The sequence below is a fragment of the Pseudomonas putida W15Oct28 genome (assembly GCF_000708715.2).
GTDB classification, from domain to species: Bacteria; Pseudomonadota; Gammaproteobacteria; order Pseudomonadales; family Pseudomonadaceae; genus Aquipseudomonas; species Aquipseudomonas putida_R.
In genome coordinates this window covers 1-57,671 of record NZ_JENB01000006.1, presented here as the reverse complement: position 1 = coordinate 57,671, position 57,671 = coordinate 1, and the positions used below count along the sequence as shown (strand labels likewise).

The 57,671-nt window shown below is 64.3% G+C and carries 24 protein-coding genes and 2 pseudogenes (1 of these 26 running past the window's edge); 17 read left to right on the top strand and 9 right to left on the bottom strand.

Annotated features, from left to right (window positions below; translation table 11 throughout):
* Together AK81_RS05475 and AK81_RS05470 are read left to right on the top strand one after the other, a co-directional pair.
* Positions 1-96 carry the 3' end of a helix-turn-helix domain-containing protein gene (locus tag AK81_RS05475; RefSeq protein WP_043197324.1) on the top strand. Its footprint begins 804 nt before the window's first position, so 96 of the gene's 900 nt are visible here — the last part of the coding sequence; the start codon falls outside the window, past its left edge; it ends in the stop codon at positions 94-96.
* A 171-nt stretch (positions 97-267) separates the two neighbouring features.
* Positions 268-2,178 carry an ATP-binding protein gene (locus AK81_RS05470; protein WP_043197323.1) on the top strand — a complete coding sequence of 637 codons (1,911 nt, stop codon included), beginning with the start codon at positions 268-270 and terminating at the stop codon, positions 2,176-2,178.
* A 121-nt stretch (positions 2,179-2,299) separates the two neighbouring features.
* On the opposite strand, the gene AK81_RS05465 is transcribed toward AK81_RS05470, so the two are convergent.
* Positions 2,300-3,685, bottom strand: coding sequence for an aldehyde dehydrogenase family protein (locus AK81_RS05465; protein ID WP_043197321.1), 1,386 nt, complete (start codon positions 3,683-3,685; stop codon positions 2,300-2,302).
* Between the two features lie 107 nt (positions 3,686-3,792).
* Between AK81_RS05465 and ptrR the strand changes: the two genes are divergently transcribed.
* From ptrR to AK81_RS05450, 3 genes are all read left to right on the top strand, one after another.
* The gene (gene ptrR, locus AK81_RS05460) at positions 3,793-4,662 is read left to right on the top strand and encodes a putrescine utilization regulator PtrR (RefSeq protein ID WP_016499597.1); all 870 of its coding nucleotides are present in this window, start codon (positions 3,793-3,795) and stop codon (positions 4,660-4,662) included.
* A 133-nt stretch (positions 4,663-4,795) separates the two neighbouring features.
* On the top strand, positions 4,796-5,239 hold the full coding sequence (locus AK81_RS05455) for a hypothetical protein (RefSeq protein WP_043197320.1): 444 nt from the start codon (positions 4,796-4,798) through the stop codon (positions 5,237-5,239).
* 218 nt (positions 5,240-5,457) lie between these two features.
* Complete coding sequence (locus AK81_RS05450) at positions 5,458-5,979, top strand: acyloxyacyl hydrolase (protein ID WP_043197317.1); 522 nt, start codon at positions 5,458-5,460, stop codon at positions 5,977-5,979.
* Between the two features lie 113 nt (positions 5,980-6,092).
* On the opposite strand, the gene AK81_RS05445 is transcribed toward AK81_RS05450, so the two are convergent.
* From AK81_RS05445 to AK81_RS05430, 4 genes are all read right to left on the bottom strand, one after another.
* Entirely contained in the window at positions 6,093-8,234 is a 2,142-nt protein-coding gene (locus tag AK81_RS05445; protein WP_043197316.1) for a TonB-dependent siderophore receptor, read from the bottom strand.
* 207 nt (positions 8,235-8,441) lie between these two features.
* Positions 8,442-9,332 (bottom strand): universal stress protein, encoded by an 891-nt coding sequence (locus AK81_RS05440; RefSeq protein ID WP_043197313.1) that lies wholly within the window; start codon positions 9,330-9,332, stop codon positions 8,442-8,444.
* 157 nt (positions 9,333-9,489) lie between these two features.
* Positions 9,490-10,893, bottom strand: a complete 1,404-nt coding sequence (locus AK81_RS05435) for an efflux transporter outer membrane subunit (protein WP_043197312.1) — start codon at positions 10,891-10,893, stop codon at positions 9,490-9,492.
* A gap of 15 nt (positions 10,894-10,908) precedes the next feature.
* Positions 10,909-11,691, bottom strand: a complete 783-nt coding sequence (locus AK81_RS05430; RefSeq protein WP_043197311.1) for a helix-turn-helix transcriptional regulator — start codon at positions 11,689-11,691, stop codon at positions 10,909-10,911.
* A 409-nt stretch (positions 11,692-12,100) separates the two neighbouring features.
* Here AK81_RS05430 and AK81_RS05425 point away from each other — a divergent pair, with 409 nt between their 5' ends.
* The 6 genes and pseudogenes from AK81_RS05425 (at position 12,101) to AK81_RS05400 (ending at position 46,852) form a co-directional block, all read left to right on the top strand.
* Positions 12,101-18,442, top strand: a complete 6,342-nt coding sequence (locus AK81_RS05425) for a non-ribosomal peptide synthetase (protein ID WP_043197310.1) — start codon at positions 12,101-12,103, stop codon at positions 18,440-18,442.
* A gap of 193 nt (positions 18,443-18,635) precedes the next feature.
* Positions 18,636-32,012: a non-ribosomal peptide synthetase gene (locus AK81_RS05420; RefSeq protein ID WP_050491844.1), complete on the top strand. Its 13,377-nt coding sequence runs from the start codon at positions 18,636-18,638 to the stop codon at positions 32,010-32,012.
* Positions 32,009-40,948 (top strand): annotated as a pseudogene (locus tag AK81_RS05415) (amino acid adenylation domain-containing protein); the annotation flags it as partial. The gene AK81_RS05420 and the pseudogene AK81_RS05415, both read left to right, overlap by 4 nt.
* 2 nt (positions 40,949-40,950) lie before the next feature.
* Positions 40,951-43,554, top strand: a pseudogene (locus AK81_RS30725) (alpha/beta fold hydrolase); the annotation flags it as partial.
* Positions 43,555-43,688: 134 nt separating this feature from the next.
* Positions 43,689-44,846 (top strand): macrolide transporter subunit MacA, encoded by a 1,158-nt coding sequence (gene macA / locus AK81_RS05405; protein WP_043197309.1) that lies wholly within the window; start codon positions 43,689-43,691, stop codon positions 44,844-44,846.
* 2 nt (positions 44,847-44,848) lie between these two features.
* Positions 44,849-46,852, top strand: coding sequence for a MacB family efflux pump subunit (locus AK81_RS05400; RefSeq protein ID WP_081042015.1), 2,004 nt, complete (start codon positions 44,849-44,851; stop codon positions 46,850-46,852).
* Between the two features lie 95 nt (positions 46,853-46,947).
* Here AK81_RS05400 and AK81_RS05395 read toward each other — a convergent pair whose 3' ends face one another.
* Entirely contained in the window at positions 46,948-47,580 is a 633-nt protein-coding gene (locus AK81_RS05395; protein WP_043197307.1) for a helix-turn-helix transcriptional regulator, read from the bottom strand.
* Positions 47,581-47,802: 222 nt separating this feature from the next.
* Between AK81_RS05395 and hisN the strand changes: the two genes are divergently transcribed.
* Both hisN and AK81_RS05385 read left to right on the top strand, forming a co-directional pair.
* The gene (hisN, locus tag AK81_RS05390; RefSeq protein ID WP_043197306.1) at positions 47,803-48,594 is read left to right on the top strand and encodes a histidinol-phosphatase; all 792 of its coding nucleotides are present in this window, start codon (positions 47,803-47,805) and stop codon (positions 48,592-48,594) included.
* Positions 48,595-48,819: 225 nt separating this feature from the next.
* On the top strand, positions 48,820-49,551 hold the full coding sequence (locus tag AK81_RS05385) for a hypothetical protein (protein WP_043197305.1): 732 nt from the start codon (positions 48,820-48,822) through the stop codon (positions 49,549-49,551).
* A gap of 2 nt (positions 49,552-49,553) precedes the next feature.
* On the opposite strand, the gene AK81_RS05380 is transcribed toward AK81_RS05385, so the two are convergent.
* The gene (locus AK81_RS05380) at positions 49,554-50,438 is read right to left on the bottom strand and encodes an alpha/beta hydrolase (RefSeq protein WP_043197304.1); all 885 of its coding nucleotides are present in this window, start codon (positions 50,436-50,438) and stop codon (positions 49,554-49,556) included.
* Between the two features lie 154 nt (positions 50,439-50,592).
* A complete protein-coding gene (locus AK81_RS05375) occupies positions 50,593-51,573 on the bottom strand; it encodes a LysR family transcriptional regulator (protein WP_043197303.1) in 981 nt (326 codons plus the stop codon).
* A gap of 446 nt (positions 51,574-52,019) precedes the next feature.
* On the opposite strand from AK81_RS05375, the gene AK81_RS05370 reads away from it, so the two are divergent.
* From AK81_RS05370 to AK81_RS05355, 4 genes are all read left to right on the top strand, one after another.
* Positions 52,020-53,180, top strand: a complete 1,161-nt coding sequence (locus AK81_RS05370) for a quaternary amine ABC transporter ATP-binding protein (RefSeq protein WP_043197301.1) — start codon at positions 52,020-52,022, stop codon at positions 53,178-53,180.
* Between the two features lie 43 nt (positions 53,181-53,223).
* Positions 53,224-54,177 (top strand): glycine betaine/L-proline ABC transporter permease ProW, encoded by a 954-nt coding sequence (proW, locus tag AK81_RS05365; RefSeq protein WP_043197300.1) that lies wholly within the window; start codon positions 53,224-53,226, stop codon positions 54,175-54,177.
* A 70-nt stretch (positions 54,178-54,247) separates the two neighbouring features.
* Complete coding sequence (gene proX, locus AK81_RS05360) at positions 54,248-55,276, top strand: glycine betaine/L-proline ABC transporter substrate-binding protein ProX (protein WP_043197298.1); 1,029 nt, start codon at positions 54,248-54,250, stop codon at positions 55,274-55,276.
* A gap of 140 nt (positions 55,277-55,416) precedes the next feature.
* A complete protein-coding gene (locus AK81_RS05355; RefSeq protein ID WP_043197297.1) occupies positions 55,417-56,502 on the top strand; it encodes a GlxA family transcriptional regulator in 1,086 nt (361 codons plus the stop codon).
* A gap of 10 nt (positions 56,503-56,512) precedes the next feature.
* Here AK81_RS05355 and AK81_RS27900 read toward each other — a convergent pair whose 3' ends face one another.
* Positions 56,513-57,331, bottom strand: coding sequence for an RHS repeat-associated core domain-containing protein (locus tag AK81_RS27900; RefSeq protein WP_081042014.1), 819 nt, complete (start codon positions 57,329-57,331; stop codon positions 56,513-56,515).
* Positions 57,332-57,671: the final 340 nt, after the last annotated feature.

Sequence of the window (57,671 nt, the reverse complement as noted above, 5' to 3'; positions counted from 1 at the left end):
CGCTGGTCATTCTGGCATTTGGGAAGGTTTTCAGAGAGTTACCGGCAATTGTTCAAGGAGTTTCCGAGCGAGACCTTGAAGCGGAGCAGGGGTTGAGGTAGCGATATAGCTGCTGGCCTCTTCGCGGGCTTGCCCGCTCCCACAGGGACCTGAGGCGATCCTGTGGGAGCGGGCGCGCCCGCGAAGAAGCCGGCCCAGTCAACACTGAACTCAGCATCTCACGCCGAAAGTTGCTATCGTGCCGCCCTGATCCAACCCGAGGTGCCGATGTTCTACCTGCCTTTGCCCAGCGACCAGGCCGACCGCCTCGCCAGCGAACATAAAACTGACTTCTTCACCACTGCCAGCATCCTCGAAGCCGCCGCAGTGCTGTTTGTGCAAAACCTGCCGCGCCAGCCGGCCACCGCCTCGGCCGACGCGCAAGAGCGCCGTTTCGCCGAAATCGTGCGCATCGCCAACGAAGTCGAAAGCGCCGCACCCGGGCGCTTCCAAAGCCAGGTAACGCAGCACTTCGATCGTGAAGCCTTTGCCATGGGCCTGGGCATGCTGGGCGAAAACGGCATTGCTCTGCTGTCGGCCGAGGTGGAGTACACGGTAGACGAACTGCTGGATAGCGAAGGCCAGTGGAATTTCCAGTTCGCCGACACCTACCGCCAGCGGGCCACACCGTTGCATCCGGTGTACCTGCCGTCGCTGGCCAGCGACCTGATGCTCAGCGACCAGCAGAACCGCCTGCTGCGCGAGTTTCTCAGTGGTATCGACGAGTCGGTGGCGGTGCAGGGCTTTGCTGGCACTGGCAAGACCTTCCTGATTCACCAGTTCGCCCGCCTGCTGGAGCCACAGCGCACGTTGCTTCTGGCATTGACTGAAGGGCAGTTGCGCGCCTTGCAGGCGCGGGTAAAGGACGCTGCTGCCTACACCGCTCTGACCTTTGGCCAGCTGGCTGACGAGCTGCTCAACCGCGACCTCACCAACAACGGCTGGCGCCTGCGCGACCCGTATCGCACCAAACTGTCCTGGCGCCCGCAGAATGAGCAGGTTGTACGCTGGCTGGCCATCCCTGACATCGGCCCGCTCGCCGCGCGCGATGTGGTTGCCTTGTGCATTCGCGCCGTGCGCACCTTCTGCCACAGTGCCGACACCCAGCTTCAGTTGCACCATTTGCCTTGGGCTGGGCCGGGAACCTCGCCGCTGGACCAGGAGGTACTGCTGGAAAAGGCGCGTCTGTACTGGCAAGAGCTGATTCGCCCGTCCGCGCGGGACGTCCAGTTGCCGGTGCGCGACTACCACCGGGTCAAGTTGCTGTCGTTGACTGATTTTGTGATCGACAGCCGCTACACCCATGTGATCGTCGACGAGGCTCACGAGCTATCGGCCCCCATGCTTGCCGTGCTGGACCGCAGCCCACAGTCGATCATTGCCTTGGGCGACGAGTTGCAGAACCTCAACGGCCTCAGCCCGCACCATGGCAGCTTCATCCGCCAACGCTACATCGACCATTCCCTGCGTGCCGGGCCGGCGATGGACAATGTGCTCAACCCGCTGATCCAGGCGCACCCGGCGTCGATCCAGGCGGCCTTCAGTGGTAGCGCCGAGCACTACACGCGGGTCAGTTTCTTCGATACGGTGACCGTGCCGGACCAGCCCACGGCGCTGATCGTCGATGACGAATGGGGCCTGTTTGGCTGGTTCCAGCGCCTGACGCACCAAAGTGTGCCGTTCGTATTGCTGAAAAGCGCGCGCAAGGACTTCGAACTGTTCGTCGAGGACTGCATCGAGTTGTACCGCTACGGCACCCGACCGCGTCACCCGATGTTGTTCCGCTACGCCAGCTGGCAGGCGCTGGAGCAGGACAAGGGCGATGACAAGGCGTTCGTTGCCGTGGCCAACATGCTGCGCAAAGGCTATACGCCGGAGCATTTTGCCAAAGCCAAGAGCCGTTACCGTTGGGACAAGGCGCCCAAGTTGTTCCTGGGTCGGGTACGGGATGTGAAAAACATGGAGTTCGCCCGGGTGATGGTGTCGCCGGAGCTGATGGTGGCGCCGCAGGTGGCGGGTAACCGCAATGAGCGGGCGCGGATGCTGGCGGGGCTGTATACCGCCTGTTCGCGGGCGCGGCATGAACTGATCGTGCCGGGGGGGATGCTGGACTGGGTCAAGGACCAGGTTCGGGATTAAGGCCTTTGGGGCCGCTGCGCGGCCCTTTCGCGACACGAGGCCGCTCCTACAGGATTACGCGATCTCCTGTAGGAGCGGCCTTGTGTCGCGATGGGCCGCGCAGCGGCCCCAGGGTCGTGAATCAGTTACGGTCCAGCCACACCGTCTGGGCATTGGTGAACTCGCGCACACCAAAGTGCGACAGTTCACGCCCGAACCCGCTCTTCTTCACGCCGCCAAACGCCACGCGGGGGTCGGAAGCGCAGTAGCCGTTGATGAACACGCCACCGGTATCCAGTGCTGCAGTCATGCGCTCGGCCAGTGCATAGTCGGCGGTGTAGATGGTCGCGGCCAGGCCGAACTCGCTGTCGTTGGCCAGCTCTACCGCATGGTCGGCATCACGTGCAGTGATGATCGCGGCCACCGGCCCGAACAGTTCCTGTTTGAATGCGGTCATTTGCGGGGTGACGTTGGCGAACACGGTCGGCGCATAGAAGTTGGCCACGCCTTCGACCTTGTTGCCGCCCAGCAGCAGGGTGGCGCCTTCGGCGAGGGTCGCCTGCACCTGGCCATCCAGCTCGTCGCGCAGGTCGTAACGGGCCATTGGGCCGATGTAGGTGCCGTCTTCCAGTGGGTTGCCGACTTTCAGTTCGCGGGTTGCTTCAACGAATTTGCGGGTGAACTCCTCGACAATGCTGTCTTCCACGATCAGGCGCTTGGCCGCAGCGCAGACCTGGCCGGTGTTCTGGTAACGGCCAATGACCGCAGCCTTCACGGCGGCATCCAGGTCGGCGTCGGCCAGCACGATGAACGGGTCGGAGCCACCCAGCTCCAGCACGCACTTCTTCAGCGCGGCACCGGCCTGGGCACCAATCGCCATGCCGGCGCGTACGCTGCCGGTCAGGGTGACGGCGGCGATACGCGGGTCGTTGATGGCGCGGGTGACGCCATCCGGGGTCACGTTCAGCACTTCGAACACGCCTTCCGGCAGGCCGGCATCCTTGAACAGCTCGCCCAGCAGGTAGGCACTGCCCATCACGTTCGGCGCGTGCTTGAGCACGTAGGTATTGCCTGCCAGGATCGCCGGCACGGCGCCGCGCAGTACCTGCCAGACCGGGAAGTTCCACGGCATCACGGCCAGGATCGGGCCGAGCGGGCGGTATTCGATACGGGCTTTTTCAACCTGGGTCGGCTCGGCGGCAAGCATGGCCGGGCCGTGTTCGGCATACCAGCGGCACAGGCCGACGCACTTGCTGACTTCGCCACGGGCCTGGGCAATCGGCTTGCCGATTTCGCGGCTGATCATCTGGGCAAAGGCTTCGGCCTTGGCTTCGAGGGTGTTGGCCAGGGCCAGCAGGTACTCGCTGCGCTGACCCAGCGACACTTGGCGCCACTGGCCGTAGCCAACCTTGGCACGTTGCAGCGCCGCTTCCAGTGCGGCGTCGGTGTCGAACGGGTAGGCGCCGATCTGCTCGCCGCTGTACGGGTCGAGGGAGATGGCGTGGGTCAGGCTGCTGATCGCGCTCATGGCGGGACACTCTCGTTGTTGTTAATCAGTGACGCCAGACTAGTGGGCTATGGCTTTAATGAAAACTGAATAATAATGAGCGAAACATTCACGTTTGGAGAAAGGCTGTGGACCTGGTGCAACTGGAGATCTTCAAGGCCGTGGCAGAGCAGGGCAGCATCAGTGCCGCCGCGCAGCACATCCATCGGGTGCCGTCGAACCTGACCACGCGCATCAAGCAGCTGGAGGAAGACCTGGGCGTGGAGCTGTTCATTCGCGAAAAAAGCCGCCTGCGCCTGTCGCCAGCAGGCTGGAATTTTCTTGAATACACCCGGCGCATCCTCGACCTGGTGCACGAGGCGCGCCTGACCGTGGCCGGCGAAGACCCGCAGGGTACTTTTGCCCTCGGTTCGCTGGAAAGCACGGCAGCGGTGCGCATCCCGGCCTTGCTGGCGGCGTACAACCAGCGCTACCCCAAGGTTGACCTGGACCTGTCCACCGGGCCTTCGGGGACCATGCTTGAAGGCGTGTTGTCTGGCCGCCTGGTGGCGGCTTTCGTCGACGGCCCGGTGCTGCACCCGACACTGGAAGGCATGCCCGTGTTCGAAGAGGAGATGATGGTCATCGCGCCGCTCAACCACGCCCCAGTTACCCGCGCCCAGGATGTGAACGGGGAAAGCATCTACGCCTTCCGCGCCAACTGTTCGTACCGCCATCACTTTGAAAACTGGTTCGTCAAGGACCAGGCAGTGCCGGGCAAGATCCACGAGATGGAGTCGTACCACGGCATGCTGGCCTGCGTCAGCGCAGGTGCAGGCCTGGCCATGATGCCGCGCAGCATGCTCGACAACATGCCCGGGTGCAGCACCGTCAGTGCCTGGCCTATGTCGGAAGATTTCCGCTACCTGAAAACCTGGCTGGTGTGGCGGCGGGGCGCGGTATCTCGCAGTTTGAGCATGTTCGTGAAACTGCTTGAAGAAGGGCGTACAACCTCTTGATCACTAGCTAAATTTACATTCGCTTGATGGGTTAGTGCCGAATGTCACGATGACGGCCATGCATCAGCCAGAACACCATTGCCCCGGGAGGATCAGATAGTAGGTAAGCCATCCTCTAAGGGAGGGTCGTACCATGCGTAACCACCACTATGCTCTCGGCGCGGCGTTGCTGATCACCCTGGCCATGCCATGGACCCTGGCCGCCGCCGCCGACCTCAATGCCCCCATCGACATGCAGGCCGTGCAGTTGCAACCGCAGGAACAGAACGGCGTGCGCTACATACAAGGCGGCATTGGCCAGGATGAGGCCAATGCGCTGCGCAAGACTACCGGCTATGACCTGCACGTGGAGCTTTCCACCGGCCCGGAAGGCAAGTTCCAGAGTGGAGCCACAGTCGACATCCAGAACGCGCAAGGCCAATCCGTGCTCAGCGTCTCGGATGTAGGTCCGCTGCTGTATGTTCAGTTGCCTCCCGGCACGTACAAAGTCACTGGCAATGCCCAGGGTGAGACAGTGCAGCAAGTGGTGACCGTTAACGGCAAGGGTCCCAGGACCGTGAGCCTTAACTGGCGTTGAGCTTTCATCCTGTCTGCCGAGAAGCAGAGTACACAGCAGGCTGGGCCTCGGGCGACGGAATCAGCCAATAGTGGCAATTCACTTTCAACTTTCTGATTATCTGGACAATAATCAAAAAACCATTACTTCGGGTGAGCGGGCGGGATGCACCGGTCACCGCATAAAATCGAGGGGCCAAAGCCCCCGCTTGCTGTGTAGACCATCAGGAGAAGTCATTGATGAAAACCCGTCTCGCTGCTTCGCTGGCCGCTGCAGTGCTGGCCTTTGCAGGGGCCAACCTGGCCCAGGCCGCGCAGGTATCCGGCGCCGTTGGCGCCACCAGCCAAGGCGACATGACCTACCGTATTGGCCTGTCCTTCGACTGGGACAAGAAATGGCTGGAAAGCAGCACTGGCTATGTGACCGGCTACTGGGATGCTGCCTACACCTATTGGGAGGGCGGTGACGCCAGTGGTGCGCATTCGCTGTCGTTCAGCCCGGTGTTCACTTACGAGTTCAGTGGGTTCACCTACACGCCGTACATCGAGGCCGGTATTGGCCTGGCAGCGTTTTCCAAGACCGAGGTGGGCGACCAGCGCATGGGGTCGTCGGTCAACTTCGAAGACCGCATCGGGTTCGGTCTGAAGTTGCCAGCTGAGCAGAAAGTCGGGATTCGCGCGATGCATTATTCCAATGCGGGAATCAAACAGCCTAACGACGGCATCGAGTCCTACTCGCTGTTCTACAGCAAAGGTTTCTGAAGCAGGGGGCCGCTGTGCGGCCCATCGCGACACAAGGCCGCTCCTACAGGGGAGCACGATTGCTTGTAGGAGCGGCCTTGTGTCGCGATGGGCTGCAAAGCAGCCCCGGCCTATCAGAAGGTGTAGGAAATACCTGCCTGCACCGTGCGTGGCGCACCTGGGTAAACGTAGCTGTTGAACGCCCCCTCGTCATACCCCTTGTTGAACACGTTCTTCACATCCAGGTTCAGCCGCACATGCTCGTTGAGCTTGTAGAAGCTCAACAGGTCAACCACGCTGTAGCGCTCCATCGTGTAGGTGGTTGGCGATGTTTGCCCGGCACGGTCGTCCACATACTTCACACCGACGCCCAAGCCCAGGCCTTTGGCCAGGCCATCCTGAAACTCGTAGGTGTTCAACAGGCTGAAAGTATTGCGCGGGATGTTGGCCAGGCGGGTGCCCTTGGGCAGGGTGGTGTCCTTGGTTACCTCGGCATCGACATAGGCGTACCCACCGATCACTCGCCACTCAGGCGTGACGTTGCCCGCGATATTGATGTCCAGGCCCCGGCTGCGCACTTCGCCGGCAGCGATCTTGTACGTCCCGGTCGGGTCGCTTGGGTCGTTGGCCAGTACGTTTTCCTTGATGATGTGGTAGATCGCTGCGTCGACGCTCAGTTGGCGATCGAGAGCCTCCCATTTCACACCCAGCTCGTAAGACTTGCCTTTCTCCGGGTCGAAACCACGGGTACCGCCACCGGCAGGCGCGCCAGTATTGGGCTTGAACGAGCGTGCGGTATTGGCATAGACCGCAACTGTATCGGTCAGGTCATAGATCAGGCCAAAGCGCGGCGTTACGCCATTCTCGCCTTTGCTGAAGTCACGGTTGCTCGCCAGCTTGTCGTCGTACTCATGCTCGAAACGCTCGAAGCGTACACCCGCAAGCGCCTTCAATCGCTCGGTCAAGGCCACCTGGTCCTGGATGAAAAACGCCCAGGTCTGCAGGTTTTCCTTGTCCCAGGTCGTGGTACGGGTCAGGGCTGGCCGGGGCTGGCCAAGGACCGGGTTGTAGATGTCGATGGGGTAAGTGCCAGCAGCCGCAGAGGACCGTTGGATGATCGAGTTGTAGTCGTAGTTCTCGTATTCGACGCCGGTCAGCAGGGTATGGCTGAGGGTGCCGGTGTCGAAGTGCCCGGTCAGGTTCAGCTGCCAGTCACGATCAGTCCATTCCAGCTTGCGGTAGTTGAAGTTGCGCTGCAGCGTGCGGCCATCTGCCGGTGCGCTGTTGGCTTCGACAGCGTTGCCTTTGAGCGAACCATCAAGGAACTGGAACCCACCCGCCAGCGTCCAGTTGTCGTTGAGCAGGTGCTCGAAACGTAGCTGGGCCATGTTGTTGTCGTTGTGCAGCAGGTTGTCGCTGCCTTTTTCCCAGATGTAGGTGTCACGCGAGGCGCTGCCGGTTTGCGTGGCAAAGCGGGTCAGGCCGCGGTCCAGCGGGTGGTTGTTACGCATGAAGTCGCCTTCGAAGGTGATCTTCGTGGCGTCATTGACCTGCCAGCTGATGACCGGTGCGACATCATAGCGTTCGCTTTCCACGTCATCGCGGAAGCTGTCGCCGCCTTCGCCCAGCACGTTCAGGCGGTAAGCCAGCGAACCGTCCTGGTTCAGCGGCCCGGTAGCGTCCAAGGTAGCGCGGTGCATGCCCTGGTCATCGAACTGGCTGCCCAGTGTGACCTTCGGTTCTGGTAGCGGCTGCTTGCTGACCACGTTGAAGGTGCCACCGGGGTCGCCGCGGCCGTAAAGGCTGGTGGCCGGGCCACGGATCACTTCCAGGCGCTCGACGGTATTGGCGTCCGGGGCGTTGGGGTAACCACGATTGATCGGGAAGCCATTGCGGTAGAACTCGCCGGTGGTGAAGCCCCGCACCGTAAAGGTGGTCAGGCCCTGGCCGCCAAAGTTGTTGGCACGGCCGACACCGCCGGCGTAGTCCAGGCCGTCCTGCAGGCGGGTGGCGCCGGTGTCTTCCAGCACATCCTTGGGCACCACGCTGACCGATTGCGGCGTTTCGTGCAGCGCCGTGTCGGTGCGGGTGGCACTGGCCGAGCGATTGGCCTTGTAGCCAACGACCGGGCCATCGGCGCGTTCACTGTCGGCAGTACTGGTGATGCTCAGGGCTTGAAGTTCGATCTGCGCAGGGTCGCTGAGCGGTTCAGGCTCGGCAAAGGCCAGCGGGGAGACAGCATGAAGCACACAAAGCGAAACGAACGTTCGACGCATCGACGGTACGATCCTGGAGTAGGGCGCTAAAAGATGGGGTAGGCAAGCGCCGTGAAACTACTACGAATCATTATCAAATGCATTCTTTTTAAGTGGCACTGGTGTACCAGATGCCAAGCGGTGAAGTCCAAGCCGGTTTTTGCGGAGAAACCCGCTCCCACGGGGTTTCACCGGGACCGCAAAGAGGCCGGCTCAGGTATACCAGAGTCAGCGAACGGCCTTGATTGCCAGCACATTGCACAGCGGGTGTTCCAGCACATGCGCCGTGGTCCCGCCCAGGTATGTCTGCATGGCGTCATGCCGGTGGCTGCCCATCACGATTACATCGGCCCGGCTGTGGCTGACAAACTGGGCAATTGCCCTGATCGCTGCGCCTTCCAGAAAATGCCGGCGTTCCAGCGGGATCTGGTGATGGTCGCCCAGTCGGTTGAACGCTGTGCGCTGCGCGGTGCGCACGCTGCCATCGAAACCCGGCATGGTCACCGTACCGGCGCCGAAATCGGCGATGTGGGTCTTGGCCGCATCGCACACATGCAGCAAGTGCAACTCGGCGTTGCACTGCAGGGCCAGAGCACGGGCGCAGTGAATCACCTGTTCGTCCAGGTGCTCCCCGGCACCGTGGCTATTGAGGTCCACGGCCGCGGCAATCTGCCGGGGCAGGGGCAGGCGGATGTCGCTGACCAGATGCACGGCAACCGGGCTGTCCTTGAGCAACTGCCAATCCAGTGGCGTGACCAGCAGGCGTTTGAGCACCGGTTCGTGCTGCACATCCTTGACCAGCAGGTCGCAGCCTTGACGTTCAACCCGCTCCAGCGCGCTGCCCAGCGGGTCGCGGGTCAACAACAATTCGGTGGAAACGTCCAGGCCAGCATTGCCCAACTGTTCGGCCTCATCTGCCAGCCACTGGCGGTTGTCACTGAGCAGCCGCTCACGCTCGCGGCCATCGCTCATCAAGCCGAAGGTGTCGACATCGTCGACGAACACATTGATATCCAGCAGTGCACCGCTGGACTCCGCCAACGCCGCCGCGCGTTGCAGCGCTGGCGTATGGCGCATCTGCGGGCCGAGCATGACAAACAAGCGCTTGAACTGGCTCATCTCACACCTCCACGTGTGGCAGCCCCCCGGTTACCTGGTTCTGTTCAGTCTAGACCCGTGTGAACCCGTTAAAAATCATTGTTGGCTCGGTGGTGGGCAAAGGCGCCGAGATCACCGGCGGCATCGTGCTGATGCTGGCGGGCGCAACCCTCCTGTGTCAGCCCCCTGAGTGCTCTTTCCACCCCCCACCCAACGCCGCATACAGGTTCACCTCTGCCACCAGCTGCGCCAACCGGTCTGTGATCAACCCCTGCTGGGCGCTGAATAACGAGCGCTGTGCATCCAGGAACGTGAGGCTGCTGTCCACGCCAATCCGGTAGCGGTGCTCGGCCAGGTCGTAATAGCGCTGGTTTGACGCCACCAGGTCGCGTTGTGCCTGAAGCTGGCGTTGGTAGGTCGCACGCGCTGCCAGGCCGTCCGCGACTTCCTGAAAGGCACGCTGGATGGCTTTCTCGTACTGCGCCACCTGTACGTCCTTCTGCAAACGGGCATAGTCGAGGCTGGCCTGCAGGCTGCCGGCCGTGAACAGAGGCAGGCTGATCTGTGGCTGGAACAACCAGGTGCCGGAGCCTGCATCGAACAGGCCATTGAGTTCGGGGCTGGTAGTGCCGGCATTGGCAGTCAGGCTGATACTGGGAAAAAACGCCGCTCGCGCTGCGCCGATATTGGCGTTGGCCGCGCGCAGCTGGTACTCGGCCTGCAGAATGTCCGGGCGCCGTTGCAGCAAGTCCGAAGGCAGGCCTGCGGGCAAGCCGGCAATCTGCTCGGCAGCCAGCGGCAGGGCGGCAAGGTCTTCCTCCACCGGGGCGCCTACCAAGACCGTCAACTGGTTGAGATCCTGTGCCACTTGGCGCTTGTAACGGGCCACCGCGGCTCGGGTACTGTCGACACTGGTGCGCGCCTGGATCTGGTCCAGGGCCGAAAGCGTGCCGGCGCGGCGCTGGTTGCTGGTCAGGCGCAGGCTGCGCTCGTCGGCCACCAGGGTTTCGTTGGCCAGCGTCAGCAGTTCCTGGTCGGCGCGCCAAGTCAGATAGACGCTGGCAACACTGGCCACCAGGCTGAGGTGCGTACTTCGGTGGGCCTCCTCGCTGGCCAGATAGGTCATCAGGGCCTGGTCGCCAAGGCTGCGTATGCGGCCAAACAGGTCAAGCTCGTAGGCGCTTACGCCCAGGGTGGTGGCATAGGTCGAGCTGATCATGCCCTGGTCGGTGCCGGTCATGCCCCGTGGCAGGTACTGCCGCTGCCCCTGGCCATCAACGGATACCTTGGGCAACAGGTCGGCCCGCTGGATACGGTATTGCGCCTGGTAGGCCTCGACATTGAGCGCGGCCGTGCGCAGGTCACGGTTGTTAGCCAGCGCCTTGCTGATCAGCTGGCGCAGCACCGGGTCCTGGAACACCTGCTGCCAATCCTCGGCAGGCTGGTAATGCAGTGTTTGCGAAGCGTAGGCCACCCCGTGCGGGAATTGTCCGTCAACGGGGGCTGCGGGGCGCTCATAGTCAGGTGTCAATGAACACCCGCACAAAAGCACGGCACACAAAATAAGCGCATGTCGGGGCATTGCTGGTTCTCGCTGTCAGGCGCCGGCCATCCATTTCGCCAGGCCATGGCGGCCACTGACCCCCAGCTTGGCGGTGGCGCGTTTGAGGTAGGTTTCGACCGAGCTGTTCTTCACATTCAGCCGCTGCGCCATCTCTGGCACCGTGCCGCCGGTCAGCAGGCCCAGGCACACTTCCTGTTCACGGGTTGATAGCCGCACCGCTTCCTGCAACAGCCGTTCGCCGAACGAATGCCGTAGCGAACCCGCTTCAAGGTCGGCTAGCGGTGACCCGGCGCGACGCACTGCGCCTTGCTCAAGCAGTTGACCGTGGTGTTCCACCAGGGGGAGCAGGGTGTCTGACAAACTCTTCAGTTTTGACAGTTCGCTCAAGGAGAATGCCCGCTGGCTGGGTAATCGGTGAAAGCTGATCACCCAGCGTTTACTGCCACTGCAGGACACCAGGTGGCACTGGTGGGCATTCTCGAGCGATGGGTGAGGGGGCTGTGGCGCCTTGAACTCGATCAACAGCGGGTCTTTCATCTGCATGATGCGCTGCAGCAGCGGTTGACGCAGGCTGTCTGCATCCGCCGGGGTGGGCCGCAGCCCGGCACTGCCCAGCACGTCGATGCGGCTGGCATTGGCCTGATGCAGGTCGAGGGTCCACTCGCTGAGTTCGAGCCGCTGGATGGGCACTTGAGCTTCGACCAGACGTAGCATCTGTTCGGCAAAGCCTGCAGCACCGGTGCTGGCGATCAGTTCGCCCAGTTGCAGATACAGCTGTGGATCGGGGCGGTATTCGCGGCTGTCGGTCAGCATCATTTCCTTGTCTTCCTCGGTTCTGGATATTGCAACGGGTGGTCTCGCGGTCGAGTACTCCGGGTGGGGTAATGGCGGTATTCAAGCCCGGTGGCAGGCAGGCGTCTGTAATGGAAAACCGGGACAGAAAATGACACTGATCGGTAGCGGCGGTATGGCCCGGGGGCGATAGGTGAAACGGCTGATACAACGTCAAGCCAGCCAATTGACGCCAGAAGCGCGGCGAATCCAGGCTTTTCGCGGCGTATACCGTGTGCAGTAGGCCATCGTGGATGGCCCCTTGTGGCAGATCTCCTACACGTTTTTCAGCAGCGCGCCCCTGTGTGGCGGTTGTCCGGGATTCAGGGGCCATACAGCTCAGGGTGGCGATGTTTGAATCCGCGGATGATCATTCAGAAGGACCTGCCTAATCATGCCTGCCGCCCAAACCTTTGCCCTGACCGTTGCCCAGCGCGACATCTGGCTGGACCAGCTCAGCCATGGCGATTCGCCGCTGTACAACATCGGCGCCTATGTCGAACTGCAAGGCAGGGTGGATGCCGAGCTGCTGCACCAGGCGCTGCAGCACCTTGTCGCCGAGCATGCTGGCCTGCGTACGGTGCTGGTGACCGAAGGCGGTATTGCCCGCCAGTACTTCGCCGAGCAAATGGATGTGGCACTGGCACGGCACGACCTGCGTCAGGTGGCTGAGCCGTTCGCCGCCGCGCAGGCTTTGCTCAAAGCGCAGATGCAAAAGCCTTATAGCCTGGAGGCCAGCCCGCTGTGGGGCGCCACGTTGATTCGCGTGGCCGAGCAGCACTACCTGCTGGCCGTGCAGGCGCATCACCTGGTACTCGATGGCTGGGGGGTGGATCAGTGGTTCAGGCAGCTCGCCGATTGTTACCGCCTGCTGGAACAGGGGTTGGCGTTGCCGCACGGCGCGGCATCCTACCAGGCGTTTATCGAGGATGATGCGCAGTACCAGGCCTCGCCGCGCCACAGCAGCGACCGTGATTACTGGTTCGCCAAATACCAGCAACTGCCCGATGCGCTGCTGGCGCCGCGTGAGCGCAGTACATCGGGCAACGCCTTGCCCAGTGGTGCGCTGGAGCAACCGTTCGACAGCCAGCTACTGGCGCGCATGCGGCACTTCGCTGCCGGGCTGCAAGCCTCGCCATTCCACGTGCTGCTGGCTGCGCTGCACGTGTGCGTGGCCCGCAGTTGGCAACGTGACGAGTGGGTCGTCGGTCTGCCCGTGCGCAACCGCAGCAATGCCCGCTTCAAGTCGACCCTGGGGCTGTTCACCCAAGTCAGCGCACTGCGCATGGGTTTTGGTCGGGAGTGCTCGTTTGCCGGGCTGGTGCAGGGAATTCGCGATGCGTTGAAGCAGGACTTTCGCCACCAGCGCTTCGCCCTGAGCGAGCTCAACCGCAGCCTCGGGGCCCTGCATGAACAACGGCCGCAGCTGTTCGAACTGATGGTGTCGTTCGAAGAGGACAGCAACGAGCTGCGCATCGGTGACGCGCCTGGCCACACGGTGATGATCTGCAATGGCCACGAGCCGACGCCGCTGAGTATCCACCTGCGTTGCAACAGCCACAGTGGCGCGGCCTACCTGCACCTGGTGCATAACCGCGCCTGGTTTGCCGACGATGACGCCAAGGCGCTGGCCGAGCGGCTTCTGCACATCCTGGAACAAGGCCTGGAGCACCCGCAAACGCCCATCAACGCATTCGACCTGCTGACCGCGGGTGAACATGCCGCGCTGCGGCAATGGAATGCCACGGCGATGTCGCCGGCAGCCGCAGGCCAGCCGTTGATCCAGCGCCGTATCGAGGCCCAGGCGAAGGCCCGGCCGCAGGCGCTGGCTGCCCTGCACGACGGCCAGGCGCTGACCTATGGCGAACTCGACCGCCGTGCCGAATTGATGGCCCAGCACCTGGCAAGGCTGGGCGTGCGGCCCGAGCGGCGGGTGGCGGTGGTCGCCTTGCGGGGCCTGGACACCTTGGTGGGCCTGCTGGCCGTGCTCAAGGCCGGTGCCGCTTACGTACCTGTCGACCCGGCCCACCCCCGCGAGCGCCTGGCCTACTTGCTGGAAGACAGCGCACCTGATGTGGTCTTGACACTCTCCCGGCTGGCCGAACGCCTGCCGGCCCATGGCTTGCCGCAGATCGATCTGGATCGATTCGACTGGGCCGCGACACCGGCCCCGGCGTTCGGCTACGCCACGCAGTCAGAGCACGATCTGGCCTATGTCATCTATACCTCGGGCTCTACGGGGTTGCCCAAAGGCGTGATGGTCGAGCAGCACATGCTGGCCAACCTGGTTGACTGGCACTGCAGCACCTTCGACATGGGCCCGGGGCGCCATCAGTCTAGCCTGGCCGGATTCGGTTTCGATGCCATGGCCTGGGAAGTCTGGCCTGCGCTGTGCAGCGGCGCGACCTTGCACCTGGCGCCGGTGCGCGATGGCGCTGAGGACATCGACGCCTTGCTCGGCTGGTGGCGGGCCCAGCCGCTGGATGTCAGCTTCCTGCCCACGCCGGTGGCCGAGCACGCGTTTGCCCAGGGTGTATTGCACCCGACCCTGCAAACGCTGCTGGTGGGCGGCGACCGCCTGCGACGCCTTGCCCGCGAGCGCCGGTACCGGGTAGTCAACAACTATGGCCCCACCGAGACGACAGTGGTGGCCACTTCCGGCCTGGTGCAGGCGGGTGGGCCACTGCACATTGGGGGGCCGGTGGCCAACACCCACCTGTACGTGCTTGACGATCAGCGCAACCTGCTGCCGATCGGCGCTGCGGGTGAACTCCATATCGGCGGCAAGGGGGTTGCCCGGGGTTATTTCAACCGGCCGCAGATGACCGCCGAGCGCTTTGTGCGGGATCCGTTCAGCAGTGTGCCGGGTGCTCGTATGTACCGCACCGGCGACCTGGTGCGCTGGCTGCCAGACGGTTCGCTCGAGTACCTAGGGCGTAACGACGACCAGGTGAAGATCCGTGGTGTACGGGTTGAGCTGGCCGAGATCGAAACGGCCCTGGCCAGCCATGAGGCTGTGCACGAGAGCGTGGTGATGCTGCGCGACGGCCAGTTGCAGGCCTGGTTCATCGGTGATCAGGCCGTGACCCCGCGAGCACTGCATGAGCACCTGCGCGAGCGCCTGCCCGTTGCCTTGTTGCCGGTGGCCTATGTGCGCCTGGCCGCCTGGCCATTGACCGCCAACGGTAAGCTTGACCGCCGTGCCTTGCCGCACGCGGAAGAAACCGCCAAGGTTCGCCGAGAGCATGAAGCGCCCGTAGGCGACATCGAGCAGCGCCTGGCCCGGCTGTGGGCCGAGTTGCTGCACGTGGAGCGGGTAGGGCGGCAAGATCATTTCTTTGAACTCGGTGGCCATTCACTGCTGGCTGTTCAACTGATCGAGCGCATGCGCCAGCAAGGCTTGCAGGCTGATGTACAGGTCCTGTTCGGCCAGTCGACACTGGCCGCGCTGGCGGCCAGCGTAAAACGCGAAGACGCCGTGACGGTGCCGCAGAACGGTGTGGCGCAGGATTGCACGCACATCACGCCGGGGATGCTGGCGTTGGCCGAGCTGGACCAGGCCGCCATTGACCGCATTGTTGCCGCAGTACCGGGAGGTGCCGGTAACGTGCAGGAGATCTACCCCTTGGCCCCGCTGCAACAGGGGTTGCTGTATCACCATGTCGCCGACGAGAACGACCCGTACCAGCAACACGCCTTGTTCACCTTCGCCAGCCGCGGGCACCTGCAAGCCTTTGTCGATGCCCTGCAGAAGGTGATCGACCGCCATGACATCCTGCGCACCAGCCTGGCCTGGGAGGGCCTGGAGCATCCACAACAGGTGGTGTGGCGTAACGCACGCCTGCCGGTCGAACACTGGCACGGCCCCGCCGGGCAACTGCGCAGCCATTTCAACCCGCAGCAAAGGCCACTGGACTTGCGTCAGGCACCGATGATGGCGCTGGTGTCCAGCGAAGATGCCAGCCAGGGCCGCTGGTTGGGCTTGTTGCGCTTTCACCACCTGGTCAACGATGCCATTTCCCTGCAGGTGCTTCTCGGCGAGCTTGAAGCGATCATGGCCGGGCGCGGTGAAAACCTGCCCAGGCCCGTGGCCTACCGGGACTACGTAGCCATCAGCGCCAGTGCCGAGCGCCAGGCCGGGCATGAAGCGTTCTTCCGGGCGCAGTTCGCCGGTCTTGAACCACAGGCGCCGCTTCCAGGGCTGGGTGGTGCAACGGTCGACGAACAAGACCTGGAGAGCCGCGAGCTCAGGCTGGATAGCGCGTTCGCCCTCGGGCTGCGCCGGCAAGCGCGGCACCAGGGTGCCAGCCTTGCCAGCATGTTGCACCTGGCCTGGGCGCAGGTACTCGGCGCCTTGGGCGGGCGTGACGAGGTCGTCCTCGGCAGCGTGTTGCTGGGGCGCAGCGTGGCGGGCCCTGGCGCCGGCCGCGCCATGGGCATGTTCATCAACAGCTTGCCGCTGCGCATCACGCTTGCGCACCGTTCGCCCGCACAGGCACTGGGTGAAACCCATGCCAGCCTGGCGGCCTTGCTTGCCCATGAAGACGCGCCGTTGACCCTGGCCCAGCGTTGCAGCGGTTTGCCAGCGGGCACGGGCTTGTTCGACAGCCTGATCAACTACCGCCAGGGTGCAGTGCCGTTCGGGCAGGTGCTGCCGGGGGTGGAACTGGCCGAAGCCAGCGAGGTACAGAGCCACAGCCTGGTGCTGACCGTGGATGAACACGCTGAGGCGTTGCAGCTGGCTGTCCGGGCCCCGCGTGCCATTGGCGCGCAGCGCGTACTGGCGTTCATGTTGACGGCCCTGCACCAGCTGCAGGACGCACTTGCCAACCACAACAGTACAGGGATGCAGGCGCTGCGCGCAGTGCCTGAGGGTGAATTGCAACGCCTGTTGTCGGGCTTCAACAGCACTGAAGACCGCAGCAGCCCGACCGGGCAGACACTGCCTGCGTTGTTCGAGGCCCAGGTACGGCGAACGCCCAACGCCATCGCGCTGCAGGTGGACGATGTCAGCCTCGACTATGCGACGCTGAACGCCGAGGCCAATCGCCTGGCCCATCACCTGGCAAGCCAAGGCGTTGGCCCCGATTGCCGGGTGGCCGTGTGCATCGAACGTGGTGTCTCGCTGATGGTCGCCTTGCTGGGCGTGCTCAAGGCAGGGGGGGCCTACGTGCCGATGGACCCTGGCTACCCGCAGGAGCGTCTGCGCTTCATGCTGCAGGACTGCACCCCGACCCTGGTACTGGTGCACGGTGCCACCTTGGGGCTGTTCAGCTCACTGCCTTGCCGCTTGCTGGACCTTGACAGCCGTACCTGGCAGGCCGGGCCGGTCGACGACCCCAAGGTGCAAGGGCTTGGGGCATCGCAGCTGGCCTACGTGATGTACACCTCGGGCTCCACCGGTACCCCCAAGGGTGTGATGATCGAGCACCGCGGGCTGTGCAACCTGGTGCACTGGGGCTCGCGTATCTGCCCACCGCGCCCGGGCGCTGCCTTGCTGCAGCGGGCACCGTTCACCTTCGACGGTTCGGTGTGGGAGCTGTTCTGGCCGTTGACCGCCGGCTTGCGCCTGGTCCTGGCACGGCCCGATGGCCACCGCGACCCGGCGTACATGGTGCAACTGATCCAGCAGCAGCAGGTGAACATCGTCAAGTTCGTACCGGCACTGCTGCATCAGTTTCTGGAACAGCCCCAAGCCGCGCAGTGCTCCAGCCTGACCGACATTTTCTGCGGCGGTGGCGAGTTGACCCTGGCGCTGGTGCAAAGCGTTCGCCAGCGCTTGCCCAACGCCCGCCTGCACAATGTCTACGGCCCCACGGAGGCCACGGTAGACAGCACTGCGTGGACGTTGCAGGCGCATGAACCGTTGCCCACGCAGGCACCGCCAATCGGGCGCCCAATCGCCAACACCCGCGTGTATGTGCTCGATGCCCATGACCGGCCGGTACCCTTGGGCGCGGTGGGGCAGTTGCATATCGGGGGTGTCGGGGTGGCCCGCGGCTACCTGGGGTTGCCGCAACTGCAGGCCGAGCGTTTCATCGCCAGCCCGTTCGTGGAGGGTGATCGCCTGTATCGCACCGGTGACCTGGTGCGCTACCGCACAAACGGCGAACTGGATTTCATCGGCCGTGACGACTTCCAGGTCAAGCTGCGCGGTTTGCGGGTCGAGCTGGGCGAAATCGAAGCCTCGTTGGCCGCGCACCCCGCGGTCGGGCAGGCGGTGGTGCTGATGCGCGAAGAACGCCTGGTGGCTTACTTCACCTGCCGCGATGGCCTGCAGGCACCCGCACTGGAAGCGCTGCGCAGTCATCTGCTGGCGCGCATGCCCGAATACATGGTGCCGCAGGCGTTCGTGGGTTTGTCCGACTTGCCGTTGAGCCTGAACGGCAAGGTAGACCGCAAGGCGTTGCCGGCCCCTGGCGCGCAGGCGGTGATCAGCCGAGAGTACCAGGCACCGCTGGGCGAGCTGGAAACAGCGCTTGCCGGGATCTGGGCCGAAGTGCTGAAAATCGAGCAGGTCGGCCGTGACGACAACTTCTTCGAACTGGGCGGGCACTCGCTGCTCGCCGTCAGCCTGGTCGCGCGCATGCGCCAGGCCGGGTTGTACGTGGACGCCCGCACACTCTTCAGCCAGCCGACCCTGGTCGGGCTGGCGGCCAGTACCCGCCGCGAGCAGGTTGAAGCAGTGATACCGCAAACAACCATTCCCAGCCTGGGCAAACGCAGGCGTATCTGAAGGGCTCGCCCGGTTTTTCTGGTGTCGTCGACATCAAGCGCCGCCCGCACGGTGCTTGATTGTCGCCTCACCCATATCCCGAGACCTGCCCCTTAAATCCGTCTCTGTCCCCGCTTCCCATGTCAGACCGTTCGGTCACGATCCTTTAGCGTTTCCACCATTCCCCTTTCCAGGCAAAGCAGGATGCTTACCGATGCACTTCAGCGAACTGATGGCTGCTCTTTCCACCCGTGCGATCCGACTCCAGCGTGAAGACCAGGACCTGATCGTCCTCGGCGACGACGACACCCTGGACGACCATTTGTGGGAGGCGTTGTCTCGGCACAAGCCGGCCTTGCTGGAGATGCTTGCCGAACAGGATGATGACTGGCTTAGCCCGGCATTTCGTATTACCCCCGACATGCTGCCCCTGGTCACACTGGACCAGGCAGCCATCGACCGTATCGTCGACAGCGTGCCGGGCGGTGCGGCCAACGTGCAGGACATCTACCCGCTGGCGCCGCTGCAGCAGGGCATGCTGTACCACCACCTGTCCGCCAGCGAGGGCGACCCTTACCTGTCGCAGGTGCAACTGCGCTTCGCCAGCAAGGCCCGGCTGGACGCCTTTGCCCAGGCGTTGCAATGGGTCATCCAGCGCCACGATATCCTGCGTACCGCCTTGCACTGGGAATACCTCGATGCGCCCGTGCAAGTGGTATGGCGTGAGGCGGCACTGGTGCGCGAGGCCGTGCCACTGGCAGGCAGCAGCGCCCTGGCCGGCCTGTGTGAACGCTTCGACCCGCGCCATTACCGCCTCGACCTGCGCCAGGCACCGCTGATGCAATTGATGCATGCGCAGGGCGAGGGTGATGAGTGGGTGGCCCTGTTGATGTTCCATCACGTGATCATGGACCACACCGCGCTGGACATCGTGCGCCGTGAAATCCAGGCGCACCTGGCCGGTACGTCCGCGCAACTGCCTGCCCCCATGCCGTTTCGCAATGTGCTGGCCGCAGCCCGCCAAGCCCTGGACGAACAGGCCCATGAGCGCTTCTTCGGCGAGATGCTGGCCGACATCGACGAGCCGACACTTGCCTTCGGCCTGCAGGGCAAGACGGACCAACCCCTTCAGCAGGCCCGCCATACCCTGGCGCCGTCGCTCAGCCAGCGCCTGCGTAACCAGGCCCGGCTACTCGGGGTCAGCCCGGCCAGTGTGCTGCACCTGGGCTTTGCGCGGCTGATCGGGCAGCTTTCTGCACGCCAGGCAGTGGTGTTCGGTAGCGTGCTGCTGGGCCGCATGACCACCGGCGACGGTGGCGAGCAGGCGCTGGGCATGTTCATCAACACCTTGCCACTGCGCATCGACCTTGGTCAGCAGGCAGTCCGTGACGGGCTGCTTGCCACCCATGCGCGGCTCAGCGCTTTGCTTGCCCACGAACAGGCATCGCTGGCCCTGGCCCAACGCTGCAGCGGTGTGGCGGCACCGGCGCCGCTGTTCAACAGCATGCTCAACTACCGTCACAGCGATGCCGGGGATGCCGCCGAGGTCATTCCTGTGGCACCTGGCATCGACATCGTCGGGGCCGAGGAACGTACCGACTACCCGCTGACCGTCAGCGTCGATGACCTGGGGCTGGACCTGCGCCTGACCGTGCAGAGCCTGCCGCAATGGGATGCCGCACGTCTGTGCCGGCAGTTCGAACAGGTGCTGGCCAGCCTGGTCGATGCCCTGGAACAGGCACCTGCCACGCCATTGCAGGCGCTGGCGGTGCTGCCGCCGGTTGAGCGTGAGCAGGTCGTGCAGCAGTTCAACGCCACTGCCCGGCACTATCCACAAGGCCACACTGTGCATGCGCTGGTCGAGGCCCAGGCGGCCCGGGCCCCCGATGCGCACGCACTGCTGCAGGACGGGCAGGCGCTGAGCTACGGTGAATTGAACCGGCAAGCCAACCGGCTGGCCCACCAGTTGCTTGCCCAGGGCGTGCAAGTGGGCGACCGGGTCGCCCTGTGCCTGCCGCGCAACGGCAGGCGCCTGGTAGGCCTGCTGGCAGTGCTCAAGGCCGGCGCTGCTTACGTGCCGGTCGACCCTGCCTACCCGGCCGAGCGCATCGCCTACTTGTTGACCGACAGCGCCCCGGCACTGGTGCTGGCGCAAACGGGTATCGAAGGCCTGCCGCCAGAGGTGCCACGCCTGAACCTGGACCAGGCCAATGCCTATGGCAGCATCGACAGCAACCCGCAGCTGCCCGCGCTGAATGCACGGCAACTGGCCTACCTGGTCTACACCTCGGGCTCCACCGGCCAACCCAAGGGCGTGATGATCGAACACCACACGTTGGCCAACCTGGTGCACTGGCACTGTGAGGCCTTTGCCGTGGATGCCGATGCGCATGCCTCCAGCGTCGCCGGCTTCGGCTTTGACGCCATGGCCTGGGAGGTGTGGCCAACCTTGTGCGCCGGGGCGACATTGCACCTGCCACCGGCCCATATCGCCAACGAGCACGTCGACGAGCTGCTCGACTGGTGGCTTGAGCAGCCGCTCACGGTCAGCTTCCTTCCCACCCCGGTGGCCGAGCAGGCCCTGCGCCGCGAGCAGCAGCACCCAACCTTGCGCACTTTGCTAGTGGGTGGCGACCGCCTGCGCCAGTTCGACCGTGACCCAGGCTTTGCCCTGGTCAACAACTATGGCCCGACCGAGACCACGGTGGTGGCGACCTCGGGGCGCATCCTGCCTGGCGGCGTGTTGCATATCGGGCAGCCGGTTGCCAATACCCGGGTCTATGTGCTGGATGAAGGCTTGCAGCCCGTCCCTGTCGGCGTTACCGGCGAGCTCTACATCGGCGGTGCGCAAGTGGCACGTGGCTACTTCAATCGCCCGGACCTGACCGAACAACGCTTCCTTGGCGACCCGTTCAGCACCCAGGCCGACGCACGGATGTACCGCAGCGGTGACCTGGTGCGCTGGAACGCCGACGGCACCCTCGACTACCTCGGGCGCAATGACGACCAGGTAAAAATCCGCGGTGTGCGGGTGGAGCTTGGGGAAATCGAAGCCGCAATCAGTGCGCAACCGGGTATCGGCGATGCCGTGGTGCTGGTACGCGGTGACCGCCTGCTGGCGTGGTACACCGAGACCAACCCGGTTGGCCCGCAAGAGCTGCGTGAGGCCCTGCTGGCCAGCCTGCCTGCACACATGCTGCCAGTGGCATTCATCCGCCTGGACGAACTGCCCCTCACCAGCCACGGCAAGCTGGACCGCCGGGCGCTGCCCGACCCGGGCTCGTCGGAACTGTTCGGCCAGCAATACGAAGCGCCCCAAGGCGCGACCGAAGCTAGCATGGCAAGGGTCTGGGCCGAGGTGCTGGGGGTGGAGCAAGTCGGGCGGCACGACAACTTCTTCGAACTGGGCGGCCACTCGCTGCTGGCCGTGACCCTGGTCGAGCGCCTGCGCAAGGCGGGCCTGCTCATCGATGTACGGGTACTGTTCGCCCAGCCGACCGTGGCGGCACTGGCGGCCGTGGTGGGGACAGGCCAGGAAGTCGCAGTACCGGCCAACCGGGTGCCGCCAGGCGCCGCACGTATCACCCCGGGCATGCTCAGCCTTGTAGCGCTGGACCAGGCCGTGATCGACCGACTCGTCGCCAGCGTGCCTGGTGGGGCTGGCAACGTGCAGGAAATCTACCCATTGGCACCGCTGCAACAGGGTGTGCTCTACCATCACCTGAGCGCCGAACAGGGCGACCCCTACCTGCTGCAGACCCGTCTGGCCTTCGACAGCGTCGAGCGCCTGCTGGCCTGGGCCGGGGCCTTGCAACAGGTGATCGACCGTCACGACATCCTGCGTACTGCCGTGCACTGGCAGGGCCTGCCCCAGCCGGTACAGGTGGTGTGGCGCAAGGCGCAGCTGTGCGTCAGTGAAATCGATGACCTGCCCGAACAGGAAGGGGCAGAACGCATCGACCAGTTGCACGCTCGCTTCGACGCCCGCCAGCACCGCATGGACTTGCACCAGGCGCCGCTGACCCGGCTGTACTACAGCCTGGACCCGGCCAACCACCAGGTGGTGGCGGTTCTGCTGTTCCACCACCTCACCCTCGACCACACGGCCATGGACGTGGTTGCCCGCGAAATGCGCGCGCTGCTGTTCGGCCAGGGGCACACCCTGCCGCCCGCCGTGCCGTATCGCAACTATGTGGCCCAAGCCTGCCTGGGTGACCACAGCGGCGATGAAGCGTTCTTCCGTGAGATGCTGGCAGACGTCGATGAGCCGACCTTGCCGCTGGGCCTGGCCGATGTGCAGGGCGATGGCCGTGAAATCGAAAGCGCAGCGTATGCGCTGGACGACGCGGTGGCGCAGCGCTTGCGCAGCCAGGCCAGGCAACTGGGTGTCAGTGCCGCCAGCCTGATGCACCTGGCCTGGGCCCGCGTGCTGGGCGTGCTGGCCAACCGCAGCGACGTGGTGTTCGGCACCGTGCTGATGGGGCGCCTGCAAGGCGGCGAGGGCGCCGACCGGGCCTTGGGCATGTTCATCAATACCTTGCCGCTGCGGGTTGATACCACGGCGCCGGTACAGGCTGCCGTACGTAGCACTCACCGCGCTCTGTCGGCACTGCTGGCCCATGAACACGCGCCCCTGGCCCTGGCCCAACGCTGCAGCGGCGTGGCAGCTTCGGCGCCGTTGTTCAGCGCGCTGCTCAACTACCGGCACAGTGCCGATGATGCACCGCGCGAAGGCGAGGGCATCTGGGAGGGCGTGCGCCTGCTGGGCGGCGAAGAGCGCAGCAACTACCCCTTGACCCTGAGCGTCAACGACCTGGGCCGCGGCTTTACCTTCAGCGTGCTGGCCGTGCCCGTCATTGGCGCAGCGCGGGTGGCCGGGTGGATGGCCAACGCCGTCGCGCAATTGGTCCAGGCGCTGGAACAAGGCCAAGGCACCACGGTGGGCAGCCTGCCTGTTCTGGGGGCTGCGGACTGCCAGCAGCTATTAGGCAGCTTCAACGCAACGGCACAAGCCTACCCGCAGGGGCAAACCGTGCACGCCCTGGTCGAGGCCCAGGCCGCTCGCACACCCGATGCCAGTGCAGTGAGCCAGGGTGACCAGACGCTCAGTTACGGCGAGCTGAACCTGCGCGCAAACCAGCTGGCGCACCGCCTGATCGCCGATGGCGTGCGGTGTGGCGACCGGGTTGCCCTGTGCGCGGGCCGCCACTGCGAGCGTATCATCGGCCTGCTTGCGGTACTGAAAGCCGGCGCGGCCTACGTGCCGGTGGACCCGGCCTATCCGGCCGAGCGTATAGCCTACCTGCTGGCCGACAGCGCCCCGGTGCTGGTGCTGGCAGACTCGCACAGCGTCGGGCTGCCCGGCGATATCCCTCGGCTGGACCTTGACCAGCCAGGCGCATTCCACGGCCGGGACGACAACCCACAGGTTCAGGGGCTGGATGCACATCAACTGGCCTACCTGGTGTACACCTCGGGTTCCACCGGCCAGCCCAAAGGGGTAATGGTCGAGCACCACACGTTGGTCAACCTGGTGCACTGGCACTGCCAGGCCTTCGCCCTGGAGGCCGGCGACCGCACGTCAAGCGTGGCGGGCTTTGGTTTCGACGCCATGGCCTGGGAGCTGTGGCCGGCGTTGTGTGCAGGTGCCACGCTGCACCTGCCGCCAGCGCACATCGGCAACGAACACGTCGAGGAGCTGCTGAACTGGTGGCTGGAGCAGCCCCTGGTGGTCAGCTTCCTGCCCACGCCGGTCGCCGAGCAGGCCTTACGCCGTCCAATCCAGCATCCGACCCTGCGCACCCTGCTGGTCGGTGGCGACCGCCTGCGCCATTTCGACCGCGACCCGGGGTTTGCCTTGGTCAACAACTATGGCCCGACCGAAACCACGGTGGTGGCGACCTCGGGTGTGCTGCTGCCGGGGGCTGCGCTGCATATTGGCAAGCCCGTTGCCAACACCCGGGCCTATGTGCTGGACGAACACCGCCAGCCGGTGCCGGTAGGCGTTACGGGCGAGCTGTACATTGGCGGTGCCCAGGTGGCACGCGGCTACTGCAACCGCCCGGAACTGACCGAGCAGCGCTTCCTGGCCGACCCGTTCAGCCGGCTGCCGGGCGCACGCATGTACCGCAGTGGCGACCTGGTGCGCTGGAACACCGACGGTACCCTGGACTACCTGGGCCGCAACGACGACCAGGTGAAAATCCGTGGAGTGCGGGTGGAACTGGGCGAGATCGAAGCCGCCCTGGCCGCCCAGGAGGGTATCCGCGATGCCGTCGTGCTGGTTCGCGACGAACGCCTGCTGGCCTGGTTTACCGAAACGGCAGCCGTGGCAGTGGGCAGCCTGCGCCAGGCGCTGCAGGCCTGCCTGCCCGCGCATATGCTGCCACAGGCCTTTATCCGCCTGGACGAACTGCCGCTGACCAGCCATGGCAAGCTTGACCGTCGGGCGCTGCCGGAGCCGGACACGGCCGACCTGGTCGGGCATGGCTATGAAGCCCCAGTGGGCGATACCGAAGCGGCCGTGGCACAGGTATGGGCCGAGGTACTGGGCGTGAACCGGGTAGGGCGGCATGACAACTTCTTCGAACTGGGCGGCCACTCGTTGCTGGCGGTTACCTTGATCGAGCGCTTGCGCCAACAGGGCCTGCCAACCGATGTGCGTGTGCTGTTCGGCCAACCGACAGTTGCGGCGCTGGCTGCCGCCCTCGGCAAAGGCCGGCAAGTGGTTGTACCCGACAACGGTATCCCGGCCGGCTGCACGCAAATCACGCCGCAGATGCTGGCGCTGGTGACGCTGGACCAGGCGGCCATCGAGCGCGTCGTCGCCACGGTGCGTGGCGGCGCTGCCAATGTGCAGGATATCTACCCGCTGGCGCCGCTGCAGGAAGGCATCCTTTACCACCACCTTCGCGCAGCCGGTGAAGACCCGTATTTGCTGCAATGGCCCATCGTCTTCGACAGCCAGCAGCGCCTGCAGGCCTTTGCTGGCGCGCTGGATAAAGTCATAGCCCGCCACGACGTGCTGCGCACCGCCGTGCTCTGGGATGGCCTGGCCCAGCCCGTGCAAGTGGTATTGCGCAAGGTCCCGCCGGTTGGGCAGGAAACCTGTGGCAGCGAAGCGTCCGGCACTGACCTCGATCTGGCCCAGGCCCCTTTGATTCGCCTGCGCTACAGCGCTTCGGGCGGCCCCATCAAAGCCACCCTGCAGTTCCACCACATCGTCCTCGACCATACCGCGATGAAAGTGGTGCTGGAAGAAATCCGTGATCATCTGCACGGCCTGCCACCGACGCAACTGCCGGTACCGTACCGCAACTATGTTGCCCAGGCGCGCCTGGCCATCAGCGAAGCCGAACACGAGGCCTTTTTCCGTGCCGGGCTCGCCGATATCGACGAGCCGACCTTGCCCTATGGCCTGGCCGACATGCAGGGCCGGGCCGGCGACTTCGACCTTGCCAGCGTGGCACTGCTGCCCGCCCAGTACCAGCGCCTGCGCGACCAGGCCCGGCAACTGGGCGTGAGTGCCGCAAGCCTGGTGCACCTGGCCTGGGCGCGGCTGGTCGCCGCCACCAGCGGCAACGCCAGCGTGGTATTCGGCACAGTGCTGCTCGGCCGCCTGCAAGGCGGTGCCGGCGCCGACCGTGGCCTGGGCATGTTCATCAATACCTTGCCGCTGCGCCTGGACCTGCAAGGGTTGAGTGTGCGCGAAGGCGTCCGCCAGGCCCATCAGCGGCTTGCTGCGCTGCTGGTGCATGAACACGCTTCGCTGGCGCTGGCCCAGCGTTGCAGTGGCGTGAAGGCCCCGGCGCCGCTGTTCAGCGCCATGATCAACTACCGCCACGGTGCCACGGCCAGTGAGCAGCAGGCGCGTCACCAGGCACTGGAAGGGATAGAAGTACTGCCGGCAGGCGGGCATGGCAACTACCCGCTCAGCGTCAACGTCGATGACCTTGGTGACGGGCTGCGCATCACTGCGCAGGTGGCCCCGCAGGTGGGAGCCCAGCGCGTATGTGACCAGTTGCAGCAGGCAATCATTGGCTTGCTGGATGCGCTCGAGCATCAGCCAGGCCTGCCTGTGCAGCAGCTTTCGGTGCTGACACCCGCCGAGCGCCAGCAGTTGCTGGCCAGCCAGCCCCCCCAGCTGCACGCTCTTGAGCAGCCGCTGCATACCCTGTTCGAGGCGCAGGTGCGCCGCTCCCCCGACGCCATTGCACTGGAGGCCGACGACGGTGAACTGAGCTATCGCCAGCTTGACGAGCAGGCCAACCGCCTGGCCCACCACCTGATCGCCCTGGGGATTGAACCCGATGATCGTGTGGCAATCTGTGTTGAACGTGGGCTGAGCCTGCCGGTCGGCTTGCTGGCGATTCTCAAGGCCGGGGCTGCCTACGTGCCGGTCGACCCCGGTTACCCGGCCGAACGTATTCGCCACATGCTGGCTGACAGTACGCCGCGGGCAGTGCTGGTGCATGGCGCCACCCGTCACATCGCACCTGCTGCGCAGGCGCCGCTGATCGACCTTGACCAGCCGTGCTGGGCCGAGCAACCGATAAGCAACCCGCGTGTACCTGGCCTTGGCGCAGCGCATCTGGCCTATGTGATCTACACCTCGGGCTCCACCGGGCTGCCCAAGGGCGTGATGGTCGAGCACCGCAACGTGGTCAACCTGGTGCAATGGAGCCGGCGCCTGATTCCGACAGCGGGCGAGGGGGGTGTATTGCACAAGACCCCGGTCAGTTTCGACGCGTCGGTCTGGGAACTGTTCTGGCCGCTGTGCAGCGGCTTGCGCCTGGTGCTGGCGCGCCCCGACGGCCAGCAAGATCCCGCCTACCTGGTGCAGTTGATCCAGGCGCGAAGGGTAGCCGTGGTGCAGTTCGTACCCGCCTTGCTCCAGCAATTCCTCGATCAGCCAGGCAGCAGCCACTGCACCAGCCTGACCGACATCGTCTGCGGCGGTGGTGAACTGACTGAAGCCCTGGCAACCCAGGTGCGCCAGCGCTTGCCGCTGGTACGCCTGCACAACGTGTACGGCCCCACCGAAACCACGGTGGATTGCAGCGTGTGGACGCTGGCCCCTGATGCTGCATTGCCACAAAGGGCGTTGCCGATCGGCAAGCCGATCGATAACACCCGGCTTTACGTGCTGGACCCTTGCGACCAGCTTGTGCCGTGGGGGGTAGCCGGCGAGCTGCACATCGGCGGCGCCGGCGTGACACGCGGGTACCTGGGCCTGCCCGAACAACAGGCCGAGCGTTTCATCGCCAACCCGTTCGTCGAAGGCGAACGGCTGTACCGCAGCGGCGACCTGGTACGCCTGGGGCAGGACGGCAACCTGATGTTCCTTGGCCGCGCCGACCAGCAGATCAAACTGCGCGGCCTGCGTATCGAACCTGGCGAAATCGAAGCCTGCCTGACTGCCATGCCGGATGTGCGTGAAGCGGTCGTGCTCGCGGTCGATGACGCACGCCTGGTTGCCTGGTACACCGGGGCTTCGCAGCCTTCGCAGAGCCTGCGCGAGGCATTGCTGGCACACCTGCCCGAGTACATGGTGCCGGCGTTGTACATCCATCTCGAGGCACTGCCACTCACGCCCAACGGCAAGCTTGACCGCAAAGCGCTGCCGGCAGCGGATGCTGCACTGCACGGGTGCCCTTACGAGGCACCGTCCGGGGCTACCGAACGCCTCCTTGCGCGGCTGTGGGAAGAGCTGCTCGGTGTGCAGCAAGTCGGCCGCCACGACAACTTCTTCGAACTTGGCGGCCATTCATTGCTGGCCGTCAGCCTGACTGCACGCCTGCGCCTGGAGGGCCTGCAGGTCGATGTTCGCACCCTGTTCGGCCAACCGACCATCGCCGCGCTGGCCACGACCCTGGGCGCCAACCAGCAAGTGAGCGTGCCCGAGAACCGTATACCCGCAGGGTGCACGCACATTACTGCAGACCTGCTCAGCCTGATCGACCTCGACCAGGCCGCCATCGAGCGCATTGTCGCCCAGGTACCTGGCGGTGCGGCCAACGTTCAGGACATCTACCCCCTGGCACCCTTGCAGGAAGGCATCCTGTATCACCACCTGAGCGCCGAGCACGACCCCTACGTGCTCTTCTCCAGGCTGCGTTTCTCAAGCTTCGAACGTTTGCAGGCCTTTGCAGCTGCCCTGGACCAGGTCATTGCCCGCCACGACGTGCTGCGCACTGCCATCTTCTGGGAAGGGCTACCCCAGCCCGTCCAGGTGGTGCTGCGCAGCGCCAGGCTGTCGCTCACCCCTGCAAGCGCAGGCTTGCACTGCGAAGAAGGCACCCCGGCACTCGACCTGAGCCAGGCGCCGCTGATCCGCCTGCTGTACACCGACTCGGATGGCCCCATTGAAGCCACCTTGCAGTTCCACCACATCGTCCTCGACCACACCGCCCTTGAGGTGATCGGCGAAGAGCTGACCGCCCACCTGCAAGGCGCCCCGGCACCGGCCCATATGCCGGTGCCATACCGCAACTATGTGGCCCAGGCCCGCCTGGGCACCAGCCAGGCCGAGCATGAGGCGTTTTTCCGTGAACAACTGGCCGATATCGATGAGCCGACCCTGCCGTTCGGCCTCAGTGACGTACAAGGCGACGGCCGTGGCATGGAAGAAGCCAGCCTGCCGCTCACGGCCGAACTTGCAACACGCCTGCGCCAGCACGCCCGGCAGCTGGGTATCAGCGTTGCCAGCCTGTTCCACCTGGCCTGGGCCCGCCTGCTGGCAGCGGCCAGTGGCAAACACAACGTGGTATTCGGCACTGTGCTGCTGGGCCGCCTGCAGGGCGGTGAGGGTGCGGAGCGGGCATTGGGTATGTTCATCAACACCTTGCCGCTGCGTGTCGATCTCGCCGACACCGACCTGCGTAGCGCAGCCCAGGCGGTGCATCAGCGGTTGAGTGCCCTGCTGGCCCATGAGCACGCCTCCCTGGCCCTGGCCCAGCGCTGTAGCGGCGTGGCCGCGCCGTTGCCATTGTTCAGTGCCATGCTCAACTACCGCCATGGTGCCGAGCGCGATGCTTCGCAGCGCCAAGGCTGGGAAGGCATAGAAGTGCTGCAAGGGCAGGAGCGCACCAATTACCCGTTGAGCCTGAATGTGGACGACCTGGGTGAAGGGTTCCGGCTGGTGGCCATGACACCGGCCGAGATCGGCGCAGCGCGCATCTGCGGGCAGATGAACCAGGTGCTGCAAACCATGGTCGAGGCCCTGGAGCACACACCAGCCCTGGCGGTGCAACACTTGCCGGTGCTGGAGCCTGCGGAACGCCAGCAGGTGCTGGTAGGCTTCAATGACACGGCGGTGGACTACAACCTGGCGCAGACGCTGCACGGCATGATCGAGGCGCAGGTTGCGCGCACCCCGGATGCCCTGGCAGTGCGGGCCGAAGAGGGCGAACTGAGCTACCGGCAGCTCAACGAACAGGCCAACCGTTTGGCGCATCACCTGATTGCTCTGGGGGTAAAGCCCGACGATCGGGTGGCGATCTGCGTCGAACGCGGGCTTTCGATGGTGGTGGGGCTGCTGGCCATCCTCAAGGCCGGGGGTGCCTATGTGCCCGTCGACCCGGATTACCCGGCCGAGCGTGTACGGCACATGCTCAGCGACAGCGCGCCGGTGGCGGTGCTGGTGCATGCGGCCACCCGGCATGTGCCGGACACCGGGCTACTGATCGACCTGGATGCGCCGAGCTGGAGCGGCTTGCCAGCGAGCAACCCGGTGGTAGCACCGCTGACCCCGCAGCACCTGGCCTACGTGATCTACACCTCGGGCTCCACCGGGTTGCCCAAAGGCGTGATGAACGAACATGCCGGGGTGGTCAACCGCCTGTTGTGGATGCAGGACGCCTACGGCCTGCACGCCGACGACGTGGTCCTGCAGAAGACGCCGTTCAGCTTCGATGTGTCGGTGTGGGAGTTCCTCTGGCCCTTGCAGGCCGGCGCACGCCTGGTCATGGCCCGGCCGGGCGGGCACCGCGACCCCGAGTACCTGCGCGAAGTCATTGCCCGCGAAGGCGTCACCACCCTGCATTTCGTGCCGTCGATGCTGGATGTTGGTGCCTATGTGCCCGTCGACCCGGATTACCCGGCCGAGCGTGTACGGCACATGCTCAGCGACAGCGCGCCGGTGGCGGTGCTGGTGCATGCGGCCACGCGGCATGTGCCGGATACCGGGCTGCTGATCGACCTGGATGCGCCGAGCTGGAGCGGCTTGCCAGCGGATAACCCGGTGGTTGCAGCGCTGACCCCGCAGCACCTGGCCTACGTGATCTACACCTCGGGCTCCACCGGGTTGCCCAAAGGCGTGATGAACGAACACGCCGGGGTGGTCAACCGCCTGTTGTGGATGCAGGACGCCTACGGCCTGCATGCCGACGACGTGGTCTTGCAGAAGACGCCGTTCAGCTTCGACGTCTCGGTGTGGGAGTTCCTCTGGCCCTTGCAGACCGGCGCACGCCTGGTCATGGCCCGGCCGGGCGGGCACCGCGACCCCGAGTACCTGCGTGAGGTCATTGCCCGCGAAGGTGTCACTACCCTGCATTTCGTGCCCTCGATGCTGGATGTTTTCCTCTCTTCAGCCGCAAACACAGCAGCAGTGCATGCCCCGAAAACGGCACCGTCCCCACAATTGGCCCGTGTGCTGTGCAGCGGCGAGGCGCTGCCGGGCAGCCTGGTGCGGCGCTTCCACGCACAGTTGCCAACGGTAGAGCTGCACAACCTGTACGGCCCGACCGAAGCCGCTGTGGACGTCAGCGCCTGGCACTGCCAGAGCGCCCCCGACAACACGCCCATCGGCACGCCCATCGCCAACACCACGCTGTATGTGCTCGACGAGCAACGCCAGCCCGTCCCCCAAGGCGTTGCCGGCGAGCTGTACATCGGCGGTGTCCAGGTGGCCCGCGGTTACCTGAACCGCGCCGAGCTGACCGCCGAACGCTTCATCGACGACCCGTTCAGCACCCGCCCGGGCGCACGCCTGTACCGCACCGGCGACCTGGCGCGGCACCTGCCGGACGGCACCATCGAATACCTGGGGCGTAACGATGACCAGGTCAAGCTGCGCGGCCTGCGCATCGAGCTGGGCGAGATCCAGGCCGGCCTGACGGCCCTTGCCGGCATCAACGAAGCCGTGGTCGTCGCCAGGGACCAGCGCCTGGTCGCCTACTACACCGGCGAGCAGCAACCGGTCGAAACCCTGCGCACGGCCTTGCTGGCGCACCTGCCGGAATTCATGGTGCCAGCGCTGTTCATGCACCTCGACGCGCTGCCGCTGAGCCCCAACGGCAAGCTCGACCGCAAGGCATTGCCAACGCCCGAGGCAATCGAGGAGCGCCCCTTCGAGGCCCCCGAAGGCGAAACCGAAAACCTGCTGGCGGCCTTGTGGCGCGAATTGCTGGGCGTCGAGCGGGTAGGGCGGCACGACAACTTCTTCGAACTGGGCGGCCATTCGCTGTTGGCGGTGACCCTCACTTCGCGCCTGCGCGAGCAAGGCCTGGAGGCCGACGTGCGTGCCCTGTTCGAGCAACCCACCCTGGCCGGCTATGCAGCCATCACAGACAGAATGGAGATCGTCCTGTGAGCATCAACCAATTATTGGCAACACTGACCGCCCACAATGTGCAGCTGGAACTCAAGGATGGCCAACTGGTGGTTCAGGGCAACCGCCAGGCACTCACCGACACCGCTCTGGTGGCGCAGTTGCGTGCGCACAAGCCTGCGCTGGTGGGCATGATCGAACGCGGCGAGTACAAGGCGGTAAAACAGGGCGCGGTGCAGGTGCCGGGTAACCTCATACCCGCGGGCTGCACGCACATCACCGCGCAAATGCTCAACCTGGTGACGCTCGACCAGGCCACCCTGGACCGTATCGTCGCCGATATCCCCGGCGGCGCAGCCAATGTGCAGGACATTTACCCGCTGGCGCCATTGCAGCAAGGCATGCTGTTCCATCACGCCAGTGCCACCGAAAGCGACCCTTACGTGATGCAGGCGCGCTTCAAGTTTGCCAGCGAGGCTCGCCTGCTGGCTTTCGCAGACGCGCTGCGCGGCGTGATCGCCCGGCACGATATCCTGCGGACCTCGGTGCACTGGCATGGGCTGGAAACACCGCTGCAGGTGGTAAGGCGCGAAGCCGAGCTACCGGTGCTGACGCTGCCTGCCGATGCCCCCGGGCGCAACTGGCTCGACCTGACCAAGGCCCCGCTGATCCGCCTGCTGCGCGAAGCGCCAGGGGCGGACGGGACGCTTGGCGCTACCTTGCAGTTTCACCACATTGCCATGGACCACAGCGCGCTGGACGTGGTGCGCCAGGAGTTGATTGCCTTTCTGGCCGGCGAACACGCGCGCCTGGGCACACCGGTACCGTTTCGCAACTACGTGGCACAAGCCGTGCTGGGTATCAGCCAGGCCCAGCACGAGGCGTTCTTTCGCGACATGCTGGGTGACATCGACGAAGCAACCCTGGCCTACGGGCTTCAGGACGTTCAGGGGAATGGCGAGGTTCACACCGAGCACCTGCTGGACCTGCCACTGGCGCTGTGTCAGGGCCTGCGCGCCCAGGCTCGCACCCTTGGGGTGAGTGTCGCCAGCCTTTTCCACCTGGCCTGGGGCCGGGTACTGGGCGGCCTGACCGGGCGCGAGCAAGTGGTGTTCGGCACCGTGCTGATGGGCCGCTTGCTGGGCGCCGAAGCTACCGACCGGGCGTTGGGGATCTTCATCAACACGCTGCCGCTACGGGTGGACCTGGGCGGTGCCGACCTGGGCAGCGCCATTCGCGCCACTCACCAGCGGCTGAGCGCCCTGATGCGCCATGAACATGCCCCCCTGGCACTGGCCCAGCGTTGCAGTGGCGTGGCCGCGCCGGCGCCGCTGTTCAATGCCTTGCTCAACTATCGCCACAGCGCACAAGGCGGCAATGCCGAACCCCGGCGCGCGGCGTTGGCCGGCATCGACATTGTAGAGTCGAGCGAGGCTACCAATTATCCGCTGACCCTGAGCGTGGATGACCTGGGCGAGGCATTTCGCCTGACCCTGCTGGCCAGTGCCCAAGTGCCGGTCCAGCGCGTTTGCGCCTACCTGCAACAGACGCTGGAAAGCCTGCTGCAGGCGCCGCATGTGGCAGTGCAAGCGCTGCAGATGCTCCCGGCCGCTGAGCGCGAGGAACTGCTGGAAGCCTTCAACGACTGCACCGCCCACTACGAACAGCAGCTCACCCTGCATCAACGCATCGAGCAGCGGGCAGTCATATGCCCCGAGGCGATTGCCGCCACCAGCGGTGGTGCGCAGCTTACCTATGCCGAGCTCAACCAGCGTGCCAATGCCTTGGCGCACCACTTGCTCGGCCTGGGCGTACGCCCCGACGACCGGGTCGCGGTGTTGGCCCGGCGCGGCCTGGAAACGTTGGTGGGCTTGCTGGCTGTGCTCAAGGCCGGCGCTGGCTACGTGCCTGTGGACCCGGCGCACCCGGACGAACGCGTTCGCTACCTGCTCGAAGACAGCGGCCCAGTGGTTGTGCTGACGCAACAGGCATTGCGTGATCGCCTGGCCCACCTGGCCGTGCCGTTGCTGTTGCTGGACCAGCCGCACTGGCCGGCGAACGATAACAACCCGGTGGTGCCGGGGCTTGCCGCGAACCACCTGGCCTATGTGATCTACACCTCCGGCTCGACCGGCCAGCCCAAGGGCGTCATGGTCGAGCACCGGGCCGTCAACAACCTGGTGGACTGGCACTGCCGCGCGTTCGACCTGTGCCAGGGCCGACACACCTCAAGCCTGGCCGGCTTTGGTTTCGATGCCATGGCCTGGGAAGTATGGCCAGCGTTGTGCGCCGGAGCCACGCTGCACCTGGCGCCTTCGGCCGAGGGCAACGACGACCTCGACGCCATGCTTGCCTGGTGGCAAGCGCAGCCGCTGGACGTGAGCTTCCTGCCCACGCCGGTGGCTGAATATGCCTTCAACCACCAGCTGGAGCATTCCACCCTGCGCACGCTGCTGATCGGTGGCGACCGGTTGCGCCAGTTCAACCGTACCCAGCGCTTTGCCGTGGTCAACAACTACGGGCCTACCGAAACCACTGTTGTGGCCAGCTCCGGTGCCCTGGACGCAGGTGCTGTGCTGCATATCGGCAGGCCGGTGGACAACGTGCGGTTGTACGTGCTCGATTCCCGTTTGCAACCGGTGCCGCTGGGCGTACCGGGTGAACTGTATATTGGCGGCGCCGGGGTAGCCCGTGGCTACCTGAACCGCCCTGAGTTGACTGCCCAGCGCTTTCTCGACGACCCGTTCGTGGCCGCCGGGGGCGGGCGCATGTACCGCACTGGCGACCTGGTGCGTTGGCTGGCGGACGGCACCCTGGACTACCTGGGCCGCAACGATGACCAGGTGAAGATCCGTGGTGTGCGCATCGAACTGGGCGAAATCGAGAGCCGCCTGGCGGCCTTGGCCGGCATCGACGAAGCCGTGGTGATTGCGCGTGAGGACCAGCCTGGGCAGCCTCGGCTGGTCGCGTACTTCACGGCCACACCCGCCGTGCAGCCGCTCACCCCGCAAGGCCTGCGCGCCCAGATGCAGGCCCAGCTGCCGGAATACATGGTACCGGTGGCGTTCGTCGAGCTGGCAGAACTGCCGCTGACCACCAATGGCAAGCTTGACCGCAGGGCGCTGCCGCGGCCCGAACGTGCGGCGTTGTTCGAACACGCTTTTGAAGCACCCGAGGGCGAGCTGGAACACGCCTTGGCGCAGCTATGGGCGCAGTTGCTGCACGTGGAGCGGGTAGGGCGGCGTGATCATTTCTTCAGCCTGGGAGGCCATTCGCTGCTGGCCATGCGCATGGTGTCGCAGGTGCGCGTGCGCCTTGGCGTGGAGCTGAGCCTGGCAGCGCTGTTCGCCAACCCGGAGCTCGCTGCCGTGGCACAGGTGCTGGCCAATGCCGGGCGCAGCGAGCTGCCGGCCATCATGCCCGTGGCGCCCGGCCAAGCGCTGCCAATGTCGTTCGCCCAGCAGCGGCTGTGGTTCCTGGCGCAGATGGAGGGCGGCAGCCAGGCCTACAACGTGCCCCTGGCCCTGGGGCTGCGCGGGCCACTGGATGTCGAAGCACTGGAAAGCGCACTGGTGGCCATGCTGGAGCGCCACCAGACCTTGCGCAGCCGCTTCATCGCCCGGGGTGACAGCGCCGAGGTGGTGATTGCCGCTACCCCGGGTGCGGGCTGGTTCCAGTGTGAAGACCTGAGTGTCGATGCCCTGCCAGCCCGCCTGCGCGAGGTGGCGGCGGCGCCATTCGACCTTGCCCATGGGCCACTGCTGCGGGCACACCTGCTGCGCCTGGGCGCACAGCACCATGTGCTGGCCCTGACCGTGCACCACATCGTTGCCGACGGCTGGTCGCTGGGTGTGCTCACCCATGAACTGAGCGCCCTGTACAGCGCGAAGCTGACAGGTGCCCGCGACCCGCTACCCGCCATGGGCATCCAGTATGGCGACTACGCGGTGTGGCAGCGGCGCTGGCTTGCCGGTGAACAGTTGCAGCGCCAGGCCGCCTACTGGCGCCAGGCGCTGGAGGGTGCACCTGATTTGCTCAAGCTACCTGGCGACCGACCACGCCCCGAGCGCCAGGACTTTGCCGGTGCAAGCCTGGCGCTGCAACTTGAACCGCGCCTGAGCGCCGCACTGCGCACCTTGGCCCAGCGCCACGGGGTAACCCTGTACATGACCGTGCTCGGGGCCTGGGCTGCCTTGCTGGCACGCCTGGCCGGGCAGCCCGAAGTGGTCATCGGCTGCCCGGTAGCCGGCCGGGGGCGCGCCGAACTGGAACCCTTGGCGGGGTTGTTCGTCAACACCTTGGCCCTGCGTATCGACACCCGTGTCGCGCCCACTGCACAGGCCTTGCTGGAGCAGGTGCGCGACCGCGTACTGGACGCCCAGGCACACCAGGACCTGCCTTTCGAACAGGTGGTGGAAATCGTCCGGCCGGCGCGCAGCCTTGGCCATACGCCGTTGTTCCAGGCCACCGTGAACTGGCAGGCTACCGAAGGTGCGGTGCTGAACCTGCAAGGCCTGCAACTGGAGGCCGTGGCGCAGGCTGACACAGTGGCCAAATTCGACCTCACGCTCAACCTGGGCGAATGGGGCGACACCTTGGTGGGCAGCCTCGACTACGCGACAGCGCTGTTCGACAAGGCGACCATGCAGCGTTACCTGGGTTACTTCGAGCGGCTGCTGTGGGCCATGGCCGATGATGACCAACAGGTGCTTGCGCAAGTGGCCCTGCTGGGCACGGAAGAGCGCCAGACCTTGCTCGCCACCTTCAATGCGACCGCTTACGCGTACCCGCGTGACACACCCGTGCAGCGCCTGTTCGAACAGCGCGTCGCCCGCCATCCGCTATCCCTCGCCGCCGTGCATGGCGAGCAGGCCCTGAGCTATGCCGAACTGAACGAGCGGGCCAACCGCCTGGCCCATTACCTGATCGCCAGGGGGATGCAGCCGGGGGCCAGCGTGGCGATCCTGCTGCCACGTTCGCTGGCACTGCTGGTAGCGCAGTTGGCCGTCTTGAAAGCGGCTGCCGTCTATGTGCCGCTGGACATTCATGCCCCAGCCGAGCGCCAGGCGTTCATGGTCCAGGACTGCCAGGCGGCCTGGCTGTTGACCTTTGCCGATATCGCGGCTGACGTGCAGGTTCAGCGCGTCGAACTCGACTGCCTGGCGCTTGACCGTCAACCCGGGCACAACCCTGGTTTGCAACAGGATGCCGGCAGCGCCGCCTACGTGATGTACACCTCCGGCACCACCGGCCAGCCCAAGGGGGTTTGCGTGCCCCACCGGGGTATTGCGCGGCTGGTGCTGAACAATGGCTATGCCGAACTGCTCGACACCGACCGCGTGGGTTTTGTCTCCAACCCGGCATTCGACGCCAGCACGCTGGAAGTCTGGGGCGCACTGCTCAATGGTGGCCAGGTGCGGGTGGTCGACCACGCCACACTGATCGACCCGTGCCAGTTTGCCAGTGCGGTGGTGGAGCAGGGGCTCAGCGTGCTGTTCCTGACCACTGCGCTATTCAACCAGTATGTACAACTGATCCCCGAAGCCCTGGCCAGGCTACGGCTGCTGATCAGCGGCGGAGAACGGGCCGAACCCGCCGCTTTCCGTGCCTTGTTGCAACAGGCGCCGACCCTGCGTTTGCTCAATGGCTACGGGCCGACGGAAACCACCACGTTTGCCGTTACCTGCGAGGTGCGCGAGCTGGCAGAAGACGCGGCACAGGTACCCATCGGCCGCCCGATCGGCAATACCCAGGCCTACGTCCTGGATGCCCGGCAGCAACCGGTGCCACACGGCGTGACCGGCGAGCTGTACATCGGTGGCGATGGCGTGGCCCTGGGCTACCTGCACCGCCCCGAGCTTACCGCGCAGCGGTTCTTCGACGACCCGTTCAGCCAACAGCCAGGTGCCCGCCTGTACCGCACCGGGGACCTGGCGCGCTGGCGCGCCGACGGCCAGCTGGAATGCCTGGGGCGCAATGACGACCAGGTGAAGATCCGAGGTTTTCGTATCGAACTGGGTGAGGTCGAGCAGCAACTGGCACAGGCCCCGGGTATCGGCGAAGTGGTGGTGATGGCCATCGCCGATGAACAAGGGCCGTTGCGGTTGGTGGCCTGGTGTACGCGCAAGGTGGCGACGCTGGATGCACTGGAACTGCGTAGTTACTTGCGGGGGCGTTTACCGGAGTACATGGTGCCATCGGCCTTTGTCATGCTTGAGCGGATGCCGCTGAACAACAACGGCAAGGTCGATCGCCAGGCCTTGCCAGCGCCTGGGCCACAGGACTACGCGGTGGCGGCATTCGAGGCCCCCGAAGGCGAGCGGGAGCAGGCCTTGGCAGCCTTGTGGGAGGAGCTGCTGGAGGTACAACCCATCGGGCGCAACGACCGCTTCTTCGAACTGGGCGGCCATTCGTTGCTGGCCATGCGCATGCTGGCGCAGGTCCGTCAGCGCCTTGGCTGCGGGTTGGCATTGGCCGACCTGTTTGCCGACGACACACTGGCCGCGGTCACCGCCTGCCTGGAGCGTAATGGCCAGGTGCTGCCGGCCATCACGCCCATGCCGCGCGAAGGCATGTTGCCGCTGTCGTTCGCCCAGCAGCGCCTGTGGTTCCTTGCCCAGCTACAGGACGCCAGTGCGGCGTACCACATCCCGGTCGCCTTGCGCCTTGAAGGCAAGCTCGACCGCGCCGCGCTGGGGCGGGCCGTGCGGCGCCTGATCGAGCGGCACGAAAGCCTGCGTTGCCATTTTGCCGAGCGCGACGGTGAACCGCATGTGATGCTGGCAAGCGACAGCCTGGGCTTCACACTGGGGTGGCAAGATTGCCTGGGGCTGGACGAATCGGCACTGCAAGTGCTGCTGCGCGAGGAGTCCGCCCGGCCCTTCGAACTGGGCCGGGAACTGCCCATACGCGGGCGGGTGTTGTGCCTGGCGCAGCACCGCTACGTGTTGTTGCTGACCCTGCACCACCTGGTCGCCGATGGCTGGTCGTTGGGTGTGCTGGTCCGTGAGCTTGGTGAACTCTACCAGGCCTTCAGCGGTGGCCATGATGACCCGTTACCGGCCTTGCCGGTGCAGTACGTCGACTATGCCTTGTGGCAACGCCGCTGGCTGAGCGGGGATGCATTGCAACAGCAGGCCGATTACTGGGCCGCGCAACTGAACGGGGCCCCGGCGCTGATCAGCCTGCCTTGGGACCGGCCACGGCCCGAGCGACAGCAGTATGCCGGTGACAGTGTCGAACTGAGCCTGGACCCGCGCTTGAGCCGCGAACTCAAGTCACTGTGCGGGCGCCATGGCGTCACGCCGTTCATGCTGTTCACGGCGGCCTGGGCAGTGCTGCTGAGCCGCCTGGCAGGGCAGGACGAGGTGGTGATCGGCACGCCAGTCGCCAACCGCCAGCAAGCGGAAGTGGACGGGCTGATCGGCATGTTCGTCAACGCCCTGGCGTTGCGCGTGGATGTTTCCGGCGCGCCGGATGTGGCCACGCTGCTGGCCCGGGTCAAGGCCGTGGTGCTGGCCGGGCAGGCCCACCAGGACCTGCCGTTCGAGCAGGTGGTCGAGCTGCTGCGGCCACGGCGCAGCCTGGCACACACGCCTGTGTACCAGGTGACGCTGGACTGGGATGCCAACCCTGGGCGCCAGGCGCTGCAGTTGGCGGACCTTGAAGTGACAGCGGTGGGCGGGCAGGCCAGCATCGCCAAGTTCGACCTGAGCCTGAGCATCGGTGAGCGGGCCGCCGGCTTTGCTGGCGGTATCGTGTACGCCACCGCCCTGTTCGAACGAGCGACCATCGAACGTTTTGCCGGTTACTTCGAACAGTTGCTGTGGGCCTTCGCAGCGGGTGACCGGGCAATTCCGGCGCAGGCCGGGTTGCCGGGTGCGGATGAGCGCAAGCGCTTGCTGCTTGAGTTCAACGACACAGCGGCGGCTTACGACCTGGCGCAGACGCTGCACGGCATGATCGAGGCGCAGGTTGCACGCACCCCGAATGCCCTGGCAGTGCGGGCCGAAGTGGGCGACCTGAGCTACCGGCAGCTCAACGAACAGGCCAACCGTTTGGCGCATCACCTGATTGCTCTGGGGGTAAAACCCGACGATCGGGTGGCGATCTGCGTCGAACGCGGGCTTTCGATGGTGGTGGGGCTGCTGGCCATCCTCAAGGCCGGGGGTGCCTATGTGCCCGTCGACCCGGATTACCCGGCCGAGCGTGTACGGCACATGCTCAGCGACAGCGCGCCGGTGGCGGTGCTGGTGCATGCGGCCACCCGGCATGTGCCGGACACCGGGCTGCTGATCGACCTGGATGCGCCGAGCTGGAGCGGCTTGCCAGCGAGCAACCCGGTGGTTGCAGCGCTGACCCCACAGCACCTGGCCTACGTGATCTACACCTCGGGCTCGACCGGGTTGCCCAAGGGCGTGATGAACGAGCACGCCGGGGTGGTCAACCGCCTGTTGTGGATGCAGGACGCCTACGGCCTGCACGCCGACGACGTGGTCTTGCAGAAGACGCCGTTCAGCTTCGATGTGTTCCTCTGGCCCTTGCAGACCGGCGCACGCCTGGTCATGGCCCGGCCGGGCGGGCACCGCGACCCCGAGTACCTGCGTGAGGTCATTGCCCGCGAAGGCGTCACCACCCTGCATTTCGTGCCTTCGATGCTGGACGTATTCCTCTCTTCAGCCGCAGGCACAGGTGCAGTACATGCCCCGACAGCTGCAGCTTCCCCACAATTGGCCCGTGTGCTGTGCAGTGGCGAGGCACTGCCGGGCAGCCTGGTGCGGCGCTTCCACGCACAGTTGCCAGCGGTAGAACTGCACAACCTGTATGGCCCAACCGAAGCCGCCGTGGACGTCAGTGCCTGGCACTGCGTGAGCGCCCCCGACAACACGCCCATCGGCAAGCCCATCGCCAACACCACGCTGTATGTGCTCGACGAGCAACGCCAGCCCGTCCCCCAAGGCGTTGCCGGCGAGCTGTACGCCTGGTGCGGCGCTTCCACGCACAGTTGCCAGCGGTAGAACTGCACAACCTGTATGGCCCAACCGAAGCCGCCGTGGACGTCAGTGCCTGGCACTGCCTGAGCGCCCCCGACAACACGCCCATCGGCAGGCCCATCGCCAACACCACGCTCTACGTGCTCGATGAGCAACGCCAGCCCGTCCCGCAGGGCGTTGCCGGTGAGCTGTATATCGGCGGTGTGCAGGTGGCCCGCGGTTACCTGAACCGCGCCGAGCTGACCGCCGAACGCTTCATCGACGACCCGTTCAGCACCCGCCCGGGCGCACGCCTGTACCGCACCGGCGACCTGGCGCGGCACCTGGCGGACGGCAACCTCGAGTACCTGGGGCGCAACGATGACCAGGTCAAGCTCCACGGCCTGCGTATCGAACTGGGTGAGATCCAGGCTTGCCTCACCAGCATCGAAGGGATAAAGGAAGCAGTGGTGATTGCGCGGGAGCAGCAACTGCTGGCCTTCTACACCGGCCAGCCGCATGCGCTGGAGGCGTTGCGTACGGCGTTGCTCGCCCGGTTGCCGGCGTTCATGGTGCCGGCGCTGTTCATGCACCTGGATGTGCTGCCGCTGAGCCCCAATGGCAAGCTAGACCGCAAGGCACTGCCTGCTCCCGATACCACACAGGGCCGTGCCTACCAAGCCCCGGAAGGCGAAACCGAGCGCTTGCTGGCCACTGTCTGGGCGCAACTGCTGGATGTGCAGCAGGTAGGGCGCCACGACAACTTCTTCGAACTCGGCGGCCATTCGCTGGCAGCCATTCGCCTGGTCGACAGGCTCAACAAGGCAGGCTTGCGGGCAGCCATCAACGATGTGTTCCAGCACCCCAGCGTGGCGTTGCTGGCGGCAAGGCTTCACGACACTGCAACCACCCCGCAAGGCGTTATCACGCTGCGCCCGGGCGGTGCACAGACGCCGCTGTTTTTGGTGCACGAGTTCACCGGGCTGGACTTCTACTTCCCGGTGCTGGGCCAGCACCTGGGCGGCGACTTCGCCCTGTACGGCTTGCCCGGCGTGCCTGCCGGCCAGCCACAACCCCGTACGCTGGAATGCCTGGCCCGTTATCAGATCGAGCAGATGCGCACTGTGCAGCCGCAGGGGCCATACCGCCTGGCGGGCTGGTCGTTTGGCGGCGTGCTGGCCTTTGAGATGGCCTGCCAGTTGCTGGGGATGGACGAAACTGTCGAATTCCTCGGCCTGATCGATAGCTACGTGCCGCGCCTGGCCGACCAGGGCAAGGCACGTTGGTCGGGCCCGCAGGCGCTGGAACGGCAACTGCTGCTGAACTGCAGCACGTTCTGGCGCACACAGGGGCCGGCTGCTGCCGAAAAACTCGTGCACTTGCAGCGCCTGGAAGCGGAGCAGGCCGATTTCGCCAGCTTGCTGGCAAGCTGCCGCGAGTACGCACTCTTGTATGGCTTGTGGGCGAGCATGAGCGACGCGCAATTGCTGCATTACTTCACCCGTGAACTTGCCCACGGGCATGCCCTGGCGCACTACCGCCTTGCACCACTGAGCCTGCCGGTGCACCTGTTCCGCGCCGAGCAAGGCAGCGACAGCCTGCCGACCCTGGGCTGGCGCGAGGCGCTTCCAACGCAGCCACTGTTGATCGTTGGCGTGCCGGGTGACCACCGCAGCCTGATGCAGGCGCCCCATGTGACGGCCGTAGGGCAGGCACTGACCCAGGCACTTGCCAAGTGCCCGGTTGCAGCTGCGCCGAGCTACGCGTCACACGTGGCCATCCAGGCCGGGCAACCGGGGCATGCACCGCTGTTCTGCGTGCCCGGGGCCGGTGACAGCGTGACCAGTTTCATTGGCCTGGCAGAAGCGCTGGGACCGGACTGGCCGTTGTACGGGTTGCAGCCGCGTGGCCTGGACGCAGGCGCGGTGCCGCACAGTTCGGTGGAAGCCGCCGCTGACTGCCATGTCCAGGCCATCGAAGCGCTTTACCCGGAAGGGCCGCTGAACCTGGTGGGGCATTCGTTCGGTGGCTGGGTGGCGCATGCCATTGCCGCCAGGCTGGAGGCCAAGGGGCGACCGGTGCGTTCATTGACCCTGATCGACAGCGAGGCGCCAAACGCGGAGGGGGCCTGCGGCCAACCCCACACTTTCGGCGAAGCCTTGCAGCGCCTGATTGATGCCTTGCAGTTGTCTACCGGCAAAGCCCTGGGTATCGACCCGGCTGCGTTCGCCCTGGCCACCGATGACGACCAGCTACACCAATTGCATGCAGGCATGGTGCGTAACGGGTTGTTGCCTGCACGGTCCACTCCACGGGTGCTGGATGGCACGGTGCGTACGTTTGCCACGGCACTGCGCACGGTTTATCGGCCAGCGTTGGCCTACACCGGGCCGGTCGGGTTGGTGTTGGTGGATGACCCAGGCCTGGATGCGTTGGGCAATGCCCGCGAGCACGCGGCAATGCGCGAGGGGTGGCAGCAACTGATGCCGCAGTTGGCGCAGTGGCAGGGGCCGGGTGACCACTTCAGCATCCTGAAAGTGCCGGATGTGTTCAGCCTCGCGGCCTGGTGGCACGAAGGGCAGGCACTGCAGCACAGCAAGGTTACCCAGTAGCCATGCCCCAGCACCGATTACCTGTGGGCGCGGGCTTGCCCGCGAACACCGTCGCAGGCGCTGCCAGGCGCCGCCGCGGCCACAGGTGTCGTACCCGGTCGATGCATCTGAATTGCAGAGGAAAGTGAGTGTTCATGGACAAGTCCAGATTCCGCAAGTACAGCCTCGGTCTCGCCGTGGCCCTGGTGGCCGGCATCAGCCTGTACGCCATCCAGGCTCCTGCCAAGGCGCCGCAGTACATTACCGCCACGGTCGAGCGTGGTGATATCGAAAACGCCGTGCTGGCTACCGGCATGCTCCAAGGCGTCAAGCAGGTAGACGTCGGTGCCCAGGTGTCCGGGCAGCTGAAGTCGCTCAAGGTCAAGCTCGGCGACAAAGTCAGCGAAGGCCAGTGGCTGGCCGAGATCGACCCGCTGGTGCTGCGCAATACCTTGCGCCAGGCCGAGGTGGATGAAGAAAAGCTGCAGGCCGAGCGGCGTTCGAGCCTGGCCCAGCTCAAACAGGCCAGGCGCGTGTACGAGCGCTACCGCGAGCTGCAGGCCGACGAGTCGGTGTCGCGCCAGGACTTCGAGAGTGCCGAGTCCGAGTACGAGGTAAAGCAGGCCGCCGTGCGCTCGCTGGACGCGCAGATCCAGAGCGCCCGTGTCGAGATCGACACCGCCCGGGTCAACCTCGGCTATACCCGCATCAACGCGCCGATCACCGGCCATGTGGTGGGGATCGTCACCCAGGAGGGGCAGACCGTGATCGCCAACCAGTTGGCCCCGGTGCTGCTCAAGCTGGCCGACCTCGACACCATGACGGTCAAGGCCCAGGTGTCGGAAGCCGACGTGATCCACATCACCCCTGGCCAAGAGGTGTATTTCACCATCCTCGGCGAGGACAAGCGCTACTACGCCAGGCTGCGCGGCACCGAACCTGCGCCGCAAAACTACGCACAGAGCAGCGACAAGACCGACGGTGGCACCAGCAAACCCAGCGGCGCAGTGTTCTACAACGCCTTGTTCGAAGTGCCCAACCCGGAGCACAGGTTGCGGATTTCGATGACGGCCCAGGTGCATATCGTGCTCGACACTGCCCAGGCCGTACTCACCGTGCCGGTGGCGGCCCTGGGGGGGCGCAACGGAGATGGCAGCTTCCCTGTGCGGGTGCTGGACGCCAAGGGTTTCGCCCAGGTGCGCAACGTTCAGGCGGGGATCAACAACAACGTCAAGGTACAGATCAAGGACGGGCTGGCAGAGGGTGACCGGGTGGTGATCGGAGAGCCGGTGTCGGGCGAAGCGGGGGCGTGAGCATGAACATGAATGTTGAGCCGAGCCCGCACATGGCGCTTGCCAGCGGTACTGCCGAGCCATTGCTGCGCTTGCGCGGGGTAACACGCAGCTTCCAGGCCGGCGACCGCGAATTCCTTGCACTGAAAGGCATCGACCTGCAGATTCACAGTGGCGAACTGGTCGCCATCATCGGCGCTTCCGGTTCCGGCAAGTCGACCCTGATGAACATCCTTGGCTGCCTGGACAACGCCAGCAGCGGCAGCTATCAGGTAGGCGGGCAAGAAACCCGCGAGCTGGATGATGACGCCCTGGCGGCTTTGCGTCGCGACCACTTCGGCTTCATCTTTCAGCGTTACCACCTGCTGCCGCACCTTGATGCGCTGCACAACGTCGAGATTCCGGCCGTGTATGCCGGCACGGCGCAGGGGCAGCGCCACGACCGGGCGCGCGAACTGCTGACGCGGTTGGGCCTGAAGGGCCACCTGACGCATCGCCCCAGCCAGTTGTCAGGTGGTCAGCAGCAGCGAGTGAGTATCTGCCGGGCGTTGATGAACGGCGGCCAGGTGATCCTCGCTGACGAACCCACGGGTGCCCTGGACACTGCCAGCGGCAAGGAAGTGATGAACATCCTGCTGGAGCTGCACGCTGCCGGGCACACCGTGATCCTGGTCACCCACGATCCCAAGGTGGCCGCCCATGCCGAGCGCATCATCGAAGTCAGCGATGGGCAGATTGTCAGCGACCGGCGCACTGGCGCGCCGGCCATCCCGGTGGAAGACGCGCAGGCTGCGCCCCAGGCGCAGGGCGCGCGGCGCCTGCTGGTAAGCCTGGGCATGTTCCGCGAAGCATTCAAGATGGCCTGGATTGCGCTGATCTCGCACCGTATGCGCACCCTGCTGACCATGCTCGGGATCATCATCGGCATCACCTCGGTAGTGTCTATCTCGGCCATCGGCGAAGGCGCCAAGGGCTATGTGCTCAAGGACATCCAGGCCATTGGCAGCAACACCATCGACATCTACTCGGGCAGCAACTTCGGTGACAGCAGGGCCAAGACCATCGAAACCCTGGTGCCCGCCGACGTCGCCGCGCTCAACGCGCTTTACTACGTGGACAGTGCCACCCCGGTGATCGGCCAGAGCACGCTGGTGCGCTACCGCAACCTGGATGTCGACGTACAGCTCAACGGTGTCAGCGAGCATTACTTCCAGGTGCGTAATATTCCGTTGGCCGCGGGTATCGTGTTCAGCGCCGACGACGCCCGGCGCCAGGCCCAGGTGGTGGTGATCGACCACAACACACGCAAGCGCCTGTTCGGCCCGAACTTCGACCCACTGGGGCAGGTGATTCTGGTCGGCAACCTGCCGTGCACGGTGATTGGCGTGACGGCCCAGAACAAGAACCTGTTCGTCGCCAGCAACCAGTTGAACATCTGGGTGCCTTACGAAACGGCGGCCGGACGGGTACTTGGGCAGCGTCACCTCGACAGCATCAGCGTGCGTATCAAGGACGGTGTGCCGAGCAAGCGGGTAGAGGACGAGGTGACGCGGGTGATGCTGCAACGGCATGGTACCAAGGACTTCTTCACCAACAACCTCGACAGCATCATGCAGACCGTGCAAAAGACCAGCCGTTCGCTCACCTTGCTGTTGTCGCTGATTGCGGTGATCTCGCTGGTAGTAGGGGGCATTGGGGTGATGAACATCATGCTGGTCTCGGTGACCGAACGTACCCGTGAAATCGGCATTCGCATGGCGGTAGGGGCCCGGCAATCGGATATTCGCCAGCAGTTTCTGGTGGAAGCCGTAATGGTCTGCCTGTTTGGCGGGCTGGTGGGCATTGGCTTGTCGTATGGCGTGGGTTATCTGTTCGAGTTGTTCGTCAAACAATGGGAGATGGTGTTCTCGCTTGCATCGGTGGTGATGGCGTTTGCCTGCTCGACGCTGATCGGCGTGGTGTTCGGGTTTGTGCCGGCGCGCAATGCAGCGCGCCTTGACCCGATCGAGGCTTTGTCCAGGGACTGAAGCACACCAGCACCGGCCAATTCGCGGGCGCGCCTGCTCCCACAGGGCACCTGCTTGATCAAAGAGTGAAGTGGCAATTTCAGTAGAGCGCCTGTTCAAGCCTCGGCATACATCCAGCGCATCAGCGAATGCCGCCCGCTGATGCCTAGCTTGATCGCCGCCCGGCGCAGGTAGCTCTCCACCGTATTCACCCTCAGCCCCAGCCGCTCGGCTTGTTCCGGCGCCGTGTGCCCGGCCAGCAGCCCCAGGCACACCTGGCGCTCGCGCTCCGACAGCTTCAGCCCCGACTGCGCCAGCCGGTCGACAAAGCGTTGCTCCAGGCTTTCCCGGGTGTACCGCTCCGGGCCGGGTTGCAATGCATCGATATGCTTCTCCAGCATTGGCAGCAGCAACGGTGAAATCGCGTCCAGGCGGCTACGTTCGAATGTCGAGAAACCGTAGGTAGAGTCTGCGCGCAACACCTGGATTTCCATGCGTGCATTGCCGTTGCGGCGGATCCGGTGCAGGCGCGACGGGTCGCTGAAGCCACCCTCGGGTTGTTCATCCGAAGAAAATACCGTTTCCTCGATCAGCGTCGAATCGCAGGGCATGAGGGGCAACTGGCGGATATGCGTGGCATCGATGGACAGGTGAGCCTGGATCAGGTCGTGCAGCATGCGGGGGAACTGGCGGCTGCCGGTGCTGGCAATGACTTTGCCGATCTGAGGGTAGAGCAGGTTCGAATTCATCGCGTCGTCCATGAAGACCAGGTAATGGTTATCCCGTCAGGTTTCTAGCAGCCCGGATCCTGGGCTTGCGACGGGAAGTGGTTGCTATGCTAGTACAACGAACGGGTGACGGTTAAATGAAGCATCGATAATGTCATTATAGTGGCACTTGTCTCAGTCAACTGGCGATACGCGGGCTGTGGGGTATGATGCGGGCCCCATCATTGTCACGAGGCCTGTCCCATGTCCCTGAGCGCTGAACAGATCGGCGAATTTCGCGCCTTCGCCGAGCAGCTGGCCGATGCTGCCGCTGTGGCGATCAAGCCATACTTTCGTGCCAGCCTGGATGTCGAGGACAAGGGCGGGCGCCTGTACGACCCGGTGACCGTGGCTGACAAGGCGGCTGAGGATGCCATGCGCGCGCTGATCCAGGCCCGCTACCCAGACCACGGTATTCTTGGTGAAGAGGCGGGCGTGGCCGTCGGCAGCAGCCCGCTGACGTGGGTGCTCGACCCGATCGACGGTACCCGTGCCTTCATCACCGGCCTGCCGTTGTGGGGCACGTTGATTGCCCTGAACGATGGCTCGCGCCCTGTGGTTGGCGTGATGAATCAACCATTCACCGGTGAACGCTTTGTCGGCACTCCTGAAGGTGCGTGGTGTAGCGGTACAGCACTGAAAACCCGTGCCTGTGCCGATCTGGCATCGGCCACGCTGATGTGCACCACGCCGGACATGTTCGACACCGACGAGCGCAAAGCTGCGTTCGAGGCCGTTGCCGGCAAGGCGCGCCTGATGCGCTACGGTGGCGATTGCTATGCCTACTGCATGCTGGCTTCGGGCTTTGTCGATGTGATCGTTGAGGCGAGCCTGCAGCCCTATGACGTGCAGGCGCTGATGCCGCTCATCGAAGGGGCGGGCGGAGTGATCACTGCCTGGGATGGCAGCAGTGCACAGAATGGCGGGTGCGTAGTGGCCTGTGGTGACCCGGCGCTGCATGCGCAGATGGTAGAGATGTTGCGCCACGCCATGTAATTGCTGTCTCGCCTGTGCGGGCCTCTTCGCGGGCTTGCCCGCTCCCACAAGTTCGCCACAGAAGCTGAGAGCTGTGCGGTCCCTGTGGGAGCGGGCGAGCCCGCGAAGAGGCCCGCACAGGCTTAGTGCATCCTTGGTCACTGCACTTTTTACGATTTCCGGGCTCTATGCTTGGCCAGGCTGCACCAACCCCCGGTGCGGCCGCCGAATATCGACCCGGTGCCGATGGTTGCAAGCTACCCGAATTTCCTCCCGCGCCTGCTGCTGGCAGGCGCCCTCACATGCCTGTGCGCCTGCACCCAGGAGCAAGGCCGCGATATTGTCAGCCAGTTCGGCAACGGCAAACCCAGTGAGCTGTTCCAGACCAGCGTCGACCGCCTGGCCACGCTGTCGATGCGCGACAACTTGCAAAGCCTGTACCTGCTGATGAACAAGCTGTACCTGCGCAACCCCAACCAGTGGAAGATGTCGGGCTACGTGGATGCCGACACGGCCGAGCGGCAGATCCGCATGGCCATCGAACAACGCCAGCCACTGCCGCAACTGGGTAACCGCCGTGACCTGGCGGCATTGAGCTACGCCCTGAGCCCGGAGTTTCGCGGTGACCGGGTGGGTGCTTTCATCTACGCCATCGGCAGCATGCTAGTCACCGCGCACGGCGGGCGTACCGAGTTCTACATGACCGATACCATCGACCCGCTGTTCATCAACAACGCGGCGCGCAATATCGAAAAGGCCACCTGGATGCTCAGCCAGCGGCAGGACGCCAATGGGGTGTTGTTGCTGTTCTCCAACGAGATTTCCGAAGAGGGCAGCAACCTGAGTTTTGCCGTGGAGTTTGGCAAGATCGTTGCGCGGCTGGATCTGTTGGCCGAGTTGCTGGATGAGCGTTATCGGCGGATTGGCCTGAATTACGCCCAGAGTCTGCTGCTGATGAATTTTTTGCCCGTGCAGTAAGTTCACAGCAATGCTTGTATCGCTCGCCGGTAACGCTGGCCGGCCAGGCTCATGCTGTTGTTATGGGTCGCTCCCGGCACCAGCAGCAATGTCTTGGGCTGCTGGGCTGCGTCGTACAATTGCTGGCTGAAACGCGGCGGCACGAAACGGTCGTCCAGGCCATGTACCAGCAGCACGGGCAGGCCAACACCGTTGATCTTGTCCAGCGAGTCAAACTTCTGTGACATCAGCCAGCGCACGGGCAGCGAAGTATTGGCAACCGCCGCAGCGACATCGCCCAGGGAGGTGAAGGTCGACTCCAGAATCAGCCCGCGTGCTGGCGCACCGTTACCGTCTTTTTGCGCCTCACGTGCCAACTCGCTGGCCAGTTCCACGGCCACCGCACCACCCAGCGAGTGCCCGAAGATCAGGCGCTTGCCAGCATCCGGCTGTAACTGGGCAAAGCGTTCCCATGCAATGCGGGCATCTTCATACACTGTTGCTTCGGAAGGCAGGTCGCCACTGCTCTTGCCAAAGCCGCGGTAATCCACCGCAAGCACCGAGTAGCCCATGGCATGCAGTTGCTCGATACGGAACAGTTGGCCGGTCAGGTTCCAGCGTACACCGTGCAGGTAGAGAATGGCCGGCGCGTTGGCTCGCTTGGCCGGCCACCACCAGGCGTGCAGGTTCTGGTTACTGGCGAAGCTGCGCGGGCGCAGGTCCAGTTCCTGCACACCGCTGGGCAGGCCCCGGAACCAGCTGGCCTGGCCGGGCTCGATGCGGAACACCAGCTCGCGTTCCTTGTGCTGCAAGACAGCACAGCTGGACGGCAAGCCAATGACCAGTGCGGCGGCGCACAGCCAGGTGAACCAACGGCGGCGCAGGTGGGTGAGGAGGAGAGTAGGCATGCACGCGTTTTAGCAGAAGTGCGGAGTCTGATGTTGGAAAAGTGGCCCAACGGCGGGGTGGCCTGGTTGCAGGCTGTTTCTGGGAAAGCTGGGTACCCTGTACTGGCCTCTTCGCGGGTTTACCCGCGAAGAGGCCGGCGCAAGCAACCCAGGCTCATCGAGTGCGCAGCGTTTCAAGCAACGGCTGGAACTCGTCCAGCAACCAGTCGCGTAACCGCCGGCAACTGGCATCGTGCTCCTTGTCTTCGTTGAACGCCAGGAAGTGGAAGGTATCTTTCAACACCAGTTCCTGTTCCACAGGTCGCACCAGCAACCCTTGCGCCACCAGCGGTGCAATCAAGTGATGCCAACCCAACGCTACACCTTGGCTGCCCAATGCCAACTGCACCAGCAGGTTGTAGTCGTTGGCATTGAAAAAGTGCGGCGCGGTATTGGCGCGGCTTTTCAGGTCGACGTCATGAAAGGCCAGCCACACGTTCCAGTCCACATGCTCGGCCACCTGCGAGCGGCCATAGGGGCTGAGGTTCAGCAACGTGCCATCCCTCAGCCCAAGCAGGGTGCGTACTTCAGGGTGTTGCATCAGGTATTGCGGCGTGCACACCGGGTAGATCACGTCGTGGTTGAGCGGGTGGGAGCTGTAGCCCGCCTGAACCTTGCCCAGCTTGGTGATGTAGATGTCAGGCCGAACGCCAGGCTCCATCGACAAAAAGTTCTGCGTGGTCACCAGGTTGATGTCGATATCCGGGTTTTCGTCGAAGAACTTGGGCATGCGCGGCCCCAGCCACAGCGCGGCAAATGCGGGTGAGCAGCACAGGGTGACCACGTGCTTGGTGTTGGTGTTGCTGCGGATACGCTCGGCCGCCTGGGAGATGTTGACGAACGATAACTGCACGGCATCGAAGAAGATCGAACCGGCCACGGTCAACTCCACCGCACGGCCCACACGGCTGAACAGTTCGGCGCCCAGGTAGGTCTCCAGCTCACGGATCTGCCGGCTGACCGCGGCCTGGGTGACGCACAGCGCCTCGGCGGCGCGGGTGAAATTCTGGTACTTGGCGGCGGCGACGAAGACTTTGACCGCGCGCAGCGAGGGCATCTTGATCAGGGTCTGATCGGGTTCGGAGTGTCTGACCATGTCGTTAGGGTGCAGGTCCTTCGTTATGCCGCGGTAGCCCACGCGGTCTTCTGTAGGAGCAGCCTTGCGCTGCGAAGGGCCCGTACAGGCGCCGCAATCGCAAGTGTATGAGCCGGCCTCTTCGCAGCACAAGGCTGCTCCTGCATTTGAGTGCACTCCGGCAGGCTCTGTGTCGGGGCTTTGGTACCGATTGATAACTTCAGGTAATGGTTAGCGCCATGCAAATGTCGTTGGACCCGCTCTGGTACTAGGCCTAACGTTGAACCACGGCGCGACATCCGAGACATCGATGTCGAAAACTTTTTGAAGCAGGACATTCTGCGTGCCGGTTTTGACTCACGTTCGAATTTGAACGGACTGCCAAGCGTACTCGCACTGATCTCTACCCGCCTTATTGAAAGTGCGATGTTGAAAGATTGGTTAATAAGCATAATAACGAGGGTCGTATGAGCCATGCCGATGAGATTCTTTCGGTAAAAAACATCTTCAAGGTGTTCGGTCCCAACCCGAACATGGCCATGGAGATGCTCCGCAAGGGCGCCGACAAGAACGAAATCTTCAGCAAGACCGGCCACGTCGTCGGCGTGTTCGATGCAAGCTTTTCCGTCAAACGTGGCGAGATCTTCGTCATCATGGGCCTTTCCGGCTCGGGTAAATCGACCATGGTGCGGCTGTTCAACCGCCTGATCGAACCTACTTCCGGCAGCATTCACCTCAACGGCAAGGAAATTACCGGGCTCTCCGACAAGGCCCTGCTGGATGTACGCCGCAAGGAAATGGGCATGGTGTTCCAGTCCTTTGCCCTGATGCCGCACATGAGCGTGCTGGAAAATACCGCGTTCGGCCTGGAAATCGCCGGCGTCCCAGAGGCAGAGCGCCACAGCCGCGCCCGTGAAGCGTTGAGCCAGGTGGGCCTGGCGGGCCACGAACACAGCTATCCGCACCAGCTTTCCGGCGGCATGCAGCAGCGTGTGGGCCTGGCCCGAGCGCTGGCCAACGACCCCGCGATCCTGTTGATGGACGAGGCGTTCTCTGCCCTCGACCCGCTGATCCGCAGCGAAATGCAGGGCGAGCTGATTCGCCTGCAGGCCGAGCAGCAGCGCACCATCATCTTCATCTCCCACGACATCGAGGAAGCCATCCGCATCGGCCACCGCATTGCAATCATGGAAGGTGGCCGCGTGGTGCAGATCGGTACCCCGCAAGAGCTTATCAACCAGCCTGCCAACGACTACGTGCGCACCTTCTTCAAGAGCTTTGACAGCTCGCGAGTGCTCAAGGCCGGTGATGTGGCCAGGTTCGACCCTGCGGTGGTGTGCAAGGTCAACGGCAAGGCCCCGAGCTTCCAGGCCGGTGTGCCGTTCGGCTACCTGGTCGACGAACGCGGGCAGTTGCTGGGCGTGGTCGATACCGACGCCAACGGCGCCACGGCCAGTGACCGCTACAGCCTGCACGAGCAGTGCCCGGTGTATACCGATACGCCGCTGCACGAAGTGCTCGGGATCGCGGCAAACCTGCCGTACCCGGTGCCGGTGCTCGACCGCCAGGGCGCCTTCAAGGGCACGCTGTCGAAGAACGAGCTGCTGCAGACCCTGAGCCGCAACTAACAAAAGAAGCGCCCGTAGCGTTTACTAGAAGAGGTAAGCCCTCATGTCCGAATTCAGCCTGCTTGACCCGTTCCAGGCGGCCACCATCCCTTTGGGTGACTGGGTCACCGCCACCCTGAACTTTCTGGTGCACAACTTCCGCGAGGTGTTTCGCGCCATTCGTTGGCCCATCGACCAGGTGCTCAACGGTATCGAGTTCACCTTGCAGAGCATTCCACCCACCATCGGCATCATCCTCTCGTCGCTGCTGGGCTGGCAGCTTGCGGGCAAGCGCATGGCCTTGCTGTGTTTCGTCACCCTGACCCTGCTGGGCCTGATCGGTGTATGGGCCGAGTCTATGACTACCCTGGCGCTGGTACTGACCTCGGTGTTCTTCTGCGCGCTCATCGGCATCCCGCTGGGCATCCTGTGTGCCCGCAGTGACCGCATGGAGCGCATTATCCGCCCGCTGCTGGATGCCATGCAGACCCTGCCGGCGTTCGTTTACCTGGTGCCGGTGGTGATGCTGTTCGGCATCGGCAATGTGCCTGGCGTGCTGGTCACCATCGTGTTCGCGCTGCCGCCGCTGGTGCGCCTGACCAACCTGGGCATTCGCCAGGTGCCGGAAGACAAGATCGAGGCCGCCCGCGCCTTCGGCTGCACCCCACGGCAGATGCTGACCCGCGTGCAGCTGCCGCTGGCCACCTCGACCATCATGGCCGGCCTCAACCAGACCCTCATGCTGTCGCTGTCGATGGTGGTGATTGCCTCGATGATTTCGGTCGGCGGCCTGGGCCAGATGGTGCTGCGCGGCATCGGCCGCCTGGACATGGGCCTGGCCACGGTCGGTGGTGTCGGGCTGGTGCTGCTGGCGATTTTCCTCGACCGCCTGACCCAGGCCATGGGCGCGCGCACCAGCGCCGACCCGAGCCTGCGCTGGTACCACACTGGCCCCGTGGGCGTGGTGATGCGCCTGTGTGGTGCTGCACAACCGCAACGGGGGCGCAAGACCGCCTGAGCACAGCAAGACTTTTGAGACGTTCGATCTGCCGCACTTGAAGATAAAAATCAGAAGAAGGTAAGCGACGATGTACGAATCCAAGTTCTCCCGCAGCATCCTCAAATGCGCCACGGCGTTGACCCTGGTGGCCGCCGCGCTGGGCGCACACGCTTCGGCGGAAAAGCCGGGTGATGGTGTGAAGGTAACGCCGATTTTCCCTTCCATCGCTGAAGAGCGCTTCCGTGGCGAAGTGGCCATGGAAGGCCTGCGCGAGCTGGGCTACAAGGTTCAGGAGCCGAAGGAGACCGAGTACGGCGTGATGATGGTGGCCCTGGCCAACGGCGATGCCGATTTCACCGTGCACCTGTGGGACAAACTGCACAACCAGTTCTACCAGCAGGCTGGGGGTGACGATGTGATGGTCAAGACCGGCGACATTCTGCCGGGTGTGGCCCAGGGTTACCTGATCGACAAGAAAACCGCCGACCAGTACAACATCAAGTACATCACCGACCTTAAAAAGCCCGAGATCGCCAAGCTGTTCGATACCGACGGTGACGGCAAGGCCGACATGACCGGTTGCAACCCAGGCTGGGGTTGCGAGTTGGTAATCGCCCACCACATGAAGGCCTACGACCTGGACAAGAGCATCACCGTCAACCAGGGGTCGTACTTCGCGCTGATGGCCGACACCATCACCCGCTACAAGGAAGGCAAGCCAGTCTTCTACTTCACCTGGGTGCCGCAGTGGATCGCCAGCGTGCTGGTCGAAAACAAGGACGTGGTCTGGCTGGAAGTGCCGAAGACCGACCTGCCGGACGGCAAGAATGACGTCGACACCACGTACCACGGCAAGAACCTGGGCTTTGCCATCGACAAGGTAGTGGCTGTGCTGAACAAGGACTTTGCCGAAAAGAACCCGGCGGCGGTGAAGTTCCTCTCGCAGGTGCAGATCAGCACCGATGACGAGAGCAACCAGAACCTGAAGATGCAGCAGGGCGAGAAGAAGCCTAAAGACATCGAGCGCCATGCCAAGGAGTGGGTTGCCGCCCACCGCCAGCAGTTCGACCAGTGGCTGCAAGCCTCGCGTGACGCAGCGACCCAGGCCGGCAAGTAACCCGTTCCATCAGTGTTGGCTGCTTCGCGGGCTTGCCCGCTCCCACAGGCATTTCACAGATTTCAGCACCTGTAGAGCCCCTGTGGGAGCGGGCAAGCCCGCGAAGAAGCCAACGCGATTCCTGCAGTTGAGTTAAAGCCATGAGCCACTTCGAAAGCATCCTCAAGAACACCAACCTGGCCCATCTGGACCCTGCCATCCGGACTTCACTGTCAATGCCGTGCCAGCGCGTGGCGTTCGTCCTGCGTGAACACTTCTCGATGATGGCCTTCACCGCCGCAATGGACAGCCTGGTCACCGCCAACCTGATGAGTGCCACGCCGTTGTTCCAGGTCCAGGTGGTGGGTGAGGGCGCCCAGGTGATGAGCGACCTGGGCATCGCCCTGCCGGTCAACACCCAACTGGCCGAACTGGACGTGCAAGGCCTGGATTGCCTGCTGGTATGTGGCGGCTTCCGCGTACGCCTGGAAGCCGCGCCACTGCTGCGCGCCAAGCTGCGCCAAGCCGACCAGCACGGCAGCCAGCTGGGCGGGCTGTGGAACGGCGCTTACTTCCTGGCCGAGGCCGGCTTGCTCAACGACCACGACTGCGCCTTTCACCCCGATGGCCGGGCGATGATGAGCGAACTGTTCCCAAAGGTGCGTATCAGCCGCCACGCCCATGTGCTGGACCGCCGCCGCATGAGCTGCGCCGGTGCCAGCAGTGCGCTGGACATGATGCTGGCGTTGCTCGAGCAATGCGGAGGCGCGCCATTGCGCCGGGCCGTGGAGCAGATGCTGGCCTGTGACCGTTCGCGGGTAATGAGCGATGCACCGGCCAGCGCACCGGAAATCGACCCCAGCCTACCCAAAGGCGTGCGCCTGGCCCTGGAACTGATGCACGCAAACATCGAAGACCCGATCGGCATTGATGAAATCGCCGAGCATGCCGGGTTGTCGCGGCGGCACCTGGAGCGGCTGTTCCGCCGGCATGTGCAGGCCACGCCGCCACGCTATTATCTGGAGCTGCGCCTGACCCATGCGCGGCAGTTGTTGCAGCACACCAGCAAGTCATTGACCGAGGTGGCGGTTGCCAGCGGCTTTGTCAGTTTCCCGCATTTTTACCGGCGGTTTCGTGAGCTGTTTGCCATTGCGCCGCGGCAGTACCGGGCGCGGAGCCAGGGGTGGGCAGGGCGGCAGGAAGTGGGGTGTGAATTGAGAGGTTCTGTTCCGCGCCATGGGCCATGACTGTGGCTCGTCACTCGTCTGTCCTGATTTTCATGGTGTTGATGGTCAAGGCTCCGTCGGCATGATGGAGGAGGCCGCGGGTTAGACCTGACATATACTCTGGTAACACTTCAGCTAGCACCTGGTTATGACTTGCGGCAAAAGTTTGAACATGGTTTCTCAATCTCTGATAGTCGGCATAGTGAGGTGATTGAGGATTGCCAAAGCCCTTTCTGTTCGCTTGCAATAGCTTTATTGAGGAGATGACGTAGTTGTCCAGCATATCTCGTGGACTAGGTACGGCAGCCGGGGCTCCACCTACATTCATCGCGTGTTGCGCTGCATTCGCCTGGAGCGCCACTGGAGCCTGTAGAGGCGCAGGATCTTGACCAGCTGACGGCGCGGGAGCGGCGTGCCTCCTGCTGGCCGCTCTGTTTGGGGCGTGACGGGTTCGTTGAATTGCCCGGCGAAGCACGCGTTGTGCAGTTCGAACCAGCGGGTTTGGTCGACCCGCCCGGCCCTCTGGGTCAACCAGGTTGACCGGGTCGCCGTTACAATAGGCATAGCTGTTCAAACCACCCTTCCCGAATGGGCTTACTGTATCGGGAGAAACGAATCTGCCCAAGGTCGGGCTGAACGAGCGGTAGCCATTCCCCAATAAATAAAAGCCTGTCATTGGATCTAGTTGCTCGCCCGTAAATTTAAGCCGCATGGGCATCTGAAAAAGTGCGGAGGCGAATCCATAAGGCAAATAATTTACAAGGCCAGCTTTCCCTTGTGCACAGGCCAAGATTATCGAGTGTTGGCTGTTAGTAGCCATCAAGGTGAAACCGGTTTTTGTATTAATCATTAGGATCCCCAGCTACACGGGCGCGCGTCGATAGATAGCTCAGAATTGTCACCTGTTTTAAGCGTGCTACCAACTAGCAGAAATACCAGGTCGCTGCATTTACTTTGACCTGTGCTGGCCTCTACGCGGGTAAACCCGCTCCCATAAAGTTCAGCACAGCCCTCAAGACCGGTACAGAACCCTGTGGGAGCGGGTTCACCCAAGGTACAAACCGGAGACATCGTTTACATTCCAAACCGGGGACATGGTTTACAGGCTAATACGCATGATCAGGAGGTATCTGATCATGCCCTGGAATCAAGAGTCCCCCATGGATCAACGAGTCAGATTGATCGGCGAA

Bases quoted from the DNA above. Each gene is read 5' to 3' on its own strand.
- AK81_RS05435 (WP_043197312.1), bottom strand. From the start codon at position 10,893: ATGCCCCGACATGCGCTTATTTTGTGTGCCGTGCTTTTGTGCGGGTGT.
- hisN (WP_043197306.1), top strand. From the start codon at position 47,803: ATGTCCCTGAGCGCTGAACAGATCGGCGAATTTCGCGCCTTCGCCGAG.
- AK81_RS05380 (WP_043197304.1), bottom strand. From the start codon at position 50,438: ATGCCTACTCTCCTCCTCACCCACCTGCGCCGCCGTTGGTTCACCTGG.
- AK81_RS05370 (WP_043197301.1), top strand. From the start codon at position 52,020: ATGAGCCATGCCGATGAGATTCTTTCGGTAAAAAACATCTTCAAGGTG.
- AK81_RS05465 (WP_043197321.1), bottom strand. From the start codon at position 3,685: ATGAGCGCGATCAGCAGCCTGACCCACGCCATCTCCCTCGACCCGTAC.
- AK81_RS05385 (WP_043197305.1), top strand. From the start codon at position 48,820: ATGGTTGCAAGCTACCCGAATTTCCTCCCGCGCCTGCTGCTGGCAGGC.
- AK81_RS05355 (WP_043197297.1), top strand. From the start codon at position 55,417: ATGAGCCACTTCGAAAGCATCCTCAAGAACACCAACCTGGCCCATCTG.
- AK81_RS05400 (WP_081042015.1), top strand. From the start codon at position 44,849: ATGAACATGAATGTTGAGCCGAGCCCGCACATGGCGCTTGCCAGCGGT.
- AK81_RS05470 (WP_043197323.1), top strand. From the start codon at position 268: ATGTTCTACCTGCCTTTGCCCAGCGACCAGGCCGACCGCCTCGCCAGC.
- proW (WP_043197300.1), top strand. From the start codon at position 53,224: ATGTCCGAATTCAGCCTGCTTGACCCGTTCCAGGCGGCCACCATCCCT.
- AK81_RS05445 (WP_043197316.1), bottom strand. From the start codon at position 8,234: ATGCGTCGAACGTTCGTTTCGCTTTGTGTGCTTCATGCTGTCTCCCCG.
- AK81_RS05395 (WP_043197307.1), bottom strand. From the start codon at position 47,580: ATGAATTCGAACCTGCTCTACCCTCAGATCGGCAAAGTCATTGCCAGC.
- macA (WP_043197309.1), top strand. From the start codon at position 43,689: ATGGACAAGTCCAGATTCCGCAAGTACAGCCTCGGTCTCGCCGTGGCC.
- AK81_RS05455 (WP_043197320.1), top strand. From the start codon at position 4,796: ATGCGTAACCACCACTATGCTCTCGGCGCGGCGTTGCTGATCACCCTG.
- AK81_RS05375 (WP_043197303.1), bottom strand. From the start codon at position 51,573: ATGGTCAGACACTCCGAACCCGATCAGACCCTGATCAAGATGCCCTCG.
- proX (WP_043197298.1), top strand. From the start codon at position 54,248: ATGTACGAATCCAAGTTCTCCCGCAGCATCCTCAAATGCGCCACGGCG.
- AK81_RS05450 (WP_043197317.1), top strand. From the start codon at position 5,458: ATGAAAACCCGTCTCGCTGCTTCGCTGGCCGCTGCAGTGCTGGCCTTT.
- AK81_RS05440 (WP_043197313.1), bottom strand. From the start codon at position 9,332: ATGAGCCAGTTCAAGCGCTTGTTTGTCATGCTCGGCCCGCAGATGCGC.
- AK81_RS27900 (WP_081042014.1), bottom strand. From the start codon at position 57,331: ATGATTAATACAAAAACCGGTTTCACCTTGATGGCTACTAACAGCCAA.
- AK81_RS05420 (WP_050491844.1), top strand. From the start codon at position 18,636: ATGCACTTCAGCGAACTGATGGCTGCTCTTTCCACCCGTGCGATCCGA.
- AK81_RS05430 (WP_043197311.1), bottom strand. From the start codon at position 11,691: ATGATGCTGACCGACAGCCGCGAATACCGCCCCGATCCACAGCTGTAT.
- AK81_RS05425 (WP_043197310.1), top strand. From the start codon at position 12,101: ATGCCTGCCGCCCAAACCTTTGCCCTGACCGTTGCCCAGCGCGACATC.